Genomic DNA, 57,671 nt, shown 5'->3' on the forward strand with positions numbered 1-57,671 from the left:
CGATCACGAGGAACCGCGAGCCCTCCTTCGGCGCCCACGCCCACTGGTTCGGGTCCATCGGATCCTTGGCGGTCCCGAAGTGGGTGGCGACGCGGTAGCTGCTGGTGTCCGGCGCCATGATCACGGGGTTGGTGATCGGGATCGCGGCCGCGGGGTTGTCCGAGCAGTTGAGGCCGATCGCCTTGAAGATGTCGTCGCCGGCCTCATCACATGGCGGCTGGGTCGCCGGCGCCTGACAATCGTCGCTGCCGCCGGTGGTGTCGTTGCCGGTGGTGGTGTCGTCGGTCGTCGACGAGGTGCCGTCGGTCGTCGTCGTATCGTCGGTCGTCGCCGAGGTGTCGTCGCTCGTCGCGGCCTCGGTCGTCGAGCCGGTCCCGGTCGCGTCGGCGGTCGTGCTGGTCGCCGGCTCGGTGGCCGACTCCGAGTCGCTCATCGTGCCCGACGGGTCGCCGGTGGTGCCGGTGGAGGTCGGCTCGTCGACGCCGGTGGTCGACACGCCCGGACCGCTCGGGTTCAGCGTCGCCGTGATGTTCGCGGTGTCCGAGCTCGAGGCGTCGCCGTCGTCACCGCAAGCGGCGAGGGAGAGGGACAGGCAAGCGGAGAGGGTAATGCTTCGTGTAGGGAGCATGTGGGTATCGTGGCCGTCTCGCGCGCGCTCGCCGTTCGTCACGAACGGCCGGCGAGATCGACGGGCCACCTTAGCCCGCTTCGCGGCCAACGATCTCTCGGGTTCGCAAGCTTCGCGGCGACGAGGCGGGGGCATCTCCCTGGGCGATGCCCTGCCCGCGACGAGGCGAGTGACTTTGCCAACTGCACGGCGCGCACCGCTCGCTGCATGGACCCAGCGAGCGATGTCCTGGAGCGCAGCCGCGGCTGCGAGTCACATGTCCCTCGGGTCAGGTGAGGCGGAGCGAGCCGGTCGGCGAGCGAGCCCCGGGCGGCACGCTGGCGACGCGGTCCGAGTAGCGGCGTTGCGGACGCAGCGCCACCAGCACCCGCGCATCGGGCGACGGCGTGTCCTGCCCCGGCGCGAGCACCCCGAGCTGCTGCAAAGCCTCGCGCTGGATCAGCACCTGCGTCGGCGGCGAGCCAGGCGGCGTGTCGCTGGCGAACACGGCCTGCGCCGGGGTCCAGACCGCACGGAAGTGCGGCGCGCGGCCCTGGACCACGGCGACGATGCCGGGCTGAGCCGACGCGTCGGGCTCGCCGACCACCGGCGCGTAGCCCTGCGTGTCGCGGACGATCGTCACCTGGTCGGTGTCGGCCTCGTAGTGCGGGCCGCCGTCGAACGGGTCGACGCGGCCGCTGTACTGGAAGCCGATGCTCTCGAGCAGCCGCTTGGCTCCGACAGTGTTGGGGCCGACCTGACCGACGATGTCCTGCACGCCCTCGGGCAGCAAGCACGCGTGGATCGGCATGGTCGGGAACAGCCGCCAGATGAACTCTTTGTTGAAGCGGCTCAGGCGGTCGGCCTCGTGATAGGTGAGGCCGGTGAACTTGTGGCCGAGCGCGTCCCACAGCGGCGAGCGCGTGGTGCCACCTGGCCCTTGGACCAGGGGCGGCAGCAGCTCGGCGAGCAGGCGATCGCGGAACCACCCGCGGTGGCTCGAGATGAACACGAAGCGCGCCAGCGACAGCAGGCGGCCGAGCTTCTCCGGGTGGTGGCGCAGCTCGGGGCGCAGCACCAGGCCGCCGAGCTCGGTCGGACCGTCGTAGGTCTGGCCGAGGTACAGCATCGTGTGCGTCATGTGGACGTCGTGCACCTCGGAGTTCGGGGTGACGCGGAGGTCGGCGTAGCGCTCCTCGTGCATGACGCGGAAGAACACGTGCGGCTCGTCGGTGTCGCCGTGCTGGGCGTGGATCATCGAAGTGCCGACGACCTGGCCGTCGTCGCCCTCGAGCACGAACAGGAAGCGGCGGGTCGGGTCGAAGTCGGGGCTGCCGCGGAACGAGGCCAACGAGCGCTGGAGGAGCTCGTGGATGTAGGGCCGCTCGGGCGGCAGATTGAGGCTGTTGAGGTGGCGCGCGAGCTCGAAGATCGCGTCTTCGTCGCTCATTGCTGCCTCGCGGAACAGGAACATCGGGGCACCTTCCAGGGCTCGATCGAGCGCGTCCGATGCCGCTCCGAATCGCCGCTGGCCGCCTCTAGTGTGGCACCGGGGCACGCACGCGGGCGCTCGCAGTGCGAGCCCTCACTGCGTCCGGCACTCACATCACGGCTCGCGCAACACCGTGACCTTGTCGCCGACGATCTCGAGCGCCTCGGGGTGTCCGCCGTAGTAGGCCGCCATGCCGACGTCGATGCACCACACCGCGCCGTCGCAGGCCGTCATCACGCCCTCCTTGTGCACGGTGTGACCGACGACCAGTCGCTTGGCCGGCACCGCGGCGAGCGTCTCGCGCAGCACCTCGCACTCGGCCGGCTTGGGCTCGAGGCAGTAGCGACGCACCCAGACCGGGCTCTCGTCGTCTTGCAGGAGCTCGGGGGAGATCTCCCCGTCACCGCGGAGCCAGCGCTGGACCTCGTCGTTGATCGTGTCGAGGCCGCGACGCACGTGCTGCGGCAGCAGGCCGCCGTGGGTGAACACGGTTTCGCCGATGACGAGCACGACCGGCCGTTGCGCCAGCTTGCGCGCCCACGGCCCGCCGGGCGCGAACGCGAGCCAGCGGCCGCGCATGGGCTCGGGCACGCGGGCGGCGCGCGGGTCGGCGAGGTCGACGCCGGGCTCGCGCTCGAAGTCGAGGAAGCCGCCCGCGGTCACGTAGCGCAGGTCGCCGGCCGCGTTCATCAGCTCGTGATTGCCGTTCAACACGTGCAAAGCGCCGCCGGCCTCCCTGGCCTCGCCCTGCAGGCGCTCGAGCAGCTCGAGGATCTTGCGCTCGCCGTCGCCGCGGTCGAGCTGGTCGCCGGTCTGCACGACCACCAGATCCTTGCCGATCCACCGATCTTGGGGGTCGATCGCCCCGGCCAGCCGCAGCGCCGCGCGCGTCGCCTCGAAGTCGCCGTGCACGTCGCCGAGCGCGACCAGCCGCGGCGGCGCGGGCAACCGCGTGGTCGTCGGCGCGGCGGCGGGCGCGGCGGTCGTGGTCGGCGCCGACGGAGCAGCGTTCTCCGCGGTCGCCGCCGGGCGCGATGCCTGCTGCGCGCTCGCGGGTTTACGCGCCGAGTCGCACGCCGCGGAGGCCCACGCCCCGACCGCCAGGATCGCCCCGCACAGGGCAGTACGCGTCGCTCGCCGCGGGTCCTCACGCATGGACCGGGAGCCTACCACGACGCGCGGATCCGCGGGCCCCGCGGGCGCCGCGATCCGCGGTAACGTCGGACCATGGACAGCGGCGCTCCGCAGCAGCACGGCGGCCGAATCCTCGTCGTCGACGACGAAGCGACGATGCGCCGGCTGCTCGAGAAATTGCTGCGCCTGGAGGGCTACGACGTCGCCCTCGCCAGCTCGGGCGAGCAGGCGCTGCAGGAGGTGTTCGCCCGCGGCGCCGACACCGTGCTGCTCGACATGCGACTGCCCGGCATGAGCGGGCTCGATGTATGTCGCAACATCCGCGCGCACCCGCGGGGCACACACACGCCGATCGTGTTCATCACCGCGGTGAACGACCGCGAGCTGCGCCGCAAGGGCATGGAGGCCGGCGCCGACGATTTCCTCAGCAAGCCGTTCGACGAGGTCGAGCTGCTGGCACGGATCCGCAACTGCGTGCGGGTCAAGCGCTACTACGACAACGTCGAGCAGCAGAAGGGCGCGCTGGCGCGGGCCGTCGACGACCGCACCGCCGAGCTGGCGACGGTGGTGTCCGAGCTGACGCGCATCCAGAACGAGCTGCGGGCCTCGCACGAGGAGACGATCTATCGCCTGTCGCGCGCGGCCGAGTTCCGCGACGACGAGACCGGGCAGCACCTGCAGCGCATGAGCTGGTACTGCCACATGATCGGCAGCAAGATCGGCCTGTCCCCCAGTACATGTGAGCTGCTGCGGATCGCCAGCCCGATGCACGACGTCGGCAAGCTGGGGATCCCCGACCGGATCCTCCTCAAGCCCGGGAGGCTGACGCCGGAGGAGTTCACGATCATGAAGACGCACGCGGAGATCGGGTACCGGATCCTCCACGGCTCGACGGCGGCGCCGCTGGAGATGGCGGCGATGATCGCCCACACGCACCACGAGAAGTGGGACGGCAGCGGCTACCCCCACGGCCTGCGCGGCGAGGACATCCCGCTGGCCGGCCGGATCGCGGCCATCGCCGACGTGTTCGACGCCCTCACCAGCGCCCGCCCCTACAAGTCGGCCTGGCCGCTCGAGGCGGCGCTCGACCTGCTGCGCAAGAGCGCCGGCTCGCACTTCGACCCGCACCTCGTCCACGTGTTCCTCGACAACATCGACGAGGTGCTGGCGATCCGCGAGCGCTTCGTCGACGGCACCCCGGCGCCGCACCCCGAGGCGGCCGTCGTGGTCCACTGACTTTTTTCGTGGGAGGCCGCGGCGCGGCGGCCGGGGCCGTCGCGCGCGCGCCCTGAGCCGGCCGCGGCGAGGGCCCGCGGGAAAGTCGGGGCCCTCGCCAAATTGTTTGGGCGGTCGGGGGGCACTGACCCTGTGAGCGGCGCCTCCGACGAGCGCGGCGCGAGCAGCGGACGCTCGCGACCTGCGCGCGGCGCGAGGGCCTGCGTATTCTTTCGTTCAAAAAAGCGAGCGGCATCATGTTTGGTCATTTCGGCGACAATCATCAAAGGCACGGGTATGTACATTGTCGCGGCCTCGCGGCCGCGGCCGCGGCCCTGGTGCTGCTGGGCTGTCCCGGCGGCGGCGGCGATGGCGAGACCGAAGCGGCCCCGAGTTCGAGCGACGACACCGGCGAGACCGGCGGCACCAGCGAGACCGGCGGCCCCGCCGATCCACCCACCAGCACGAGCAGCACCAGCGGCACCGACACTACCTCGCCGGAGACGACGGTCACCGCCACTTCCGTCGACCCGGGCTCGACGACCGACACCACCGGTGAGCCGCCGGTCGACGCCTGTCACCTGGCCGACGACAACGTCGCCTGCGATCCGCTCGTCGATCGCAGCGGCGACATCGCCGTCTCGCACGAGCATCTCTATCCCCACGCGACCCTGCTCGCGGCCCCGGACCAGCCGACCGCGCTCGAGGCTTGCGACATCTACGCCCAGGACTGCCCCGAAGGCCAGAAGTGCACCGTCATCGGCGCCCAGTGGGACGCGCTCGCCTGCGTGCCGCTGACCCAGTTCCCGCGCCAGCGCGGCGAGTTCTGCGGCACCGAGGACGACGGCGACACCTGCGACGCCGGGCTCCTGTGCCAGTTCGACGCGATGGTCGGCAGCCAGGTCTGCCAGCCGCTGTGCGGCTGCAGCCAGACCAACCCGACCTGCGGCGAGAACGAGCGCTGCGTCCTCTACAACAGCTGGATCCTGCCCAAGTGCGAGCGCCTGTGCGATCCGCTCGACCTGTCGACCTGCGGCGCCGGCGAGGTGTGCATCAAGGGCCAGTGGGTCAACGATTTCTTCTGCGAGGTGGACCTCTCGGGCGCCACCGGCGAGTTCGGCGACGCGTGCGACAAGGGCAACGGCTGCGACCCCGGCTATTCGTGCGAGGCCCCCGAGTACGTGCCCGGCGGCTGCCCCGACGGCGCGATCGCCTGCTGCACGCCCATGTGCAATCTCGGCGACCCGCAGTGCCCCGACGGCACCGAGTGCCGCGATTACTTCGGCGGCTTCGGCCTCGCTCCGGCGCAGTGCCTCGATGACGTCGGCTTCTGCACCGTCGAGGCCATGTCACGGGTCGAGCGGACCGAGCTGCCCTGGACGCGCTGAGCTCGCGCGATCCGCCGAATCATCACACCACACATTCCCTCGCCGCGCGCGCTCCCCACCGGGCGCGCGCGCCGCCAGAATGCAACGGCAGACACCCGCCGACGCGGTCAGCAACTGCATTTGCGCCGCGCCCGCCGCGTTCACGCTCGCGTCCGCGGAGGGCTCGCCGCTGCCACTCGATCGCACCCTCGTCGCCGACCTCGACTTCGAATGTTCATAGCAGTCGCGAACGCAGATTCGAGGACGGCCTGATTCACAGCACCCGAGCTTCTCTCTATAAAGGGAGTCACCAAGGGGGTTGGGAGTGAGGGGATTGAAGCATCGATTCTTGACGGGCGCTTGTGGCCTGGCGCTGACCGCGGGCTGTGGGAGCGACGTGCCCGCGAGCAGCGCCACGACGACCGAGGGCGCGAATACCACCGACGTGATGACGGGCTCGACCGAGCCGGGCACGTCTTCGACCACCAACACGAACCCGACGACCCCGCCGACCACCTCGGCGAGCGCGAGCGGCGATCCGACCACGACGACCGGCGCCACGACCACGTCGACCACTGACGACCCTTCGACATCCACGACCGAGCCCGAGCCGGCTTGCGGAGACGGCGCGGTCGATCCCGGCGAGGCCTGCGACGACGGGGGCGACAACGGCCCCGGGCAGCCGTGCAACGCCGCCTGCCAGGCCAACGCCTGCGGCGACGACGACAAGGGCCCCGGCGAGGAGTGTGACAACGGCGCCATGAACGGCGACACGAACGGCTGCAAGTCGGACTGCACCAACAACGTGTGCGGCGACGGCTTCACCGGGCCGGGCGAGGGCTGCGACGACGGCAACCAGGTCGACGACGACGCGTGTACCAACGCGTGCAACCTCGCCAGCTGCGGCGACGGCATCGTCGCGCCGACCGAGCAGTGTGACGACGGCAACCTCGAGGACACCGACAGCTGCACCAACAACTGCACCGACGCCAGCTGCGGCGACGGCTTCGTGCAATTGGCGGAGACGTGCGACGACGGCGTCGGCAACTCCAACAACGGCGCCTGCACCCTGGCGTGCACCGCGGCGGTCTGCGGCGACGGCTCGGTCTTCAACCAGGACCCGGGCACCGAGGAATGTGACGACGGGGTCGACAACGGCCCGGGTCAGGCCTGCAACGCGACCTGCGGCTTCAACGTGTGCGGCGACGGCGACCCCGGCCCCGACGAGCAGTGCGACGACGGCGACCTCGACGGCGGCGACGGCTGCAGCGCCGGCTGCAAGCTCGAGGAGTGCGGCAACAGCGTGCTCGACCCGGGCGAGGCGTGCGACGACGGCCAGGACGGCGACAACGACGACGGCTGCACCGACGCCTGCAAGCTGCCGACCTGCGGCGACGGCTTCGTGCAGGCGAACCTGAGCGAGCAGTGCGACGATGGCGGCGCCAACAGCAACGCCGGCAGCTGCACCCTCGCTTGCAAGCTCGCCACCTGCGGCGACGGCCTGGTCCAGGCCCTCGTCGAGCAGTGCGACGACGGCGCCAACAACGGCAACAGCAACGCTTGCAAGGCCAACTGCACCCTCAACGTCTGCGGCGACGGCTTCAAGGGCCCGAGCGAGGCGTGCGACGACGGCAACGGCAACAACGAGGACGCCTGCACCAACGTCTGCAAGCTCGCCACCTGCGGCGACGGCTTCAAGCAGCCGGGCGAGGAGTGCGACAGCGGGGCCAACAACAGCAACACCGGCGCCTGCACCCTCGCCTGCAAGCTTCCGGTCTGCGGCGACAACTTCACCCAGGCCAACGCCGGTGAAGAGTGCGACGACGGCAACATGAGCAGCACCGACGCCTGCGTCGCGTGCAAGACCGCCAAGTGCGGCGACAACTTCGTCCAGCAGGGCGTCGAGCAGTGCGACGACGCCAATCAGAGCAACACCGACCTGTGCACCAACGCGTGCAAGAACGCGACCTGCGGCGACAGCTTCGTCCAGCCCGCGCTCGGTGAGACCTGCGACGACGCCAACCAGAACAACAACGACGCCTGCCTCAACACCTGCAAGGCCGCCGTCTGCGGCGACGGCGTGGTGTGGGCCGGCACCGAGGCGTGCGACGACGGCAACGCCAGCAACACCGACGCCTGCGTCGCCGGCTGCAAGGCCGCGATCTGCGGCGACGGCTTCGTCCAGCAGGGCGTCGAGGCCTGCGACGACGGCAACCAGAACAACAACGACGCCTGCAACAACCTGTGCCAGGTGCCCAAGTACACCGCCGTCGGCCCGCAGACCAACGTCCCGCCCGCGGCCCTGGTCGGCTGGTCTATCTGCTACAAGGACACCTACGGCAACAGCGCGACCTCGGTCGCCACGATCCTCGCCGCCTGCAACAAGGCCAACCTGATGCTCGCGTGCCGCCCGGTCAACGCGGCCAACTACACCGTGCTCGCCCACGCGCCGCGGCCGCAGGTCATCACCGACATCGGCCAGAGCAACACGCCCACCAACGCCAACGGCACCGGCTGGTACTTCACCACCACCTGGTCGTGGGGCTTCGCGCTACAGGGTGATGCCATCACCCGCAACAGCTGCGACACCACCAACACCAACGCCGACCGGCGCCTGTGCTGGCACACCGGCAACGGCAACATCAACGGCGGCTGGCGCTGCGGCGCGACCACCGAGCTGAACGCCAACAACGGCTGGGAGCGCGTGGTCTACCACGCGGACTGAGCCCGGAGCCCGGCGCGTGTCCGCCGGGCTGTCCTGCGGGACACCTCTGATTCGCCCGACATGTCTCAAGCGACATGTCGGGCTACTCGCATCAGCCGGGCGGCTTGCCCTGGCTTTTGGGAGCTGCCCGATCGGTCAGCATGCCCTCGCGCAGCATGCGATCGCGGTGGCGACGCATGCGGGCGAACTCGGGCTCGGCGAAGCTGAGCTCCCCGGTCAGCCAGGCGACGCGCGGGGTCTTGTTCATCAGGCTCTCGTCGTAGCTCGAGTGCGGCAGACCGAAGAAGTGGCCGAGCTCGTGGGCGAGGGTCAGCGCGCCGGCGATCTTTGAGAGAATGACCCACCGGCGCGCGCGGTCCTGGCGGAAGCGCCAGTGGACGCCGCGGATCTCGCTGCCGGCGACGTCGACGTCGGCGAGGCGACCGACGACGAACACGTGGGCGACGCCGCGGCTGAAGTGCGGATCGCCGAGCGCGTCGCGCTCGCCGCGATCGTCGATCTCGAGGTCGCTCGCCGGCAGCGTCTCGGCGGCGACCACCTCGAAGTTGACGTCGATCGTGGCGAAGCGCGCGTTGGCCTCGGCGACCTGCGACGTGACCCACTCGACCGTCTGCACCGCCACGCCGCCGGTGACGACCAGGTGGAGGTGGACGCCGAAGCAGCGCTCGACCTCGGCGGCGCAGCGCGGCGTCTGCTGCACGTACGCGGCCAGATCGGGGCCTGCCGGCGGGCTCGCCAGCATCGCCGCGAACATGGCCGCGAGCAGCATCATCGTCACACCGCCACGTGGGCCAGGCGCAAGATCTCGAAGATCGCGCGGGTCGCCGGCGACTTGTTCAGCGTGTAGAAGTGAATGCCCGGCACGCCCGGCCGCGGCGGGGTGAACGGCGCCGAGAACGGGTCGCCGACCGGCGGGGTGAGCAGCGCGCGGCACTGGTGGGCCGCGTACGAGACGCCCGTCCAGAACACCTCCTGGGGGTCGCCGTCGGTGCCCTGCAGGCGCTGGCGCAGCGGCGCCGGGATGGTCGCGCCGCACATCTGCGTGAAGCGCTGGATCTGCTCGTAGTTGGTCACCGGCATCACGCCGGCGAGGATCGGCACGGTGATGCCGGCCTCGGTCGCGCGGCGGACGAAGTCGTGATAGCTGGCGTTGTCGAAGAACAGCTGGCTGATCAAGAAGTCGACGCCGGCGTCGACCTTGTGCTTGAGCCAGCGGAGATCGCTGGCGCTGCTCTCGGCCTCGGGGTGGACCTCGGGGTAGCAGGCGGCGCCGACGCAGAACGGGCCGCGCTCGCGGATGAAGGCCACCAGCTCGCTGGCGTGGCGGAGGCCGCCCTCGGCGGCGACGAACGCGGCCTCGCCCTTGGGCGGGTCGCCGCGCAGGGCGAGGATGTTGCAGATCTCGCGGTCGCCGAGCTGGTCGATGGTGCGGGCGAGCTCGTCGCGGCTGGCGCCGACGCAGGTCAGGTGGGCCATCGGCTCGATGCCGAGCTCGCGCTTGATGCGGGCGACGATGTCGAGGGTGCGGCTGCGGGTGCTGCCGCCGGCCCCGTAGGTGACGGACACGAAGTCGGGCGAGAGCGGGGCCAGCTGCTCGAGGCTGCGCCACAGCACGGCCTCGCCTTTTTCGGTCTTCGGCGGGAAGAACTCGAAGCTGAACACAGGCCGCTTGTGGGCCAGGCGCTCGCGGATCAGCATGTCCCCGTCCTCGTAGCACGGGCGCTGGGTCCTGGTCCAGCGGCGCGCGGTTTGGTACATCGGGCCTCATGCGCTGGTTCCAACGCGGCGACATCGACGGGTTCTTCGGCCTCGCGGTCGACAACCTCGTGCAGCTCCTGCTCATCGACGCGCTGTGTCGCCACGTGCTCGGCTTCTCCGACGCGCTGCTCTACGGCCAGGTGCTGCCCGGCGCCGCGGTCTCGCTGCTGGTCGGCAACCTCTACTACGCGTGGCAAGCCAGGCGGCTCGGCCAGGCGCTCGGCCGCTCGGACATCTGCGCGCTGCCCTACGGCATCAACACGGTGTCGGTGTTCGCACATGTCTTTTTGGTCATGTTGCCCGCGAAGCTGGCGGCGACCGCCGCGGGCGCGGCCGACCCGACGACGATCGCGTGGCAGGCCGGGCTGGTGGCGTGCTTCGGCTCGGGCCTCATCGAATTGAGCGGCGCCTTCGTCGCCGAGCGGCTGCGCAAGGCCACGCCGCGGGCGGCGCTGCTGTCGACGCTGTCGGGCGTGGCGCTCGGGTTTATCAGCCTCGGATTTTTGTACCGCAGCTTCGCGCGCCCGGTGGTCGGGCTCGTCACGCTCGGCGTGCTGCTGCTGGTGTACTTCGGCCGGCTCAAGTTCAAGGGCGGGGTCCCGGGCGGGCTCGTCGCCGTCGCTCTCGGCACGCTGATCGCGTGGCTCACCGGCATCGCCCCGGTCGGCGAGGCGCCCGCGCACGGCCACGGCCTGCAGCTGCCGCTGCCGGTGATCGGGCCGCTGATCGACGCGTTGACGGGCGACATGCTGTGGGCCTACCTGGCGGTGATCGTGCCGATGGGCGTGTTCAACGTGGTCGGCTCGCTGCAGAACATCGAGGCCGCCGAGGCCGCCGGCGACCCGTTCCCGACCACGCCGTCGCTGGCGATGAACGGCCTCGGCACCCTCGCCGCGTCGCTGTTCGGCTCGTGCTTCCCGACCACGATCTACATCGGCCACCCCGGCTGGAAGGCCATGGGCGCGCGCGCCGGTTACTCGATCCTCAACGGCGTGTTCGCCACGCTCGTGTGCCTCACCGGCACGCTGGCGTACATCGCCTGGGCCGTGCCGATCGAGGCCGGCATGGCGATCATCCTGTGGATCGGCATCGTCATCACCGCGCAGGCGTTCGAGGCCACGCCGCGAGAGCACGCGCCGGCGGTGGTGATCGGCATCCTGCCAGGGGTCGGCGCCTGGGGCGCGATGATGGCGAAGGCGGGCCTGCGCGCCGGCGGCGTCGACGGCACGACGAGCGCAATGTCACCCGCGCTGGTGCCGGTGTTCCAGCGCGCCGACGTGTGGATCGACGGGGCCTTCGCGCTCGAGCAGGGCTTCATCTTCACCTCGATGTTCCTCGCCGCCGCCACGGTCGCGGTCATCGAGCGCAAGCTCAGGCACGCCGCGTGGTGGTGCTTCGCCGGCGCCGCGCTGTCGATGCTCGGGTTCATGCACTCCTATGTCTGGACCCCGGCCGACACCGTACTATCCTTGTCACCCGCCTGGCCTTTCGTGCAGGGCTACGCCCTGATGGGCCTCGTGTTCCTGGTCGCCCCGTGGGTCACCCGACCCAGCGACGGCCCCGCCCACTGAGACACCTCGTGCTGACGATCGCGTCCTGGAACGTCAACGGCCTGCGCGCCCTGGCCCGCAAGCAAGCCCTGTCCCCCTGGCTCGCCAGCGGGCCGACGATCGTCGGCCTGCAGGAGGTCCGCGCCAGCGCCGACCAGCTCGGCGAGCTGGCCCAGCCCGACGGCTGGCCTTTCGCACATGTCTCTCCAGCCAGGCGCGCGGGCTACAGCGGCGTCGCCCTGTTCAGCAAGCTCGCGCCCGACAGCGTCGAGACCGCGCTCGGCCCCAAGTTCGACGTCGAGGGCCGCCTGCAATTGGCGCGCTTCGGCAAGCTGGTGGTCGCCAACGTGTACTTCCCCAACGGCAACGGCCAGGACCGCAGCAACGACCGCGTGCCGTACAAGCTGTCGTTCTACCGGGCGCTGCGCAAGCGGCTCGACGCGCTGCGGGCCGAGGGGCTGCGGGTGCTGGTGATGGGCGACTTCAACACGGCCCATCAGGAGATCGATCTGGCCCGCCCGCGCGACAATCTGGGCACCAGCGGGTTCCTGCCGGAGGAGCGCGCCGAGCTCGGCCGCTGGCTCAAGCGCGGCTATCACGACACCTTCCGCAAGTTCGAGGCCGGGCCGGGCCACTATTCGTGGTGGTGTCAGCGCGGCGGCTGCCGCGAGCGCAACGTCGGCTGGCGCATCGACTACGTGCTCGCGTGCGCCGAGGCGCTGCCGTTCGTCAAAGCGGCGGCGATTCACCCGAGCGTGCTCGGCTCGGATCATTGCCCCGTCAGCGTCACCGTCGATCCCGACATCGTCCGTTGACGCGCGACGCTGGGGGCGCGGGCCCAGCAGCGGCAGCACAGCCTCGCTGTGGACCCGGTGGCGCGCGCGATGGTTTCGCCGCCTGCACGGTCTAGCCTGCCGCTGCGGTGCCCCGGGCGGCGCCAGAATGCCGCTGACAACCGCGGCGACGCGAAGTATGGTGCCGCCCATGCTTCGTCCACGCGTCGCCGCGTTCCTGGTCCTCCCGTTGCTCCCCGTGATCGCCTGTCAGGGCGGCGCCGAACAACAACAGCCGGCGGCGCAGAAGGGCAAGCCGGCGCGGGTCGTCGACAGGAAGGGCGACGGCAAGGCCGAGACCAAGCTCGAGGGCAAGGAGGTCGAGAAGGCCCCGGGCCAGGCCGCCGAGGCCAGGGCGTTCGTCGAGCGCGTCGACGGCGAGCTGCGCGCGCTCGCGGTCGCCTCGAGCAAGGCCGAGTGGGACAAGAACACCAACATCACCGACGCCACCGAGAAGGCCGCGGCCGACGCCAACGAGAAGTTGATGGAGTTCATGGCCAGGACCATCAAGGAAGCCACGACCTTCACCGGCGGCGACATCGACCCCGAGACGGCGCGCAAGCTGCACCTGCTCAAGGTCACCGCCAGCCCGCCGCCGGCCCCCGGCGACCCCGACAAGCGCAAGCGGCTGGCCGAGCTCGGCGCCAAGATGGAGGGCATCTACGGCAAGGGCAAGGCGTGCGAGGGCGCGAAGTGCAAGGACCTCGGCGCGCTCGAGGACATCATCGGCACCAGCCGCAAGTACGACGAGCTGCTCAAGGCGTGGACCGGCTGGCACAAGATCGCCGTCGAGCTGCGGCCGCTGTATCAGGAGTTCGTCGGCCTCGCCAACGAGGGCGCCAAGGAGATCGGCTACAAGGACCTCGGCGAGCTGTGGCGCGCCGGCTACGACATGAGCCCGGCCGACTTCGAGCAGGAGACCGAGCGGCTGTGGACGCAGGTCCAGCCGCTCTACGACAAGCTGCACTGCTACGTGCGCGGCAAGCTGGCCGACAAGTACGGCAAGGACAAGGTCCCGGCCGAGGGCCTGATCCCGGCGCACCTGCTCGGCAACATGTGGGCGCAGGAGTGGGCCAACATCTATCCGCTGGTCGAGCCGTTCCCCGGGGCCGCCAGCCTCGACGTCACCGGCGCGCTGAAGAAGGCCAAGTACGACGAGGTCAAGCTGGTCAAGCTCGGCGAGTCGTTCTTCACCTCGGTCGGCCTCGACCCGCTGCCGGCGACCTTCTGGGAGCGCTCGATGCTGCAGAAGCCGAAGGACCGCGAGGTCGTGTGCCACGCGAGCGCCTGGGACGTCGACTTCAACGACGACCTGCGGATCAAGATGTGCATCAAGATCAACCAGGAGGACCTGGTCACGGTCCACCACGAGCTCGGGCACAACTATTATTATCACTACTATTACAAGCTGCCGCTGCTGTTCCAGAACGGCGCCCACGACGGCTTCCACGAGGCGATCGGCGACGCGATCGCGCTGTCGATCACGCCGGCCTACCTCAAGCAGATCGGCCTCATCGACGCGGTCCCGGCCGACGACAAGGGCCTCATCAACCTGCAGATGCAGGACGCGCTCGAGAAGATCGCGTTCCTGCCGTTCGGCAAGCTGATCGATCAATGGCGCTGGGACGTGTTCTCCGGCAAGACCGCGCCGGAGCAGTACAACGAGGCCTGGTGGGCGCTGCGCGCCAAGTACCAGGGCATCGCCCCGCCGGAGGGCCGCCCGGACCCCGAGTTCTTCGACGCCGGCGCGAAGTACCACATCCCGGCCAACGTGCCGTACACCCGCTATTTCCTGGCGCGGATCCTCCAGTTCCAGTTCCACAAGGCGCTGTGCGAGGCCGCCGGTCACACCGGGCCGCTGCACGAGTGCTCGATCTACGGCAAGACCGCCGCCGGCGACAAGCTCAAGGCGATGCTCGCCCTCGGCTCGTCCAAGCCGTGGCCCGAGGCGATGGCCGCCCTCACTGGCACCAAGCAGATGGACGCCGGGGCGATGATCGAGTACTTCGCGCCGCTCGAGAAGTGGCTCGACGAGCAGAATCAGGGCAAGAAGTGCGGCTGGTGAGCTGAGCCCACGCGCGCACCATGAGCGAAGAGCCGGCTCTCGCGGTGCGAGGGTCGGCGCTTTCGTTCGGCGCTCGCCGCCTGTGACCGGCGTCGATTCGGCGTATGCTGGCGAGCATGCGCCGAGTCGTCGGTTCCGTGGTGATGGTCCTGGCGTGCGGGCCCGGGCCCGCGGACGAGTCCGCGGGCATCACGAGCGCCTTCACGAGCAGCACCGCCGGCGAAGAGGCGAGCGCGCCGACCACCGCGATCACGACCGGCGGTGAGACCTTCGTCGGCTGTGACATCGTGCTGCGCGGGGATGTCGACGACACCGCCTCGGTGCAGGCGGCCCTCGACGGCGCGAGCGACGGCGCCACGATCTGCTTCGAGGGAGTCTTCGCGCTCGGGCCGATCCACGGGGCCCGGCGCAACGCGCTCGGGATCCTCGTGGTCGGGTCCACCGGCGTGGCGCTGTTCGGCAGCGACATCGAGGGCAACGACGGCGACAACTTCGCCCCGCCCGGCACGCTCGCGGCGGCGATGCCTCCGCACGTCGGGGTGATGGTGCTCGCCAGTGACGCCGTCGAGGTCCACGGCAATGCGATCGCCGACAATCCGACCACCGGCGTCGCGGTCGTCAGCCTCGCGGCCCTGCTCGGTTTGAACCTGCTGCCGGCCGATCACGGGCTCGGGTTCGACGGCTACCCCGAGACTGTCGACATTCACGACAACCTCATCGAAAACAACGGCCTCGCGCCCGCCGAGCTGTTCCGCGACGGGTTCATGCTCGACCCCATGGCCCAGCTCGCGTGGGACGGGGTCGTCGACCTCGCCAAGGACAACGGCGAGGGCCAGCTCGACCTGTGCATCCGCGCCAACGGCGACGCCGACTTCGTCGACTTCGATGCGCTCGGGCTCGGCGCCGGCAAGTCCTTCGACCTCGCCCCGCACGACTGCGCCCACCCGCCGCTGCCGCCGGTCGAGGTGCCGTGAGGGCCACGCAGCCCTGAAACGAGAGAGCCGACCTCGCGCGCTCTGGGTGCGCGGAGGTCGGCTCGGTGCGTGTCGCTGGCTTGGTCGAGCGAGCTTACGGGCAGGCCTTGGTGCGGCCGACCTTGAGCTGGCAGATCGCGTCGGCGAACGAGGCCGAGAACACGTCGCGGCGCACGCCGGTCTGGGCCTTGCCGAGGTTGTCGAGGTCGGGGCTGAGCTGGCCGAGCTTCTCGCGCAGGGTCGTCTCGGTGGTCCACATCTCGGCCGCGGCGCGGCGGATCGCCACGTCCTCGTCGAACGCGTTGAACACCGTGACGATCGGCTCCTTGTCGCCGCCCAGCGGCACGCCGGCGGCCTTGACGGCCAGGTTGAAGCGGTCGGCGTCGAGCGCGAACAGGATGTTGAAGTCGTCGCGCGACGGGTAGAGGGCGCGGATGGCGTCGAGCTCGTTGTCGTCGAAGTCGCCCTCGCCGAGGTTCTGGTCGACCTCCCAGCGCAGGTCGTCGTCCTTGTTGATCATGCCGACGTTGTGGCAGCCCATGCACGACTTGCCGTTGCGGACCACGCCGTCGGGGGCGTTCTTGTCCTGGACGATCTGGATCGGCGCGTCGTCGATGCGGCCGCCGAACTCGTCGACGATCATGTAGCCCTGCATGCCGTTCGGCAGGTTGTAGATGATCTCGCTGCCGTCCTCGGCGAAGTCGAACGGGTCGACGAACACGTTGGCGTCGCCGGCGTTGCTGCCGAAGTCGTAGCTGATCCAGTACGAGCGGTTGCTGGCGTTGGGGAAGTCGTGGCGCTCGATCACCCGGTGGTTCTCGGACACGCCCGAGTCGTGGAAGGCCGAGCGCGCGACCCGGTTCGGGTTGGTGTCGACCTCCTCCTGGATGTTCGCCTCGACGTCGATGCCGAAGCTCGCCTCGAGCTCCTGGCGGGTCAGCGGGATGCGCAGGACATCGTGGTAGAGCGGCGGCTGGGCGGCGACCTCGACGAACGCGTCGGCCTGCAGCAGGAAGAACTTGGTGCCGGTGGCCAGCTTCACGTCCTCGGCGCTGTCGCCGATGAACTCGATCGCGTACGGGTCCTTGGCCGCGATCAGCTCCCACGTGTCCTTGAAGGTCTCGGTGACGCTGCCGACCGAGGGGTCGAGCACGGTGCCCGGGGCGTCCCAGTCGTAGTCGCGGATGTCGATGCGGAAGATCAGGTTGTCCGGATCGATCGGCGACGGCGCGACGACCTTGATCTCGTTCGACAGGCTGTTGACCAGCTTCGACAGCGCGTGGCGGTAGATGTCGATCTGGTCCGAGCACCAGCCGTAGTTGTAGAGGTGGACCAGGCTGAAGTAGCGGATGAAGGGCCGCGCGTCGGCCGAGATCTCCTGCGTGTTGAGCAGGTCGGCGCGGATCATGTCGATCACCTGCGAGCGGGTGATCCACGGGTTGTCGCCGCAGCCGGTGACGCCGGCGCACTCGCCGATCCACTGCTCGACGACGCGGATGTCGTCGTCGGTCGGCCGCTGGGTCTCGGCCTCCGGGGGCATCGGCGCCATGGTGGCGGCCATGCGGCGGTACAGCGCCGAGTTGTTGGGCTGACCGGGGACGACCTTGCCGTTCTTGATCAGGGCGTCGAGGTTGGTGATGTAATTGATGCTGCCGAGCGCGGCGCTCTCGGGGCCGTGGCACTTGGAGCAGTTGACATCCATGATGTCGAGCGTCTTGGCCGAGAGCTCGCCGCAGTTGGCGACGCCGTTCTCGCCGTCGGTGCCGCCGGACGTGCCGTCGGTGCCCGGGCCGGAGGCGGACTCGCTGCCCTCGGTGCCTTCGCTGTCGTCGCCTCCGTCCCCGTTGCCGGGCAGGACGACGGTCTTACAGGCGCCTGTGACGAACAGGGCGAGAGCGGCGGCGGCGAGCGGGATCGTGGAGGATGTACGTTGGGACATGGTCGAAAGCGCTGGTTGAGGAGGTGGCGCGAAGCTGTGGAGATTTCGCCCGGTCCGGACGAGGCGCGCCGTGGCGCCGGGGATGTGCGGGACCGAATCGAGGGTGGGAACGACGCGCCCTCCGTGGCGCCCCGAAGAGAGCGCCCTGACTTGGGCGGTCCCCCCGGCGTCACGGGTAACGGGGCTCGCTCGCTCGATCACCGCGCCCGGGACAATTTTGGAGATGGGCGCCAAACGTGCCCTCGGCGACGTTATGGCAACAGGACACGATTAGCCGGAATCTCCGAGCACGCCACGATTTTCAAGTCGAACAGGTCCTAGGACCTGTTTTTCGCTGTTTCTCGTGCGTCGCACCGCGCGCCGTTGCGCCAATGACCGCTGCGCGATTCGTCTTCGGCGAATCGCGTGACCACGTGGCGATATGATAGGCATGTCCCCGAGGACAGGTCGACGCCACGCCGAGGTCGAGCCCGCTGGACCCGCGCCACAGGTGCGGTGGTGCATGTCCCGAGGGACAGGCGAGCCGACGCGACTGACATGTCCCGAGGGACATACTCGATCAAGATGTCTCGAAGGACAGATCGCAGCCCGCGCCCCGCACGAGCCGCGGCCGCTCAGAGCGAGGCGCTGCCGGTCATGGTCGGCTGGTCGCTGACCTGCTGGTGCAGCCACGCGATCGCCGGGGCCTCGTCGTTGAACATCGACATCGGCAGCGGGCGGGTGTTCTGCGCCATGAAGTAGCGGCCGAGCTGGTGGCCGCTCGGCGTGGCGACCAGCAGCGCGACGGCGAAGCAGCCGCAGGCGAGGTCGGGGTCGGCGTAGTGCTCGCGCACGCCGGCCTGCAGGGCGCGGACGATGCGGATGTCGATCAGGACCGGCCGCAGGTGGCCGCCGGTCATCCGCACCAGGGCGGATGTGTTCTCGCGGGCGTCCATGAGGGTCTGCGTGCGGGTTGTCAGCAGGCGCTGGACGATGACCCCGTCGGCGCGCTCCTCGTAGCGCGAGGTGCTGGTCGTGATCGACCGGAGGATAGCCGCCATGTTCATTGTTCCGTCTCGGGTGGGGGGCATAATCCACAATGCAGTGGTGCCCGGCAACCGCGGACTCGCGTGCGCCTGCTTTTGCACACCCCGCCCCGCGCGATCGGCGGCCGGCGCGGGGGCGCGCGGTTTGACTCGCCCGGGAGTTCGGCAACACACTCCGCGCCCATGAAGATCGGCATCGAACTGCTGCGCGACCCGACCCGCGTCCTCGACCTGTGGAAGCGCCTGTCCGCAAAGACATTCGGCAAGCAGCTGTTCGCGCGCGCCATCTCGCTGGCGGTGCCCTACACCGGCAGCATCTCGCCGCTGGTGCTCGAGCTCGAGGAGGGCCGCGCCAAGGTGCAGATGCGCGACCGCTGGGGCGTGCGCAATCACCTCCGCAGCGTGCACGCGGTCGCGCTGATGAACCTCGGCGAGGCCGTGACGGGCCTGGCGGTGATGAGCCTGCTCCCGCCCGGGGCGCGAGGCATCGTGCGCGAGCTGGCGATGGAGTACGTGAAAAAGGCGCGCGGGACGATCACCGGCGACGCTCGCGTAGAGGTGCCTGCGGGCTCGGGGACGCATGAATTCGAGGTCACCGGCGAGCTCCGCAACAGCATCGGCGAGGTCGTCGCGCGGGTGCGGGCCCGCTGGCGCATCGACGTGCCCGAAGCCGACGGCGCCGCAGCCGCCAGCTGAGCTCACGGGGCTGTCGAACGAAAATTCCAAGCCGCCGCGACATGAAGCGACGGCCCCAGCTCACGGAGCGGACGCACGGCATGCGCGGCCGAGGCGGGTGCGCCGGCGACCACGCGGTGAAGCGCACGCGCGTGGTGCCGACGCGATCTCGCAGGCGCGACGCGTGAGCGCGAGCCGCCCGGCGAGAGGTCCGCGGTAGCTCCAGAGGACATGTCCTTCGGGACATCTTGTGCACGGCGCGTTCGTCCGGCGAGGCGGGTGAGGTGGCTCGGCGGTGGCAGGTCCTCCCGGTAGGCACCGCCCGCGCAACGCCGCGCGGGGAAGTGAGGAAGCGTCGGCCGCGGCGCCCCGTCGCTGCGCCGCGGTCGCTGCAGACGCATGTTTCACCCGGCCTCCGCGCGCGCCGGCGCGAGCGGCTGGCGACCGCGATCCGGCCCCGGCGCGCGGCCCTGGGCGCAGTCACGCGCGCGCCTGCGTGCTCGCGGGCTGATAGGCTCGCCGCGCATGACCGCGAGCGCCTCGACCTTCCCTCCGCTGCTCGTCACCCCGCCGGCTGCCGGCTTCGATCGCGCCGCCGCGCGTGACCTGGTCAAAGAGTCAGGTCTCGCCGCCGCCCTGCACAAGCTGGTGCGGGCGCCGTTCGGGCACACGGTGCTGAGCCTGCGGGCGCTCGAGGCCGCGATCGAGGCGACCGACCTGGCGCTGCAGGCCGGCGACGCGCTGCACGCGGCGCTGCTCGAGGACCTGGCCCGCGCCGGCTCGCTGGCGCTGCCGGAGCCGACCCGCGACCAGCGGATGTTCGTCGGCGCGTTCACCCTGACGGTCCTCGGCGACGCCACGGCGCCGCGGCTGGCCGTGGTCGCGCCGACGCCGGAGGTCCACGGCGAGCTCGAGTCGGACGGCCTCGAGGACCTGCTGGTCCGGCCCGCCCGCGAGGCGGTCAAGAGCGCGTTGACCATGGCCGGCAAGTACCTCGAGGTCCAGGCCCAACGGCAGCCGGGCGCCACCTCGGCGCGGCTCGACGAGCGCGAGGTGTGGGCGGTGACGACCCTGCACGCGTTCGTGCTGCAGCTCGCGGGCGCGCTGCGGCGGCTGACCCACGCCGGCCGCCTGCGGCCGTTCGGCGTGGCCCTGGCCCAGCGCAAGGTCGTGGTCGGCGAGCTGCGCTACGAGGGCTTCCAGGCCCGCGGCGCCGAGGGCCCCGCCAGCGACCTCAAGCCCGTCAAGCTGCAGGACATCGTCGGCAATCAGGAGTACCTGCAGGCCGGGCTCAAGCTGGCGCGCGACGTCGCCGCGTATGACCTCAAGGCCAGGCGCGGGCCCAAGCAGCTCAACCCGGTGCTGTTCGGCCTGGGCCGGCCCGGCTGCGGCAAGACGATCACCGCCCACGCGATCGGCAACTACTTCCTCGACTTCTGCAAGCAGCGCGACGTCCCGGCCCGCTTCAAGGTCATCCGCCGCACCGACTGGGCCTCGTCGTACCAGAACGCCAGCGCGGCGACCCTGGTCAAGATCTTCAAGGAGGAGGTCTACGGGTTCGAGGGCGTGTGCGGGGTCTACTGGCCGGACATCGACACCGCGTTCGCCTCGCGCGGCTCGGGCGACCTGCGCTCGGAGGAGAAGAACAACCTCGGCGCGGTGTTCGGGATCTTCGACGGCACGCTGATCCCCAAGGACGGCAAGTGGTTCATGATCTGCGACGCGAACTACATGCAGATGGACGAGGCGACGCGCTCGCGGATCGCCCAGAACCCGTTCACCGTGCGCGGGCCGACCACCGCCGACGACTACGTGCACCTGCTGCGCGACGTGCTGCTCGGCGACCTGCGGCCGTTCGTGGCCCACGGCGAGGACGCCGGCTGGGCCGAGGTCGGCGCCGACCTGGTCAAGGCCGACCTCAGCGGCCGCTCGGTCGAGAGCGTGGCCAACAACATCCGCGCGTTCGTGCAGGACTTCGAGTACCCCGACGAGTACTTCCGCGCCGACTTCGAGCGCCGCCGGCAGCTTATCCACGAGCTGTCGCGCCGGGTCGACATCGCCGCGGTCCGGCGGGAGGTCGCCGACTACGTCAGCTTCCACCGCGAGGCCGAGGAGCGCGAGGCCAGGGACCGGTTCGAGCGCGAGGTCGAGGCGATGGTCCAGCAGCTCAACGCCGGCCGGGCCGCCACCGCCCGCGCGGCCGCGGCCGCGGCGCGAGAGATCGTCGGCGACTGATGCTGTCCCCAGGGACATTGCCGCCAGGACATGCTGTTTCGGGCATGTCCTCGGGGACATGCCCCGAGGTGTGGGTGATCGACGCGACGGCGCTGCTGTTCCGCGCCTACTACGGGATGCCGGCCAGGCTGTCGCCGGCGGGCGAGCACGTCGGCGCGGTGCTGGGGCTCGGGCACCTGCTGCGCGGGCTGCTGCGGCGGGCGCCGGAGCGGGTGGTGCTGGTGTTCGACGCCGGGCGCATGACGTTTCGCAACCGCATCGACCCGCGCTACAAGGCCAACCGTGGCGAGCCGCCGCCCGACCTGGCGCCGCAGTTCGAGCTGGCGCGGCGGCTCGGCGCGGCGGCCGGGTTCGTGGCGCTGAGCGTGCCCGACTTCGAGGCCGACGACCTGATGGCGACGCTGGCCCGCGGGGCGGCGGCGGCCGGCCTGCGCACGCGGCTGCTGAGCGTCGACAAGGACCTGTGCCAGCTCGTATGCGACGAGTCGCCCGGGGTGGTGCTCGAGGACCCGCGCACGCAGGCGGTCTGCGACGCGGCCGGGGTGCAGCAGCGCATGGGCGTGCGGCCGTCGCAGGTGGTCGACTACATGGCGCTGGTCGGCGACACCAGCGACAACGTGCCCGGGGTCGCAGGCGTGGGGCCCAAGGCGGCCCAGGCCCTCATCGCCGCGTTCGGCGACCTCGATTCGCTGTACGCCTCGCTCGGGCAGGTCGCCACGCTGCCGCTGCGCGGGGCCAAGGGGCTCTCGGCCAGGCTCGAGGCCGGGCGCGAGGCGGCCTTCCTCGCGCGCACGCTGGTGCGGCTCCACGACGCGGTCCCGCTCGGCGCGCTCGACCTACACGCGCACACGCGCTGGCGCGGGCCAGGCGAGGACGCGGAGGAATTCTTCGCCGCGCTCGGCAGCCCGGGCGCGCTCCGCGGGTTCAGGTCGATCGCGGCGCAGGATCGTGCGTGAGGGACAAGCGCGCGCCGACGCGGTAGGCTGGCCCGGTCCTCGATGGCGACCGGCCCCGAAATCGCGTCACCGCCCGAAAGTCCGCCGCCGCCGGGCCACTCGCGCGCGCTGGCGACGGTGTGGTTCACGCTCTTCCTCGACCTGGTGTCGTTCGGGATCGTCATCCCGGTGCTGCCCTTCTACGCCAAGAGCACCGGCGCGTCGGAGGGCCTGATCGCGCTGCTGGCGACCGCGTACTCGGCGGCGCAGTTCGTGATGTCGCCGGTGCTCGGCCGCCTCAGCGATCGCCACGGCCGACGCCCGGTGATGCTGATCTCGATCGCCGGCAGCACGATGGCGATGCTGACCCTCGGGTTCGCGCAGGCGCTGTGGATGCTGTTCCTGTCGCGCACGATCAGCGGGGTGTGCAACGCCAACGTGTCGACCGCGTACGCCTACGTGGCCGACCGCGTGCCGCCGCACCAGCGCGCCCGCTACATGGGCATGATGGGCACCGCGGTCGGCCTCGGCTTCATCGTCGGGCCGTCGCTCGGCGGCCTGCTGGCGCGCGCCGACTGGCCGCAGTTCCCGTTCTTCGTCGGCGCGGGGCTCAGCCTGCTCAACTTCTTGATGGCGCTGGTGTGGCTGCCCGAGAGCCACCGCCAGCGCGCGGCCGCCAGCGCCGGTCCGCCGCCGCCGCGCCCGTCGCTGCTGGCGGTGGCCCGCGATCGCACGTTCTGGCGCAGCCAGATCGGCGTGATGGTGACGGTCTACTTCGCCTTCTTCTGCGCCTTTGCGGCCATGGAGGCGACCTTCGCCCTGTTCACCGAGGCCTGCTTCGGCTGGGGCGAGCAGCAGACCGGCCGGTTCTTCGCGTTCGTCGGCACGGTCATCGTCCTGTTCCAGGGCTTCCTGGTCGGCCGCGCGGTGGCCCGCCTCGGCGAGCGCCGCACGCTGGCCTCCGGCCTGATGATGAGCACCACCGGCTTCGTGCTGCTGTGCATGTCGCCGTCGTGGCTGTTCGTGCTGTTCGGCGGGTTCTTCATCGCCGGCGGCAACGGCCTCATCATGCCGAGCATGTCGGCCCTGGTGTCGCGCAACAGCACCAGCGAGAACCAGGGCATCAACGCCGGCTTCACCCAGTCGGCCGGCGCGCTCGGGCGCATCGCCGGGCCGATGATCGCGGGGGTCCTGTTCGAGGTGGTCGGGCCGCGCGCGCCGATGGGCTCGTCGGCGCTGCTGGTGGTGCTGGTGTGCGTGATGGTGCTGGCGCGGGTCCACGAGCAGCGCCCCGAGCCCGGGCGCTGAGGTCCTAGCGATCGCGCTGCAGCCGGCCGTCCTCGCCCCAGCTCGAGGTGCGATAGGCGACGAGGCCGCTGCCGGGATGGTGCCGGTCGGGGTGAATGGTGCGCACGTGGACGTGCTGCGACGGACCCCAGCCGAACCCGAGCGAGAGCCGGCCGATCGTCAGCGCCTCGGTGGTCGCGCCGAGCAGCCGCAGCTTCGCGTCGTCGCGGCTGACGCCGGCGAAGTAGCCCTCCTGCGCCTGCAAGACGGTGTGCACGAGGTGGGCCGGCGCGTCGCCGCGCGCACGGGCCCGCGACCACACGAGCGCCGCGAGCTCGTCGAGCCGGTCGTAGCGGACCACCACGAACGAGGCGACGCGACAGACGAAGGTGTCGTCGCCGGCGAACACCACCTCGGCCTCGACCTCGACGGGCACGCGCACGCCGTCGGGGCCCTCGACGAACAGGTCGCCGCGCGTCGACTCGAGCCGCAGCTCGGCGCCGGCCGAGAAGTCGGTCGGGCCGACCGGGGTGACGATCGTCGGCCAGTCGCGCAGATCCGCCCCCCAGCGGTCGAGGTGATGGTGCGCGACGAAGCGCTCGTGATCGAAGCTGCCGACGTCGCCGAGCCGCAGCTCGCCGGAGAACGGCGGCCACGCCCCGAAGCCCAGCTCCATGACGCGGCTCGTGTGACGATTCCAGGCGCTGGACAGACTCATCGATCCCTCGTACGAGGCATAGCAATCGCCCGCGTGATCGCCTGTATCACTCGAGAATTTTTTCGCAGCGATTACGCTTCGCATACATGACCCAAATCGACGAGATCACGGCACGCGCCGCCGCCGCCGTGGCCACCGCGGACGCGCTCCTGATCTGCGCAGGCGCCGGCATGGGCGTCGATTCCGGGTTGCCCGACTTTCGCGGGCCCGAGGGCTTCTGGCGCGCGTATCCGGCGGCCCGCGAGCTCGGGCTCCAGTTCCACGACCTCGCCGACCCGCGGTGGTTCACCCGCGATCCGGCCCTCGCCTGGGGCTTCTACGGCCACCGCCTGAACCTGTATCGCGCGACAGCGCCGCACGCCGGCTTCGCGCTGCTCCGGCGCTGGGCCGCGCGCACGCCCGCGGGGGCGTTCGTCTACACGTCGAACGTGGACGGGCAGTTCCAGCGCGCGGGCTTCTCCGAGGCGCAGGTCGAAGAGTGCCACGGATCGATCTTGCACCTGCAATGTCTGCAGGGCTGCGACCTGCCGCCCTGGCCCGTCCCGCAGGCGGCCGTGTCGGTCGATGTCGCGACGCTGCGCGCCGCCCCTCCGTTCTTCACGTGCCCGCGCTGCGCCGGGCTGGCCCGCCCCAACATCATGATGTTCAGCGATTTCGCGTGGGACTCGACCCGCGCGAACGAGCAGCGCGAACGCTCGCGCGCGTGGCTGCAGGCGCAGGAGCAGGCGGGCGCGCGCGTGGCGGTGATCTGCCTCGGCTCGGGCACCGCGATCCAGACGGTGCGCCTGACGGCCGAACGCGCGGCCCGTCGCCCCGGCAATACGCTGATCCGCATCAACCCCCGCGACCCATGGGTGCCGAGCGGCCAGCTCTCGCTGGCCACGGGGGCGCTCGCAGGCCTGACGGCGATCGACGCAGCGCTGGGCTGATCCCCGCGTTCTTTAATAATTGAGGTATGCCTGAACGACATGTCTCTCGAGACATGTGACGTGCATCGGCGCCTGCGATCACGGGGTGCTGTGAATGATGTCACCGCGGCGCGGAGCCGGGCCTGCGCAGTCCCAGCATTCATGTCCTTTCAGACATGTGTCGATCGGTCCTGTCACTCGCTGCGGCGCACGCCGTCTCGGCGCGGCCGGTGAACGCGGCGACGAAGGCCGGGTGGCGGGCGATGAGGGCCAGGGCGCGGGCCAGGAGGGTGCGGCCGGGCTCGACGCGGTGCCAGGTCGAGGCGCCGCTCGGGTGCGGCAGGCAGATCGCGTCGGCCTCGACCCCGTGCCAGCGGACCCGCCGGGCCTCGCCGATCACCTCGACCAGCGGGCCCTTGTGGCCGAGGACTTGCTCGATCGCCACGCCGCCGACCGGGATCACGAGCCGCGGCTGCAGGATGTCGACCTCGCCGGCCAGGAATTGTTGGCAGCGCGCCATCTCGTCGCGGTCCGGCTTGCGGTCGCCGCCGCCGCCCGCCTTGCCGGGGAAGCAGCGCGCGACCGCCGACATGTACACGCTGTCGCGGAACTCCTGCTCGCTGCGACCGGCGGCGGCCTCGAACCAGCGGAACAGGGTCTTGCCGGCCGTCCACGCGAACGGTCGCCCGAACCCGCCCTCGCGCGGACCGGGTGCCTGGCCGACGAGCAGCACGGGCGTGACGATCGGCGGGCCGTGCACGACGGGGCCGATCATCGCCGGGCAGGCCGTGCACGCCTCCAGCTGTCGGTGCAGCACGGTCAGTCGAGTTCGCGGGTCCATCGTGGGGCGTCGCGCGGCAGTGTGAATCACGCCTCGTGGGCGCGCCAGCGCGCACGCGAGGACTCACGCGCGCGCGGCCCTGCCGCCGCTGCCCGCGGTGCGGGCGTCGGCGACGGGCTTCACCTGGCCCGAGGACCATCCGTGAGCGGCGTACTCTGCCTGTCCCAAAGGCCAGCTACGTCGCGGCTTCAGTCTGTCGCGCCAGGGCGGACTGGCAATGATACGACCTGGCCTAACGGCCAGCTTCGTTGGCCGCCAGCGCGGAGGCATGGTTCTCGACCAGCGCGACCAGGCGCGACAGGCCGAGCTTGCGCACCAGCACGGCGGGCCGCGAGCGCTCGCGGAGCAGCCGGCGGGTGGTCTGCACGGCGACGTGGCTGTTGACCTCGGTGACGATGACGACGAGGTCGCTGCGGTCGACCAATCGCTCGAGCTCGAGCGAGGCGCTGCCCCGCATGTAGCCGGTGTGGTGCTCGACCTCGTGGCCCATCGCGCGCACAGCGCGCTGGTAGCTCTGTTCGCTCCGATCGAGGCCGCCGACGATGCCCACGCGCATGCCACTACAGTATTTCATCAAAATGGAATTTTCAAGTTGCTGAACGTCCCGGGCGGCTCCGGGCGAGGCCGCCGCCCGGCGGCGCCTGCGGCTCCAGAGGCTCCAGAGGGCCGAGAACCGGGCGTTGCACAAAAGATAAGCGGGCTGAGCCGGCTCCATGGCACGAGAGGAATTTCCGCTATTCTGAAGAACGTGCGATCCCCCGCCCCGCCGCCATGCTGACCCTGCTCCTCGTAAGCCTCTGGCGCGCCCACTGCCGCCGTCGCCGCGCGGCCGCCGCAGGGGCCGCTTGAGCGCTTTGCGCGAGGCCGCGCGGGGTCTAGGGCGCGAGGGCTTCAGCGAAGTGGAAGCCGGCGCAGGTCGGCGCTCGCAGGCGCCCCGGGAGGCGTCGAGCTCGGCCGCGTTTTCAGCGAAGTGGAATCCGGCGCAGATCCGGGCTTGCAGGCCTCCCGGAAGGCGTCGAGCTCGGCCTTGAAGACGCCCGGCGGATCGACGCGAGCGTCGAGCACCAGCGTGCACGCCCACCGCCGCTCCCCCGCCGACAGGTGCCGCCGGGCCAGCTCCAGCGCGGCCAGCGAGCGAGACTCGAGCTGCTCTTGGGTACCTGACCTGTCGGACAGGGCGAGCTCGAGCCACTGCCGCGCCGCAGGCAGGTCCTTGCCCGTCGTCGCCAGCTCGGCCGCGCGCACGGCGAGCGGCGCGATCGCGGGGCTCTTCGGCCCACCGTCAGCCTCGTACACCGCGATCGCCCGCGCCAGCAGGTCGCGCGCCTCGCCGAGCTCGCGGGTCGCGAGGCACTCCGCGAGCCCGGACAGCGCCTCGCCGTACATCGCATGCGTGGTGCCCTGGCGCTCGCCGATCGCCACGGCCCGACGAAAATGGGCGGCGGCAGTGTCGAGCGCTCCACCAGCGAGACCGACCTTTCCGAGGCCCACGAGCGGGTGCAGCAAGTACAGGTGTTGCGGGCCGTAGGTGGCCTCCATCAGCTCGAGCGCGTGACGGTAGCCGGCCGCGGCCTCGACGCGCTGGCCCTGCAACAGGTCGATGTCGGCGACCCCGCCGATCGGGTGCGCGACCATCGGGTGCTGCTCGCCGAGCAGCTCGGAGAACAGCGTGATGGCCTGCGTGTAGTGCTCGCGCGCCTCTTCGAGTCGCTCCTCGCGGCGGTGGAGACCGGCGAGGTTGTGGTGGACGACCGCCAGCAATGGATCACCGGGGCCGACGCGGCGCTCCAGCAGATCGAGCGTCCGCGAGTAGTGCTCGCGGGCTCGCGCGGGCTTGCCGTCGCCCTCGTAGACGGTGCCGAGGTTGTTGTGCAGCAGCGCTGCGATCCGCCCGTCGTCGCGCGTGCGCTCGACCAGCGCCTCCGCGACCGCCTCCCCCGCGAGCGCCGCGGTTCGCTGGCCGAGGCCCTCGGCCAGCACGAACATCCGTCGGGCCGCGGCCTCGGCCGCGACCGCGTCGAGCCCATGAACGATCCCCAGCTTGAGCGCCGCCGTCAACGCCGCCTCCGCCTCTCCGACTCGCGCGACCGCCAGCAGCAAGCTGCCCTCGCCGAGCGCGGCCTCGGCCATCAGCGGCGGATAATGCAGCTCCTGCGCCGCGACCCCGACCTCGCGCGCCAGCTCCAGACCCGCGTCGAATTGCCCCGTGGTCTCGAGCACCGCGGCGCGGGCGAGCTGACCGCGACGAGCCTCGACCTGCGCGGCCGTTTGCGGGTCGGCGGGCGGAGCGACGGCGGCGAGCAAGGCGTCGACGTCGATGCACGACTCGAGGCTCGGCAGCGCCGCGGCGGCTTGTACCGCGTTCTCGACCACGGACCTGTCGGCGGCGACGAACACGTCGACCAGCGCGCCCAGATGGGCCCGCCGGCGAGCGAGGCAAGCGGTCCGCCGATCGAACAGCGAGGTCGACTGGGCGCCGCTGGCGTGGGCCTCGCATGCCTGCGTGCGGCCTTCGGTCCACGCGAGCGCGTAGGCGTCGAGGCGGGGCTGCACGCGGCGCCAGGCGTCGCCCGCGAGCCGCGAATCAGCGGCGGCGAAGGCCCGCTCGACCGCCGCCGCGCGGGGCTCGTCCCACACGCCCGCGAGCTCGGCGGCCGCGCCGTCGCAGGACGCCACGACGTCGCGCTGCCCCAGCGCGAGCGCGTAGCTACCAGCCGCCGCCGCGCCCGCGACCGCGGCGATCCCGGCCGCGCGCAGCACCGTCTTTCGCGGGTCGCGCTCGAGCGCGTCGAGCATGTGCCCCAGGCTCGGCCAGCGCAGGTCCGGCTTCGGCGCCAGGCTGCGCGCGAGGATCCGGAAGATCCGCCCCGGCACCGGCGAGTCGCGCGGCGGCGGTGGCACGACCCCGCGGCGGACCTTCAGCCGCAGCTCCTCCCAGCTCGTGGCGACAAAGGGTCGCACGCCGTAGAGCGCCTGGTAGAGCGTGACGCCGAAGCTGAACTGATCCGACGCGGGACCGATGGTGCCGCCGAAGTGCTGCTCGGGCGACATGTACGACGGCGTGCCGACGATCATGCCGGTGCGCGTCAAACGATCGCCGTCCTGCAGGTCCAGCAGGTCGTCCGCGGGTTGCAACTGCGTCACGGCCAGCGGCAGCTCGCCCGCCTGGGGCAGGTCGCCCGCGCTCGGGGCCAGGGCCATGCCTTCGGCGTGGACCAACCCGAAGTCGACCACGCGCGCGCGCGTGTCGTGACCGACGAGCACGTTGTCGGGCTTGAAGTCGCGATGCACCAGCCCCGCCGCGTGCGCCGCCGCGAGGCCGCGACCGGCGGCGATCACCGTGCGCAGCACCAGCTGCCACGGGCGCTTCTCCGCGCGCAGCCACGCCGTCAGCGTCTGGCCGTGGATGTACTCCATCGCCACGTAGATCTCGCCCTCGTGCTCACCGACCTGATAGACCTGCACCACGTTGGGATGAGACAGCCGGGCCAGCGCCTGCGCCTCGCGGACCATGCGGGCCCGGACCTGGCCGCTGTCGAAGTGCCGGCGCGACAGCACCTTGAGCGCGACCTCCCGCGCCAGCGAGGGGTCGTTCGCGGCGTAGACGATGCCCATGCTGCCCTCGCCCAGCTTGCGCAACACCACGAAGGGGCCGATCCGGGCGGTCACCAGCTACCTCGAAGAATCAGCGCGTGCAGGCGGCTTCGAGCGCTGCGAGCTCGGCCCTGCGGGCGTCCGCCAGGTTGACGCGGGCGTCGAGCACCAGCGCGCAGGCCCGCGGCCGCTCCCCGGCGGCCAGGTGCAGCTGCGCCAGCTCGAGCGCCGCCAGCGAGCGCGCCTCGAGCTGCTCTTTCGTACCTGTCCCATCGGCCATCACGCGCTCGAACCACTGCTGCGCCGCCGGCAGATCCTCGCCGGCCACCGCCAGCTGACCTGCCCGCACCGCGAGCGCCGCGATCGCGGGGTTCTTCGACCCGCCGTCGGCCTCGTACACGGTGATCGCCCGCGCCAGCAGGTTGCGCGCCTCGTCGTTCGGGACCAGCTCGGCCATGCCGACGAGAGCCTGACTGTAGTAGGGATGGGTGGTGCCAGCGCGCTCGCCGATGGCGACCGCACGGATGAACGCTGCCAACGCGGCCGCTGTGTCTCCGCGCGCGGCGTGGAGCTTCGCCAGGCCGCCCAGCGGCTGCAACAGGTACAGATGTTCGGGCCCATAGAACTCCTCCATGAGCGCGAGGGCCTGGGCGTAGTTGTCGGCGGCCGAGTCGAACTTGCCCTCGAGTTGGTCGATCTCGGCGAGGCTAGCGATCGGGTGCGCGACCATCGGATGGCGCTCGCCGAGCGACTCCGAGAACAGGGAACGAGCGCGGACGATCTGCTCACGGGCCTCCGTGAGGCGGCCGTAGTGTTGGTGCAGCCCGCCGAGGTTGTGATGCACGATCGCCATCAGCGGATCGGGCGGACCGAGGTTGCCGCCCAGCAGCTCCAGCGTGCGCATGTACTGCTCGCGGGCCGGTCCGTCAGCGTCTTCACGCTGGTAGACGGCGCCGAGGTTGTTGTGGAGGAGCGCCGCGATCCGGACGTCGTCCGCCCGCTCCGCCAGCGCTTCGGCCACCGGTCGGTCGTCGAGGGCGAAGCCGCGTCGCCCCTGGCCCTCACCGACGACGAAGATCCGCTTCGCCGCCGCCTCTGCCGCGATCGCGTCGAGCCCATGGACGATCCCCAGCCTGAGCGCCGCGGTCAACGCCGCCTCCGCCTCGTCGACCCGCGCGACCGCCATGAGCAGGCTGCCCTCGCCGAGCGCGGCCTCGGCGGTGAGCGGCGGGTAGTGGAGCTCCTCGGCGACGGCGCGGACCTCCCGGGCCAGTTGCAGCCCTTCGGTGTATTGCCCGGTCCCCTCGAGCGCAGCGGCGCGGGCGAGCTGGGCGCGCCGGGTCTCGACCTGAGCCGCGGCGTGCGGATCGTCGGGCGGCGCGATGGCGGCCAGCAGCGCGTCGGCGTCGGCGCACGACTCGAGGCTCGGCAGCGCGGCGGCGGCCTGCACCGCGTTCTCGACCACCGACCGATCGGCGACGATGAACACGTCGACCAGCGCCGAAAAATAAGCGCGACGGCGAGACAGACACGCGGTCCGGCGATCGAACAGCGACGTCGACTGTGAGCCGCTGGCGTGAGCCTCGCACGCTTGCGTGCGGCCCTCGGTCCACGCCAGCGCGTAGGCGTCGAGGCGAGCGTCGACGCGGCCCCAGGTGTCGGCCGCGAACGGCGAGCCGGTGGCGATGAACGCCCGCTCCGCCGCGCCTGCGCGCGCGTCGTCCCACACACCCACCAGCTCGCTCGCCGCGCCCTTGCACTGCAGCGACGCCTCGCGCTGCGACAGCGCGAACGCGTAGCTGCCGATCGCCGCCGCGCCCGCGACCGCGACGATGCTCGCCGCCCGCAGCATCGTCTTTCGCGGGTCGCGCTCGAGCGCGTCGAGCATGTGCTCGAGGCTCGGCCAGCGCATGTCCGGCGTCGGCGCCAGGCTGCGCGCGAGGATCCGGAAGATCCGCCCCGGCACCGACGAATCGCGCGGCGGCGGCGGCACGATCCCGCGCCGGACCTCGCGCTTGATCTCCTCCCACGTCGCCCCCGGGAACGGGCGCGCGCCGTAGAGCGCCTCGTAGAGCGTGGTGCCGAAGCTGAACTGGTCCGACGCCGGGCCGACCGCCTCGTCGCCGAAATGCTGCTCGGGCGACATGTACGCCGGCGTACCGAGGGCCTTGCCCGCCCGCGTGAGGCGGATGTCGAGGATGTCGCCGCGGTCGGTCTGCCCGCCGCTGTTGGAAGCGTGCGGTGGTCCCGACGTCTGGGTCGTCATCCGCGAGATCGTCGGCAAACCGGTGGCCGACGTGCGCACGTCGACGCCGCCGAGCGGCAGCGCCGGGCCGCCCTCGGCGTGCACCAGCCCGAAGTCGAGGACGCTCGGGCGACCGTCCTTGCCGACGAGCACGTTGTCGGGCTTGAAGTCGCGGTGCACCAGCCCGGCCGCGTGAGCCGCCGCCAGGCCGCGACCGGCCGCGATCGCCGTGCGCAGGACCTGCTGCCACGCGCGCTTCTCGGCGCGCAGCCACGCCGTCAGCGTCTGGCCCTCGACGTACTCCATCGCCAGGTAGATGCCGTCGTCGTGCTCGCCGACCTGATAGACCTGCACCACGTTCGGGTGCGACAGGCGGGCCATCGCCTGCGCCTCGCGGACCATGCGGGCGCGCACCTCGCTGCGGTCGATGAGCGAGCGGCGGATCAGCTTGAGCGCGACCTTGCGGTCGAGCGCGACGTCGTAGCCCGCATAGACGACGCCCATGCCGCCCTCGCCCAGCTTGCGGAGGACGACGAACGGGCCGATCGCCGCGGGCTCTGCGCCTTCGGTCACATCCTCAGGGTACGATCTTGCCGCTCTGAATCAAACCGCCGGAAGCGAACGGAGCGCCGCAGGTCGGGATGCTGCAGCCGAGCGCCGGGAGCGGCAAACGGCTGTTGCTCGGATTCAGACAGACCGCGCCGTTCGGTCCCCACTCAGCCTCGACGACGTAGGGCTTGTTCGGGTCGACGTTCTGGATGCCGATCTGATCGAGGACGTGGATCGGCGTGCCGAGCAACGTGTGCGACTGTCCGTCGCCGCAGTAGTCCGCGCGCAACATTCGTGTACAGGCCTGATGGTAGTCGGCCAGCGACGTGCCGTTCTTGCTCGCCCACGGGCGGTAGCCGAACAGCACGCACTTGGCGAGACCGCCGTCTTTGCAGGCGAACGTGATCGCCTTGTCGGGCCTCGGCGAGACCTTCGCGCCGGTGGCCGGATCCCAGACGTCGTTCAGGAGCAACGCCCGAGTGCGCTTGCCCGCCTGGTCGATGCACAGCGGATCGTTGTGCAGCGAGACCTGGAGATCCATGTCGTACTCCCACACGTCCGAGAAGCCGGCCACAGGATAAGCGAACTTGAGCCAGACATACTTCCAGTAGGTCGTCGCGCCTTCCTTCACCTTGAAGTCGAAGGTCGTGTCCTCGACCTCCCAGTCGGTGTAGCCGCCGACATTGAGCATCCCGCCCACCAGCGAGCCGGTGTTCACATAGTCGCCGTCGGGCAGCCAGATGTCGTAGAGCTGGATGTAGTCGGTCTGGCTCCCGTCCCGGTAGAGCTTCGTGTTATTGAGCCTGCTGCCGTTGAGGTTCCAACCGTTGAGGTTCCAGCCGTTGAGGTTCCAGCCGTTCTCATGGGCGCTGCGCGTCCGAACGGCCTCTTCTTCGCCGAAGCCCGCTCCCTCGTCTTCCCCATCCACCCCGTCGCAGCCGAGACACCCGAACGCGAGCACCACCGCACCACTCACCACCACCACGCCAGTCTTGAACGCCATCGTTCTCTCCTCCGCGAAAAGAAAACCGCTTATCTTCGATCCTATCCGTCGCTGCCGGCGGCGTGAAGGCTCGGGGGCTGGGCGAGAACGCGCGTGCGTGATTCACGGGCTTTTGCGGCTGCCTGGGGGGTTTGGGGTCGGCTCACGTCGAGACGTGGCGCGCCGCGGGTCGCTCCTTCTATGATGGGGGGGACCTCTGCTGCGATGACGACCCGCGACGACCCCGCGCGACGAGAAGGACGCTCCGCAAGTGTGGTGTCGTCGCGTGACAACGGTTCGCGTTGGACGCTGGTGATCGTCGGCCTCGCCTTGCTCGTGGGAGTCGCGACCACGGCGGCGGACGAACATCGTTTGACCGTCGTCGTGATCGGCGCGCTCCTCCTCGGGGGGCACCTCGCGGCGACGGTGTACCTGGGGCATGGCGAGGTTTCACGGGTTCGCATCGGGGCGTCGCTCTGGACAGTGATCGTCGGCGCCCTGGCGATCGCCGCGCCGAGCGTCGCTGGCGCGTCGACGCCGTTTTGGTGTTTGCTGCTCCCAGTGGTCGTCGTCTCCGTGCACGCCACCAGCGCCGCTACGGGGATCACCGCCACCGCGCTCGGGGCGGCCGCGGGTGCGGGCCTCTTCATCGCGGGCGCAGGATCGATCGCGTGGTTGGCGGCCGCCGCGATCGCCGGGGTCGGTCTGCTCGCGGCTGCCGAGCAGCGCCGCGGTCAGGTGCGGGACGACGACCTCCGGCGCCGCGAGGGCGAGCTCGCCGGCGTGCGGGCCGAGTTGCGAGATCTCCGGAGCCAGCACGTCGCCGGCGCCGAGGGGCGGCTCGTCGCCTTGACCCGCGCCAACCAGGCCCTGCAGTCCGAGGTCGAGCGCGGGCGGCGGGTCCTCGAGGAGGCGCTCGACGCCAGTCGGACCAAGACCTCCTTCCTCCTCAAGATCAGCCACGAGCTGCGCACCCCGCTCAACGCGATCGTCGGTTACACCGAGCTGCTGCTCGAGCACCCGGAGGAGGCCGAGGCGGCCGAGCTCAAGGCCGACCTCACGCGGATCCTCGGGGCCGCGCACGAGCTGCTGGCGCTGATCGACAGCGTGCTCGACCTGGCCCGGCTCGAGGCCGGCAAGTTCGAGCTGCACATCGAAGAGTTCCCGCTGCTCGACCTGGTCCACGAGTGCGTCGCCGCCGTCACGCCGCTGGCCGAGCGCGGGCGCAACAAGCTCAAGCTCAAGCTCTCGCGCGAGCTCGGCACCATCCGCAGCGACCGCACGCGCCTGCGGCAGGTGCTCATGCAGCTCATGGGCAACGCCTGCAAGTTCACCCACGGCGGCCTCGTCGAGCTGCGCGTCGAGCCGATGGTCACCATGACCGGCCCGGTCTACCTCCTCAGCGTGCGCGACAACGGCGTCGGCATCGAGCCGGGCTACATGCCGCGGATCTTCACCCCGTTCTCGCAGGCCGACGACTCGCCGACCCGCCGCTTCGGCGGCCTCGGCGTCGGCCTCGCGCTGTGCCGCCACTACTGCACTTTGCTCGGCGGCGACATCACCGTCGAGAGCGAGCTCGGCAAGGGCTCGGTGTTCCGCGTGCAGGTGCCGGCGTTCGTCCGCGACCCGCGCGACGCCAGCGTCCTCGTCTCGGCCTTCTGAGGCCCCGTCTCACCTGCACTTCCGGGCATGTCCTGGGGGACATGCCCTTCGGGACATCGACCTCACGGCGCGAACACGGCCACGAAGCCGTCGTAGAGGCCCTTGCTCATCACTGGCCCGGCGCCGAAGTCGACCGCGCCGTAGAAGCCGCCCACCAGCGCCGTCGTGCCGTCGGGGCGGAGGTCGACCCCGTTGCCCTCCTGCTCCATCGCGTCGCCGAGGCCCTTGCTCCACACGTGGCTGCCGGCCGACGTGTACTTGACGGCGAACGCATCGCGCATCCCGGCCCACGGCAGCACCCCGCCGCCGAAGTCGGTGTCGCTGTAGAAGTGGCCGGCGATCACCAGCGTCCCGCTGGCGTCGACCGCCAGGTGGGCCGGCCGCACGATGCCGTCGCCGAGCAGCTTCGACCACGCGTGCGCCCCGTCCTCGGCCGCGAACTGGGCCACGAAGCCGCGGTACATCGGCGCCTCGAGCGGCCCCCCGCCGAAGTCGAGCGACCCGACGAAGTGCCCCGACGTCGTCACCCGGCCCTGTGGGTCGACCGCGATCGCCGACAGCTTCTGCTCCTTCGGATCGCCCCACGACGCCGCCCACAGCGCCTGGCCCTCGGCGTCGAGCTTGGCCAGGAACACGTCGCTGCTGCCCGCGCTGACCAGCGGCCCGTTGCCGGGGTCGATCGTGCCCTGGAACGAGCCGCCGACGTACACATTGCCGCCCGCGTCGACCGCCACCGCTCGCGCCTCCTGCTCGGTGTCGTCGCCGAAGTACACGCTCCACGCGTGCTCGCCCTCGGGCGTGAACTTGGCGACGAACACGTCGATCGAGTCGCCCTGCCCCACCATCTCTCCGCCGCCGACGTCGAGCGACAGCTGGAATTGACCGACCAGCGCGATCTCCCCCGTCGCATCGATCGCCAGGTCGCGCGGGATCGCCGTGCCCATCGACGGGAACGACTTGCTCCACACGTGCTCACCTGCCGCCGACAGCTTGGCCAGGAAGATGTCGCGGTCGCCTGCCGCCGCCAGCGGCTCGCCGCCGAGATCGACCGAGCCGGTGAAATCACCGGTGATCACGACTTCGTCGTTCGGATCGACCGCCACGCCCCAGCCGTCGCCGAGCTGGGGCGCCGCGTCGCCGAAGCGCTGGCTCCACACGTGCGCCCCGTCGGCCGCGAACTTGGCGAGGTAGACATCCGAGCTGCCCGCGCTCGCCAGCGGCCCGCCGCCGAAGTCCGACGTCCCCGCGCCCTGCGTCAGCACGATCACCGCCCCCGTCGAGTCGAACGCCACCGCCACCGCCCGCTGGTCGCTCGGATCGCCCCACTGCGCGTGCCACTGGACCGCCCCGTCGCCCGCGCACGGATCGACCCCGTCGCAGTCGTCGTCACCGGGCGACTCGCAGGTCTCGGGCGCCGGCATCACGTCGCCGACGCACGCCCCCCACTCGCCGGCCTCGCAGGCCGCCACGCCCGCGACGCAGTTGCCCACCCCGGCGTGGATCGGGTCGCCGCTGTAACAGCTGTCCTCCTCGCCCGGCTGGCAGGTCGCCGTCTCGGTCGTGCTGGCTGTCCCTTCGGTCAGGCTCTCCATCGTCGTCGGCGTCGTCGTCGTCGTCGGCGACGAATCCGTCGTCGTCGCCACCGTCGCGCTGTCGCCCGTGCCGAGCGTCTCGCTCGCGCCGGTCGTCTCGCCGCTCGTGGTCGAGTCGGTCGTCGTGTCTGCGGTGTCGGTCGCGGCCTGTTCGGTGGCGGCGTCGTCGGTGCCGCAGGCGAGGGCGAGGGCGCAGAGGAGCGGGGCGGAGCGTCGCATCGCCGGCTCATACCACACGCGCGGCGGCGCTTCGCGGGGCGCGTCTGCGGAGGGCGCCGGGTCCCGCCATTCAGAGCGTTTTCGCACGTCGCATCATACTATCGCCGCCGGCGATTCATTGCATACGCGATACCTGCCTTGAGCGACCCCAGGCTGACGATCGATCCGAGGTCGGCCCCGAGGCTCACCAGCGTCGCCGCCAGCCCCGGGCGGATCCCCGTCAGCACCGCCTCGGCGCCCAGCAGCGCCGCGCTACGGGCGGCCCGGAGCAGCGCATCGGCCGTCTGCGCGTCGATCTCCGACACGCCTGTAATGTCGAGGATCACCGTGCGCGCCCGCGTCGTCGCCACCCCGTCGAGCAGCGTCTGCAGCACCCGCTCGACCCGGCGGGGGTCGAGCGCGCCGATCAGCGGCATCACCACCGTCTCCTCGTCGATCGGGATCAGCGGGGTCGACAGCGCCAGCAGGGCCTCGTCCTGGGCGCGGATCACCTCCTCGCGCATGCGCATCTCGACCCGCTGGCCCTCCGCCTGCTTGATGTCGGTCTCGTCCATCGTCACCCCGCGCAGCCCGATCGGCGTCCCGTCGTCGCTGCGGATCAGCGACATCCGGCTCGTGACCCACAATGTGCGGCCGTCGCGGGTGACCCAGCGGTACGACGATTCGCCGGTGCCGTCCTTGAAGATCGCGTGCGCCTGGCCCAGCGCCTGCTCGCGATCCTCGGGGTGGATCAGCTCGACCCAAAAGTTGGGCTGCTTCCATTCATCGACCGAATAGCCCGACATCGCATGGATGCGATCGCTGACCCAATCGACGGTCATGCGCTGCGGTGATTGTTCGAAGTAGCTCTCCCACAGGATGCCCGGGATGTGGGCGACCAGCCCCTCGAGCCGCTCGCGCAGCAGCCGTTCGTAGAGCGCGAGCTGGTGGTTCGCGTGCTCGAGCTCGGCCACGCGGGCCTGCGCTGCGCCCAGGGCGGCCCGCAGCGCCTCGACTTCGTCCTGTCGTTCCGTCACGGCCACGCAGTCTATCAAGGCGGGGGCCTCGCCATCGCCGCCGATCGCCGTTCTCCTGCCACCGGGGCGGCGACCCGTCCTGGAGCACCGCCGGCTGCCGCGATTTCGTTGCCGTGGCGGGTACCGACAATCGCCGCCTTGGGGCGAAAAACCGAGACAAGTCTCACACATTTTCGACCGCAGCCTTCCCATTCTCTGCGGCCCCGCGGCGATAATGCGCTGCCGTCGCCGGCAGGGGCTGGCGGTGGGAAAGGCCGCCTCGTGCTCTCGATCGCCGTTCTCGCGCTCGCCTCGACCTCGCTGGCGTCCGACCCTCCGACCTGGGTGTTCTTCGCCGACAAACAGGTCACCGCCGGTGAATTGCAGCCCGCGCTCGAGCGGCGCGCCGAGCAGCTCGCGCCGCGAGCGCTGCGCCGGCGAATGCGGGTCCGCGGCGACCGTGGCGTCGACGTCCGCGATCTCCCGCTCGCCTCCCCGTACCTGCAGGCCGTCGTCGCCACCGGCGTGCAGATCCGTGCCACCTCGCGCTGGCTCAACGCCGTCAGCGTCGACGCCGACGCCGCCCAGCGGGCCGCGATCGCCGGCTTGCCGTTCGTCGCCGGCATGCGCCCCGTCGCGCGCACGCGCGGCCACGATCACGCCCCGGCCTGGACCGAACAGTCGCCGGCCTCCGCGGCCTACGGCGTCGCCGAGACCCAGCTCGCCCTGCTCGGCGTCCCGGCCCTGCACGCGTGTGGCCTGACCGGCGCCGGCGTGGTGATCGGCGTGCAGGACAGCGGCTTCTCGCTGCAGCACGCCGCCTTCGCCGGTCTGCACGTGCTGGCCGCCCGCGATTTCGTGCAGGGCGACGACGAGGTCGCCGACCAGCCGGGCGACGACGAGGGCCAGGATCGCCACGGCACCGTCGTGCTGTCGCTGCTGGCCGGCGACGACGGCGACGCCTTCTCCGGCGTCGCCCCGGGCGCCTCGGTCATCCTCAGCAAGACCGAGCGCATCGGCGAGGAGCAGCCCTACGAGGAAGATCTTTACGTCGCCGGCCTCGAGTGGATCGAGGGCATGGGCGCCGACCTGTTCACCGCCTCGCTCGGCTACTACGAATGGTACGAGCACCCGCAATACGACGGCAAGACCGCCGTCGTCTCGCAGGCCGCCGCGGTGGCGCTCGCCAACGGCCTCGTCATGTTCACCGCCAACGGCAACGAGGGCCCCGAGCCGGGCACGCTGATCGCCCCGGCCGACGTCGACGGCATCATCGCGCTCGGGGCCACCGACCTCGAGGGCCAGGTCGCCGGCTTCTCCTCGCGCGGTCCCACCAGCGACGGCCGGATCAAGCCCGACCTGCTGGCTCCGGGTCAGGGCGTATGGATGGTCCAGCCGGGTACCGACAATGAATATACCCAGGGCAACGGCACCAGCCTCGCCACCCCGCTGGCCGCTGGCGTCGGCGCATTGCTGCTCGAGGCCTACCCCGAGCTCACCCCGGCCCAGATGCTGGCGCTGCTGCGCGCCACCGCCTCGCAACCCGACGCGCCCGACAACGACCGCGGCTGGGGCATGATCGGCGGCCCCGCGGCTGCCGGCCTCCATTGCACCTGCACCGACGGCGACCGCGATGGTCACTACGCGGTCGCTTGCGGCGGCGACGACTGCGACGACGCCGACCCGGCGCGCCACCCCGGGGCCGCCGAGGTGTGTGACGGTCGCGACAATGACTGCGACGGCGACCTCCCGGCCGACGAGGTCGACGGCGACGGCGACGGCGTGCGCGTCTGCGCCGGCGATTGCGACGACGCCGATCCATCGCGCTGGCCGGGCGCCGTCGAGGACCCCGACGATTGCATCGACAACGACTGCGACGGCGACGGCGGCCTCGCCTGCGCCCCGACCACCGGCGCCCAGACCTCGAGCGGAGGCAGCGGCACCGGCGAGCACGAGCCCACCACCACGAACACGACGTCGGGCACCACCGATGCCGACGCCACGGGCCTGACCGACGGGGCCAGCGACAGCGGCGGGGCCGTCGAGGGCGCGGGTTGCGGCTGCAGCACCGGCGGTCCTGCGGCCCCGCTGGGCCTGCTTCTCGGCCTCGTCGGCATGAGGCGGCGGCGGTCGCGTTCTCGGGTATCCTCGCCCCCGCAGTGAAGCGCGCAGCGACAATCCGGACCCTGGCCGCCATGGCGGCGCTCCTCCTCGCCTGCCAGACCTTCGGCCCGCGCTCGCTCCGCTACGGCCGCGGCACCTACAACACCGCGATTCAGCAGACCAACAGCGAGCAGCTGCTGCTCAACCTGGTCCGCCTGCGCTACCGCGACGCCCCGCTGTTCCTCGAGGTCACCAGCATCTCCAGCAGCCTCTCGCTCGAGCTCGGCGCCGCCGTCGGCGGCAATGTCGGCACCGTCGGCAGATCGGTCGCCCCCGGCACCGCCGTCACCTATATCGAGCGCCCGACCATCACCTACGCCCCGCTGCAGGGCTCGCGCTTCGGCACTCAGTTCCTGAGCCCCATTCAGCTGAGCGACATCCTCCTGCTCTACCACGCCGGCTGGGCCATCGATCGCATCTTCCGCGTGTTCGTGCAGAAGCTCGGGCCGCTGCAGAACGCCCCGCGCGCGTCCGGCCCGACCCCCTCGCACGCGCCCGAGTACGAGGCCTTCTTCACCGCCACCGAGTTGATGCGCTCCTTGTGGGTCGACGGCCTGGTCGACCTCAACTACCTGCCCAGCGTCGCCGGCGACGCCCTCACCCTGACCTTCACCCGCCGCCCCGACGCCGAGGGGCGGGTCGCCCGGCTGTGCGCGCTGTTCGGCCTGGCCGAGCCCCGCTACACGATCACCCTCACCGAGTCCCCGCGCCCGGGCGAGGGGGCGGTGCTGCTGGTCCCGCGCTCGCTGCTCGGCGGCATGTACTACGTCTCGCACGGGGTCGAGGTCCCGGCCGAGGATTACGCCGTCGGCCGCGTGCCGGTCACCCGCGACGCCAAGGGCGCCGTGTTCGACTGGGCCCGCCTCACAGGCACGCTGATGCGCGTCCGCCACGGCACGCAGGAGCCCAAGAACGCCTACGTCTCGGTGTACTACCGCGGCCTGTGGTTCTGGATCGCCGACAACGACCTCGACTCCAAGTCGACGTTCTCCTTCATCGCCCAGGTGCTCGAGCTGCAGTCGGGCGAGATCAAGGGCGCCGCCCCGTTGCTGACCCTGCCGATCGCCGCCGAGTGATTCTTTTATCGAGGCCGCGCCCGGAGCTGTCCTCCGGGACATGTTATTTCGCGACTGCGCCCGGAGCTGTCCTCCGGGACATGTGAGACGGCCGTGCCCGGAGCTGTCCTCCGGGACACGTGATTTCGCCTCAGGCGACGAACGCCGCCAGGCGATCGATCGCCGTCAGCACCCGCGGCGCGTGCCGGCGCAGCCACGCCTCGTCGATCGTCGCCGCCGGGTCGTGGCCGGCCAGCGCCGCCGCCCCGTCGAAATCGACGTAGGCCAGGCGCGCCGTCCAGTCGCCGAACGGCCGGCCGAAGTCGCTGCCCGGGAGAATGGCCACACCTGTCTCTTCGAGCAGGCGCTCGCACAGCGCCTCGCCGCCGGCGATCCCGCGCCGGCGCAGCGCGTCGGCCTGGCCGGAGAAGTCTGGGAACAGGTAGAACCCGCCCTGCGGAGCCGCGCAGGCGACCCCGCCGGCGAGCAAGCGCCGGTGGCACCAGCCGCCGAGCGCCTTCAAGATCGCCTGCTCGTGGGCCACGTAGGCGGCGATGTCCGGGCCGAATCCGAACGCGGTCACCGCGGCGCACTGGATCGGCGCGCTGGTCGAGGTGTACGTCTCGCTGGCGACCGCGATCATCGCCTGCTGCAGCCACTGCAGCTCGCGCGGGAACAGGAACGTGCCGAGGCGCCAACCGCCGGCCCCGCACCACTTGCTGAGGCCCGAGCTGATGATCGTGCCCTCGGGGTAGAAGCGGGCGATCGACGTGTGAGCGCCGTCGTGGTGCAGCTCGCCGTAGATCTCGTCGGACACCACCAGCACCTCGTGCGCGCGCAGGACCTCGGCCAGCGCCGCCAGCTCGTCGGCGTCGTAGGTCTGCCCGGTCGGGTTCGACGGGTAGTTGAGGATCAGCACCCGCGGGCGCCCGGCGTCGCGCCGGCACAGCCCGTCGACGTCGGCCGGCGTCAGCTTCCAGCCGTTGTCGGCCCGCGTCGGCAGCCACACCACCTGCCGGCCGATGATGCGCGCCTGCGGCGAGTACGACACCCACGCCGGCGACGGCAGCACCAGGTCGCCGTAGAACGCCAGCTGGGTGATGAACATCAGCTCCTTGCTGCCGGGGGCGACCAGCACGTGATCGCCGCTGTACTCGCGCTCGCCGGCGACCCCGCGCTGATGGTAGGCCGCGACCGCCTCGCGCAGCGCCGGCAGCCCGCGCACCGGCATGTACTCCTTGCGCGTCGCGTGGGCCCGCAGCGCCTCGACCACGCTGTCCGGCACCGGGAACGGCGACTGGCCGAGCCCGAGCTTGAACACCTCGCGTCCGGCGGCGAGGAGGTCGTTGCTGCGCTCGTTGATCGCCACCGTGGCCGACGGCGACAGGCCGCGGACCTGGAGGTTGAGGCTGGCTCGGCCGTGCATTCGATCACCTGGCCTTTCGAGCAGCTTGCCTGTCCTCGCGGACGGCGCTGTTGTGGAGCGGGTTGGCGCGGCCGGAGCTGTCGGCGTCGGCCTGCCAGCGCGGCACCCACCGCCGCACGCAGCGGGCCGCGTGCTCGCCGGGGAACAGCTCGGCGAACAGCGAGCGGTAAAGGTAGCCCTCCTTGGTGGTCGGCGTCTCGTGCGGGAACCGGCGCCCGGCCTCGGCCAGATGCAGGTCCGAGACCGTCGCCTCGGCGTGGGCCTTGAGGCGCTCGACCCAGCCGTAGCCGACCCCGTCGGAGAACTGCTCTTTTTGCCGCCACAGCACCGCCGGCGGCAGCAGCGGGTCGGCCGGATCGGCGAACGCCGCCCGCAGCAGCGCCTTCTCCATCCGCGCCTCGCGCCCGGGCTCGGCCCGCAGCGGCCGCTTGAGCGCCGGATCGATCGTCATCGCCAGGTCGAGGAAGGCGAGGTCGAGGAACGGCACCCGCGCCTCGACGCCGTGCGCCATCGTGCTCTTGTCGGCGCGCAGGACGTCGCTGAGGTGGAGGTTCTTGACCCGCTCGACCGTCTCGCGGAAAAACGCCTCCTCGCCCTCGGCGAAGTAGAAGTAGAGGTAACCGCCGAACACCTCGTCGGAGCCCTCGCCCGACAGCACCACCTTGACCCCCTGGTCCTTGATGTAGCGGCTGAGGCAATACATCGGGATGCTCGCCCGCACCGTCGGGATGTCATACGATTCGGTGTGCCAGACGATGTCGCGCAGCGCCGCGACGCCCTCGTCGAGGTCGAGCCGGACCTCGTGGTGGTCGGTGCCGACGAACGCCGCCACGTCCCGCGCCGCCCGCAGGTCCGGCGAGTCGCCGTCGACCCCGATCGCGAACGACATCAGGCGCGCGTCCGGGTCGCGCCGCCGCGCCAGTCGGGCCGCCAGCGCCGCCACCAGGCTCGAGTCGAGCCCGCCCGACAGCAGCACCCCGAGCGGCACGTCGCTCATCAGCCGCTTGTCGACCGCCGCCTCGAACCGCTCGCGCAGGCCGGCGGCGTCGCGCCGGTAATCCGCCTGTCCTTCGAGCCATGTCCGCTCGTACCAGCGGCGCAGCCCGCCGCGGCGGGTGTAGACGTGGCCGGGCGGGAACACCTCGAACCACTCGCACTCGCCGGCCAGGACCTTGAGCTCGGACGCGAACCACAGGTTGCCGGCGCGGTCGCGGCCGTAGTAGAGCGGCTTTACGCCGATCGGGTCGCGCGCGACCAGCCAGTCGTCGTCGCGCAGGGCCGCCAGCGCGAACACGCCGTCGAGCTTGTCGACGAACGCGTCGCCCTGGGCCTCGAACAGGTGGGCCAGGACCTCGCTGTCGGAGCCGGTGCGGAACACCCGCCCCGCCGCCTGCAGCCCGGCGCGCAGGGCGGCGTGGTTGTAGATCTCGCCGTTGTGGACCACGGCGGCGCCGTCGCGCCCGAACAGCGGCTGCCGGCCCGAGGCCGGGTCCATGATCGAAAGCCGCCGGTGCAGCAGCGCGCCGACCCCCGGCAAGTAGTGCCTCCCGTGCCCGTCCGGGCCTCGGTGCGTCAGCCGCTCGCTCGCGGCTGTCGCTCGCGAGAGGATCGCGTCATCGACGGCCCCGAAGACCGCGAGGATTCCACACATGCGTCGTTCTCCCTCCGCCGGGCCGCCGCCCGCGCAGGGGCCGGTTATAACGCCCCCGCGCCCCCGCGGCAACCGACGATCTCGCTCACATGTCCCTCGGGACAGATTCATGAATCTCCTCGGTCGCATTACGCACGCGTAACGCCAATCGTGATTGTAATGAACGTCGGTTCGTCAATCGCATTGCGCGCAAAATTCCGGCGATTGATCCTTGCGGTGGCATCAGGCCCCATGTTAAGTTGCTGCTCAATCAGCGCACAGCGGCGGCAGCGCGCCGGCGGACAGATCGTGCGGACTCTCGTGCGGCGTCTCGCCCGCGCCCGGCCGGCGCCTCATCCGCCCGATCGGCGAATCGCACGGTCGGGCTCGCTCGGAGGATCCGATGCCGGACGGCGCATTGAATCTGGGGACCTATCGCGCCTTCACGGCGCGCGACATCGACGTGATCCCGCAATTGCGCGGCCTGCCCGAGGAGGCGCGGCTGCGCCTGCGGGCGGTCGCGCAGGTGCTGCCGTTCCGCGTCAACGCCTACGTGCTCGAGCAATTGATCGATTGGTCGCGGGTCCCTGACGACCCGATGTATCAATTGACGATCCCGCAGGCGGAGATGCTGCACGAGGCCGACGTGAGCGCGTTGGTCGACCTGCTGCGCCGCGGCGACGACGCGGCGGTGCAGGCGCGGGCGCGGACGATCCAGCGGGCCATGAACCCGCACCCGGCCGGCCAGGTCGACCTCAACGTGCCGATCGAGGCCGGCGTCGAGCAGCGCGGGCTGCAGCACAAGTACCGCCAGACGGTACTGTTCTTCCCGGCGCAGGGCCAGACGTGCCACGCGTACTGTACGTATTGCTTCCGCTGGGCCCAGTTCGTCGGCCTCGACGACCTCAAGTTCGCCACGCGCGAGGCCGACTCGCTGGTCGAGTACCTCCGGCGTCACCCCGAGGTCAGCGACGTGCTGTTCACCGGCGGCGACCCGCTGGTGATGCGCACCAGCGTGCTGCGGCGCTACGTCGAGCCGCTGCTCAAGGCCGACCTGCCGAACCTGGCTCACATCCGCTTCGGCACCAAGGCGCTGGCGTACTGGCCGGCCCGCTTCCTCACCGACCCCGACGCCGACGACCTGCTGCGCCTGTTCGGCGAGATCGAGGCCGCGGGCAAGCACGTGGCCGTGATGGCCCACTACAGCCACCCGCGCGAGCTGGCGACGCCGGCCGCGGCGCGGGCGCTGCAGCGGGTGCGCGAGGCGGGCGCCGTCGTGCGCTGTCAGGCGCCGCTCATCCGCCACGTCAACGACGACCCCGACGTGTGGGCCGAGCTGTGGCGCACGCAGGTCCGCCACGGAGCTGTCCCTTATTACATGTTCGTCGAGCGCGACACGGGCCCCAAGGAGTACTTCAAGGTCCCGCTGGACCGCGCGCTGAACATCTACCAGGGCGCCTACCGCCAGCTCTCGGGCCTGTGTCGCAGCGTGCGGGGGCCTTCCATGTCAGCGACGCCAGGAAAGATCCTCCTTGATGGCGTGACCGAAATTGACGGTCGTCGCTACTTTGTCCTACGTGTACTCCAAGGGCGCAACCCGGAGTGGGTGGGGCGCATCTTCTTCGCCGAATACGACCCCGACGCCGCGTGGCTGGACGAGCTCCGACCCGCATTCGGGGCATCCGAGTTCTTCTATACGGCTGAGCTCGCTGATCTGCGCCTTCGTCGCGCCGACCTGCGGCTGAGCGTGATCGGCGGTTCACATGCGGTCACCACGTGAGCACAGCCGGAAATCTCGGCGTTGACGCCTCCAGCCCCTTGCCGCACCATCGAAGACCCCCTGGATTTGACCGATGAGTGAGCTCATGCCCGAGAACCCAGATGGCTGGACCTTCCTGACCAATCACGCGCACGTCTTGCTGTGCCTGGCGCAAGACCCCGAGATTCGTCTGTGCGATGTCGCCGCCGAAGTCGGCCTGACCGAGCGTGGTGTCCAGCGAATCGTGAAAGAGTTGGCGACCTCAGGGTACATCACCCGCGAGCGCAACGGCCGGCGCAACCGTTACTTGGTGCATCAGCGCCAGCCCCTGCGCCGAACCATCGCCCGCCACCGCCAGGTCGGTGATTTGCTGCAGCTGATCGTCCAGGCGCGGTGAGCCGCGGCGATCGCTCGCCGGGCGAGGCGCCGCCGATTCATGACTCCGGCTTCGGCATCGCCCATGTCCCATCAGACAGGTGCTGACGACGCCGAGGGCCGCTCCCGAGCTCCCGCTCACGGAGCGCCCGACGGGCCTCGCAGCCCTCCGCGCCCGGCTCGCCGCGGCCGCCTGCACCGGTGCGCGGCGGCGGCAGGTTCGCCCTGAGGGCTCGGCCGATCAGCCGGGCGGGTTGGGGTTGATCTTGCCGGTGCCGGTGCCGCCCAGATACGCGTACGAGTCGTGCTGGTCGTAGCCGACGATGATGACCTGGAACGGTGAGTCGCCGCCGTCGAACACGTGCACGCCGTCAGGGCAGGTGATGCGCGCGACCTCGTAGCCGCTGGCGCCGACGGGGTTGAACTCGGCGTCGGAGATCGGGACACCATCCATGGTGATCGGGGCGCCGACCGGGCGGGTGATGACGGCGACGTCGGTGATCCAGGTGCCGGGCACGAGGACGACGTAGCGCGGCAGGTACTGCTCGACGGGCGCCATCTGCACCATCGCCGGGTCGCCGATCGAGCTGCCGAACGCCTCGGCGCCGACCATGTAGCCGTAGACGGCGATCGGCTTGTCGGCGATGACCTCGAAGTCACCAGGCTCGGTCGCCGGCCCGGTGGCGTAGAACTCGCTCATCTGGTTGGCGTTGAGCACGAAGTTGGTCGCGGGGATGCCCGAGACCCCCGGGTCGGCGTGGATGGTGACGTTGGTGTTCGGCTCGGAGGCGTAGATCTGCCACAGCGTGTTCTCGGGCGCGCCGGGGCTGCGGATCGGCATGCGCGAGGCGATGAAGTGCTTGCCCCACTGGCGCACGCCGGCCAGCTGCTCCTCCATGTGATCGCAGCAGCAGGTCGACTCGGGGATGAGCGCGCACTCCTGGCCGGCGAACACGGCGACGGGGTGATTCTCGTTGCTGTTGATCTTGGTGCCGGTCATGCTGTCGGGGATCGACTGCACGGCGACCGACAGCACGTCGCCCTCGTTGAGCGGGATCACGAACGGCGCCCCCGGAGCCCCCTGCGGCACGCTCGGGCCGGCCGCGGTCACGACGCTGGGCTCGACCTGGACCATGGTCCCGTCGACGGTGGCGATGACGGTCACGTAGCTGTGCTGAAAGCCGTTGGTGTTGTCGTACATCGATTTCCACGCGGTCACGCGATTGATCGTGTCGAGCGCGGCCGCGGGGTACAGCATCGCCGCGTCCGAGAGGTACGAGGAGGCGCCGTCGACCGGGTTGAACTGATAGGCGACGACCGGGACGTCGGAGGTGACGCGATACGAGCCGCCCGGGTTGACGCCGGAGTCGTCGATGTGACGGTCGGGCAAGTTGAAGGTGTGCAGCGACAGCGGACCGACCGGCTGCGGCCCGCCGACAGTGGTCCACACCCCGCCGTTCTTGACCTCGACGACGACGTTGGCGCTGGCCGCCAGCTGGACGTTGGCGACGGCGATCGCGTACTGCGAGGTCTCGACCGAGTCGTGCGAGTCCATGTCGACGGCGTAGAAGCGACAGCCCACGGTGCTCTTGCCGGCGCTCGCCTGCTCGCACGTCTCGGGGATGATCGGCCCGTCGTCCGGCCCGCCGAAATCGGGCTGCATCTCGTTGCCGAAGTCGAACTTCGGGGTCGTGTCGCTGCTCACCGAGGTGGCGTCGGTCGGCGCGGTGGGGCTGGTCGTGCCGGCGGTGGTCGTGGGGTTGCTGGTCCCGGACTCGGTGCCGGGCTCGTCGGTGGTCGGGCTGCCCGTCGGGCCGATGCTGGCGATCGACGACACCCCGGTGACCGGGAGGGTGGTCTCGCCGCGGCCCGAGTCGCCGCAAGCAGCGAGCAGGAGCAGGAGCGAGCCGAGAGGAGCGAGCCGCGGAGAGACGATGTGCATGCGAGACACCTCGAGCAGAGGCTCACGATAGGACCCACACCCACCCGCGCGGCGCACCACGGACGCGAGTTCTCACACGGTCATCACGGCCCCGCTCGCGTACGACGACGGGGCATGACCCATCGCTCGCGCGGGCTCCTCCCCATCGCCCCGGCGGGCGCCACAGGCGGTCTCAAGGGCGATCGGGCCGCGAATTCGCGGACGACGACCGGCGCGAGCGCGAGGGCCACGGTCCCCGCTCCGACGACCGCGAGCGCGCCCACGAGCACTCCGATCACGCATTCGAGTTCGACCTCGTCGATCGCGCGCGACAGGCCCGCGAACGACGCGACCGCGGCGATCACCGCCACAGGGCGAATGCGCGCCGGTCACGAGCGCTGAACCCCGGCCGCTGCACCGCGCGACGCTGACGCCCGGCGCCGAGGACTGGTCGTCACGACATGTCCTATTTAACATGCTCAAAAGGGCATGTCATCATGAACATGTCCTATGTGCCAGTCAATCAGGAATCACGCGGCGAGCCGCGGGCCGGCGATCGCGTCAGGCTGTAATAGCGGTGCGGCAGGTCGGCGCGGTCGAACTCGAATCGATAGATCAGCCCGGCCAGCTCGAGCACGCGGCGCGAGCCGAGGTTCTCGGTCCAGGTGAATCCACACACCTCGGGCAGACCGAGCTCGCCCAGGGCCAGCTCGACCAGCGCGCGCGCGACCTCGGTGGCCAGCCCGCGGCGCCACACCGCCGGCGCGAATCCATAGAGGATCTCGACGCTGTCGCGACCGCCCGCGTCGGTCGGCGCCAGGCCGGCGTAGCCGCACGCGACGTCGCCCTCGCGCAGGGTGTAGACGCCGAAGCCGTGGCTGTGCCACATCGCCACCAGGCGATCGATCTTCGCGTCGATCTGCGCCAGCGTGCGCGGGCCGCCGAGCGTGCGCACGACCTCGGGCTCCTGCCACAGCGCGCGGTACAGCGGGCGGTCCGCGGCGGTGATGCGCGCCCCGTGCAGGCGCGCCGTGGTCAGCGTCGCGGGCGCGGTCATGCCAGCAGCTCGGCGTCGCCGTCGGCGAGGCGGGTCAGCATCTCGGTCGCCGGCCCGCGCAGGTGGAGCTCGTAGAGCTCCGAGGCCGGCGTCTCGTCGGGGTTGATCTCCACCCGCCTGGCCCCGGCCTTGCGCGCGTACTCGGGCAAGTACGCGGCGGGGTAGACCACCGCCGAGGTGCCGATCGAGACGAACAGATCGCAGGCGGCGATCGCCGCCTGGGCCGCGTCGAGGGTCGGCTCGTGGAGATAGTCGCCGAACCACACGATGTCGGGCCGCCACCAGCCGCCGCAACCGTCGCACCGCAGCACCTCGCGGACCACGTGGCCGTCCTGCTGCTTGACGCCGCACGTGTCGCAGCGGACCCGCCACAGGTTGCCGTGGAGCTCGAGGATCTCGCTGCTGCCGGCGAGCGCGTGCAGACCGTCGATGTTCTGGGTGACGACGGTGACGCGAGCGGAGCGCCGCCCGCTGCGCGCGACGATCTGGTGGCCGAGGTTGGGCGCGCAGCGGGCGACCAGACCGCGGCGGTAGTTGTGAAACTCCCACACCGCCTCGGGATCGCGGACGAACGCCTCCTGACAGGCATACCGACGATAGTCGTACTCCTTCCAAATCCCGCCGGCGCCGCGATAGGTGGGCACGCCGCTCTCTGCAGACATGCCTGCCCCTGTGAAGAAGACGATCCGGCTGAAATCGCGCAATCGAGAGGTCGACATCGCGAGGATGGTATCGGCGCCCGGGTCGTCGCGCGAGGCCGATTGTTTCCGATGCAGCAACCCGACAGTGCTGCGATCGGCCTCGTGCCCCCACCGATGATTGCGTGTCATCCGGCGATCTACAGGGTAGACTGCTGATGCGAGCGCCGTCGGGAAGCTGCTGAGTCTGCCGACACGCCTGCGCCGGGATGGACCGGCTCTCGCGGCCCGTTCCGGCATCTCGCCGCGCTCGGCGCCGGTCCGGGCCGGAATTCGCCGGAGATTCTCCCGAGCTGCATCTGCGGCGGGTTCGCCGTGCGCGCGGTGTTTCACCGCCCGTCGACCGGCCATTCGCAGCGCGAAGCTGTTTTGCGAGCTGCTTCGATTTGGTCGTTCGCGCCATCACGACCGGGCCGGGTAGCGTTCGCACAGCGTTCGCACAAGGACGACGGGCGCGCGCCCGCGGCCGGGCCGTCGGCAGGCTCTCCGACCCCACCTGGCGGATCTCGCTTCCGGCCGTCTGGCTGCGCTTGCGGGCAGCTTTCTCTGGCCGACGGCGTTCACGCAGGGGCTGCACGGTGGTCTGCAGCCCCTGTTCAATGTCCGTCCAGACATGTTCGAACAGACATGCAGCAGACTGCGCAGGACAATGTGCTGATGATAACACCGTATGTACGATGATACGTGCGTCGCACCGACCCAGGGCGGAAGCGACCGCCATGTCTGCGCGATCGCAAGGACCGATGTTCACCAATCGCGGGGGGGCTGGTCAGCGCGGAGCGTGGTCAGTACCCTGGATTTTGGCCCGCTCGGCGGGTCGGAGTAGCTGCGATGAACGACATCAGCGCCTCGAACCCCCCGGAGTCCGACAGCGAGATCCAGGCCCTGCGGCGGCGGGTGGCCGAGCTGGAGCAGAACATCGCGGCCCTCGAGCAGGAGCGGGACGTGTTCAAGCACGTCGTGCAGCACGCCCCCGCCTTCATCTCGCGGCTCACCCCGGACGGGCGGACCATCTACGCCAACGCCACCTGCGAGCGGATCGTCGGCAAGACCTCCGAACAGATCGCGGGCACCAACACCATGCCGCTGCTGTACCCCGGCGACCTTTACCCGGCGGTCGAGGAGTACTTCAAGATCGCGGCCGAGGGCGGCGACGTCAGCGACTACGAGCTGACGATTCAGTCGCACACCGGCGAGCGGCGGACCCTGGCGTGGAACTCCTATCACCGCTACGGACCCGACGGCACCCTCCAGGAGGTGGTCTCGTTCGGGGTCGACGTCACCGACCGCAAGCGCGACGAGAACGAGCGCCGGCGGCTGCAGGAGGAGATCATCGCGGTACAGGCGGCCACGCTCGCCGAGCTCTCGACGCCCCTCATCCCGATCAGCGCCAAGATCGTCGCCATGCCGCTGATCGGCTCGATCGACCCGGCGCGGGCCCAGCGGATCATCGAGACCCTGCTCGCCGGCATCAGCGAGGCCCGGGCGAGCACGGCGATCCTCGACATCACCGGCGTGGCCGTGGTCGACACCCAGGTCGCCGACTCGCTGATGCGGGCCGCTCGCGCGGTGAAGCTGCTCGGGGCCGAGGTCATCCTCACGGGCATTCGCCCGGACGTCGCTCAGACCTTGGTCCACCTCGGCACCAATCTCGACGGCATCGTGACTCGCGCCACCCTGCAGAGCGGCATCGCCTTCGCCATGCAGCAAGGCTGACGCAGCCGTCGGCGCAAATCGCCATTGGGTGACCCCACCCCCGGTGATTCGCGGGCGCGAATCGCCGCGGAACGTCGTACGAGCATTCGGCCGCGCGCGCCCGCCGGGCGGCGTGCGGCCGCCTCCACGCCGCCGCGCCGGGGTGAGACCGATGTGAGGCGTTCGCCGCTGGTGTGGTGATTGCCGCAGCGGCCCGAGTGAATGCACTTCGATGCGATAGAAACAAGTGGCAAAAGTGCTCGTCCACGGTTCGCTCGCCCGCTCGCGGCGGGGAGTTCGCGTGCGAAGCAAAATTGTCCATGATTAAATCATAGCAGTCTATATAATCAGGATAGCGATCAAAACCGCTGGGACGGCCGTGGCCTGCACGCGCCGCCGTGACCGCGATTTGCCGGAGGACTGAGCATGACGAACTTCGACGCCCCACCCATCGACGCAGCATGGACCGGCGGCTTTTCACCCTACCCCGACGCCGAGGGGCTCGCGGCCCTGCTGGCGCACCAGGTCCGCGCCCGGCCTGACGCGCTGGCCGTGGACGCCGGCGAGGAGCGGCTGACGTACGCCGAACTCGACCGGCGCGCGAGCCAGATGGCGCACGGCCTCCAGGCCGCGGGCGTCGGCGTGGAGACGCCCGTCGGGGTCTTCATGAGTCCTCGCATCGAACAGATCGTCGCCCAGGTCGCGATCTGCATGGTGGGCGCCACATATGTCCCGCTCGACCCCGATTACCCACACGAGCGCCTGGAGTTCATGATCGCCGACGCCGGGGTCGAACTGGTCCTCACCGACCGACGTCACTTCGGACTCGCGCTGGGCGGCCGGCGCGAGCTGTGCGTCGACCGCGAGCGCCCGCAATTCGAAAGCAACCCGACCCGCTTCTCCGGTATTCAGGGCGGACCCGACAGCCGCACCCACATCCTCTACACCTCCGGCTCGACCGGCAAACCCAAGGGTATCGAGATCGTCACGCGGGCGATCAGCCGCCTCGTGCTGGCCACCGATTACGTGCAGATCGAGCCGAGCGACCGGGTCGCGCAGATCGCCAATTTCTCGTTCGACGCCGCCATCTTCGAGGTCTGGGGCGCGCTGCTCAACGGGGCGGCGCTGGTCCTGATCCCGCGCCGCCGGGTCCTCGATCCGCACGAGTTCCGCGCCGAGCTGGCGAGCCGCGGCGTCACCGTGATGTTCCTGACCACCGCGCTGTTCAACCTGGTCGCCGGCGTCTGCCCCGACGCGTTCGGATCGCTGCGCTACTTGCTGGTCGGCGGCGAGAAGGCCAACGCCGAGGCGTTCCGCGCGGTGCTGCAGGCCGGGCCACCGCTCCATCTGCAGAACATCTACGGCCCGACCGAGAGCACCACCTTCGCCGTCGCCTGCGAGCTGGACCATGAGCGCGCCGCCGGCATCAACGTGCCGATCGGTCGCCCCATCCGCAACACCCTGGTCTTCATCCTCGACGCGGCGCAGCGGCCAGTCGGCATCGGCGAGGTGGGCGAGCTCTACATCGGCGGTCACGGCCTCGCCCGCGGATACCTCCATCGCCCCGAGCTCACCGCCGAGCGCTTCGTGATGGTGGCAGGATTGACCGGCGAGGGCGCGATTCGCCTGTATCGCACCGGCGACCAGGTCCGCTGGCGCCCCGACGGGCTGATCGAGTTCGTCGGCCGCACCGATTTTCAGGTCAAGATCCGCGGTCATCGCATCGAGCTCGAGGAGATCGAGGCGGCGCTGGTGGCCAGCGGAATGGTCGCCGACGCGGCCATCACGGTGCACGAGAGCCCGAGCGGCGAAAAATCGCTGGTCGCCCACGTGATCCCGCGCGACCGCGCGGCCTTCCGCGTCGCGCTGCTGCAAGAGCACCTGCAGACCAAGCTGCCGCGCTTTATGGTCCCCGCCCGCTTCGTCGAGCTCGACGCCATGCCGCTCAACGCCAACGGCAAGGTCGACCGCAAGGCGCTCGCCGCCGGCCAGGCCCACTCGGGGGTGTTCAGCCTCAACGCCATGCTCGCGACCACCCAAGATCCGCTGACCGGCGAGCTGGCGGCGATATGGGCCGACCTCCTCGGCGTCCCGCTGGTCCTGCCGGAGGACGATTTCTTCCGCCTCGGCGGCAGCTCGCTGCTGGCCGCGCGCCTGGTGCTGCGGGTGCGCGACGTCTATCGCGTGCGCTTCCCGGTCTACGCGCTGTACGAGGCCGGCACGCTGCGCGAGTTCGCGGCCCAGCTGCGACGAGCGCTGCGCGGCGAGACGATCCGCAGCGCCACGACGGCAGGGCCGGAGACGTGGCGGGCGGACGCGCAGCTGCCCGCCGATCTGCGCGCGCAGATCGTCCAGGCGGCCGCGCTGCCGCGCCCGGCGGCCGACGCCTGGCGCTCGGGCCAGGTGCTGCTGACCGGCGCGACCGGGTTCCTCGGCGCGTTTCTGCTGCGCGACCTGCTGCTACACACCGGGGCGCGCGTGCACTGCCTGGTGCGCGCCGCCGACGCGACCGAAGGGCTGGCCCGCGTGCGCCAGGCGCTGGCCAAGTACGGCCTGTGGCAGGCCTCGTTCGCCGCGCGCATCGAAGCCGTGCCCGGCGACCTGGCCCTGCCGCGCCTCGGCCTCGACGAGGCCGGCTTCGCCGCGCTCGCGGCCGACGTCGACGCCGTCTTCCACAGCGGCGCCCAGGTCAACTACGTCCAGCCGTACGCGGCCCACCGCACCACCAATGTCGGCGGCACCCACGAGGTGCTGCGGCTGTGCGCCACCGGCAAGCTCAAGCCGCTGCACCACGTCTCGACGATCGCGGTGTTCGGCCCGAGCGGGTTCTTCGGCGGCAAGCGGGTGGTGCACGAGCACGACCCGATCGACGACCACGTCGAGTACCTGGTGCTCGACATCGGCTACTCGGCCAGCAAGTGGGTGGCGGAGAAGTCGGTGTGGTATGCGGGCGCGCTCGGGCTGCCGGTCACGGTCTATCGCCCCGGCTTCATCATGGGCGACAGCCGCAGCGGGGCCGGCAACGCCGACGATTTTGTCGGCCGCTGGGTCCGCGGCGCGGTCCAGGTCGGCGGCTTCCCGGAGCTGCCGCGGCAGCGCAAGGAGTTCGTGCCGGTCGATTTCGTGAGCCGGGCGATCCTCCACGTCGCCGGCGCGCCGGACAACGTCGGCCGCGCCTACCACCTGGTCCCGCCCGACCTGCGTCAGTCGCCCGACCTCGAGCAGTTCTTCGCCATGATCCGCGAGTTCGGCTACCCGCTGGCGCAGTGGGCCTACGGCGAATGGGTCGACCGCGTCATCCAGGACTCGCGCGGGCGCGACAACCCGCTGTGCTCGCTGCTGCCGATGCTGTTCGAGCGGGTCTATCGCGACGAGCTGACCCGCTGGGAGCTCTACGAGGACATGCCGGCCTACGACACCAGCCACACCGACGCGGCGCTGGCCGGCAGCGGCGTCCGCTTCGTCGCCATGGACCGGGCCCTGGTCGCCCGCTACCTGCGCTACTGGATCGCCAGCAGCCAGCTCCCGCCCGTGCCCGCCGAAGCGCCCGAGGAGCAGCGCAAGGCGGGGCCTTGATCAAAACTGTCCAGGAGGACATGCCCAATCGGACATGCCCTCCAGGACATGTCTCTACAAAATACCTGCCCGATCGACCAGGCGCCAGGCGATGCGCTCGCCGGCGCGCAGCGGCACCAGCTCGTCCCGGCCGAACGGATAGCTGGCCGGGACGTCCCAGGCCGCCCGCTCGAGGCGTACGGTCTCGGTGTTGACCGGCAGGTCGTAGAACCGCGGGCCGAACCGGCTGGCGAAGCCCTCGAGCCGCGCCAGCGCCCCCGCGCGCTCGAACGCCTCGGCGTACAGCTCGATCGCCGCGTGGGCGGTGAACATCCCGGCGCAGCCGCACGCGCTCTCCTTGGCCCCGCGCGGGTGCGGGGCGCTGTCGGTGCCGAGGAAGAATTTGGCCTCGCCGCTGGTGGCGGCCGCGAGCAGCGCCTCGCGGTGGAGCTCGCGCTTCAGCACCGGCAGGCAGTAGTAGTGCGGGCAGATGCCGCCGGTGAACATGGCGTTGCGGCTGTACAGCAGGTGATGCGCGGTGATCGTGGCGGCCACCTTCGGGCCGGCGGCGCGGACGAAGGCGACGGCGTCGCGGGTGGTGATGTGCTCGACGACCACGCGCAGGTCGGGCAGGCGCTCGAGCAGCGGCGCCAGGTGGCGCTCCAGGAACACCGCCTCGCGGTCGAACACGTCGACGCCCGGATCGGTGACCTCGCCGTGGACCAGCAGCGGCAGCCCGAGCGCCTGCATGGCCTCGAGCACCGGCAGCACCCGCGCCAGATCGGTCACGCCCGACTGCGAATTGGTGGTCGCGCCGGCCGGGTAAAGCTTGACCCCGTGCACGAACCCGCAGTCGCGCGCGCGGGCGATCTCCTCCGGCGCCGTCGCGTCGGTCAGGTACAGCGTCATCAGCGGCGTGAACCGCCCCGCCAGCGCCGTCGGCACGGCCGCGACGATGCGCGCGCGATAGGCCGCCGCCTCCTCGACCCGCGTGACCGGCGGCTTCAGGTTGGGCATCACGATCGCCCGCGCGAACTGCCGCGCGGTGTGGGCCACCGCGTCGGCCAGCACGACGCCGTCGCGCAGGTGGAGGTGCCAGTCGTCGGGGCGTACGAGCTCGAGCGCGTCGGTCACGGCGCCCCCATAACACGCGCCCGGGCCGCGCGCCCGCGGATTCACGCCCGCAGCGTCGCCAGCTCGCGCTCGCCCGCCGACAGCAGGATCGCCACCTCCTGCAGGCCCGCCGCGTGCTCCGCTCGCGGCGCCAGCCGCTCCGACAGCTCGATGAACGCGCGCCGGTTCTGCTGCAGCCCCAGCGGCGAGCCCTTGTCGCGGTTGAACACCACCGAGTCGCGCAGCAGCGTCACCGCCTCGGCGTCGCGCCCGAGCAGCGCCAGCACCTGCGACAGCGCCTCCGTCGTCTGCCCCAGGCCGGTCAGGTCGCCGAGCTGGGTCTGCACCTCGGCCGCCGCGTCGAACCGCTGCTTGGCCGCCATCGTCCGCCCCGCGCGCAGCTCGAGCCGGCCCATCGTCTCCCACACCCGCCCGAGCTCGCGGACCTCGCCGAGGTCGCGATAGAACCGCTCGGCCGCGCGCGCGTGCTCGAGCCCCATCTCGAAGCCCTCCGCCTCGCGACCGACGCGCAGCTGGGCGTGCAGCGGCAGGCGAGCGAACAGGTGCTCGGTCTCGGCGAGCTCGCGCAGCGCCACCGGGTCGGTGTGCACGTGCGGGTCGAACACCTTGCGCGACTGCCGGAGCAATTGCAGCGCGCGGCCCGGGTCGCCCATGCGCACCAGCACCGCCGCCTGATCGTTGAGCAGGCAGGCCGCCCCGATCGCGTCCCCCGCGGCTTGCAGCATGCTCGCGGCCGCGGCCAGCTCGGTCAGCGCCCGCTCGAGCGAGCGCGGGTCGCCGAGGTCGAAGCACACGCCGGCGATCGCCTGCGCCAGGTCGGCCGCCAGCTCGACCGGCGCGCCCTCCTCGAGCTCGGCCCGCGCCGACTCGAGGGTCGCCTGCGCCTGCGTCAGCGTGAACCCGAACTCGTAGCCCGCCGCTTGCCACTGCAGCCGCCCGAGCTCGATCAGCGCCTGCACCCGCAGCAGCCGCCGCGACGCGCTCACCGGCAGCGTCGCCAGCAGCGCCAGCGCGCTCCCGGCGTGCTGCGCCGCCGCCTGCGGCGCACCCATCTCCGCCGCCTTGCGCGCCGCCTCGCACAG

General features: G+C 71.0%; 42 protein-coding genes (2 of these 42 running past the window's edge). 19 read left to right on the forward strand and 23 right to left on the reverse strand.

Going from position 1 to position 57,671, the window contains the following annotated elements; genetic code table 11:
• The 3 genes from POL25_RS35765 to POL25_RS35775 form a co-directional block, all read right to left on the reverse strand.
• A protein-coding gene (locus POL25_RS35765; protein WP_272090836.1) for a hypothetical protein crosses the window boundary here: on the reverse strand, window positions 1-628 show its start. 695 nt of this gene lie to the left of the window's left edge; the window shows 628 of its 1,323 coding nt (coding positions 1-628); its start codon is at window positions 626-628; its stop codon lies off the left edge, out of view.
• A gap of 268 nt (window positions 629-896) precedes the next feature.
• The gene (locus tag POL25_RS35770; protein ID WP_272090837.1) at window positions 897-2,081 is read right to left on the reverse strand and encodes an arginine N-succinyltransferase; all 1,185 of its coding nucleotides are present in this window, start codon (window positions 2,079-2,081) and stop codon (window positions 897-899) included.
• A 132-nt stretch (window positions 2,082-2,213) separates the two neighbouring features.
• Window positions 2,214-3,254 carry a metallophosphoesterase gene (locus POL25_RS35775; protein WP_272090838.1) on the reverse strand — a complete coding sequence of 347 codons (1,041 nt, stop codon included), beginning with the start codon at window positions 3,252-3,254 and terminating at the stop codon, window positions 2,214-2,216.
• A gap of 72 nt (window positions 3,255-3,326) precedes the next feature.
• Here POL25_RS35775 and POL25_RS35780 point away from each other — a divergent pair, with 72 nt between their 5' ends.
• The 3 genes from POL25_RS35780 (at window position 3,327) to POL25_RS35790 (ending at window position 8,540) form a co-directional block, all read left to right on the forward strand.
• A complete protein-coding gene (locus POL25_RS35780; protein WP_272090839.1) occupies window positions 3,327-4,469 on the forward strand; it encodes a response regulator in 1,143 nt (380 codons plus the stop codon).
• A gap of 236 nt (window positions 4,470-4,705) precedes the next feature.
• Window positions 4,706-5,836: a hypothetical protein gene (locus POL25_RS35785; RefSeq protein ID WP_272090840.1), complete on the forward strand. Its 1,131-nt coding sequence runs from the start codon at window positions 4,706-4,708 to the stop codon at window positions 5,834-5,836.
• A 313-nt stretch (window positions 5,837-6,149) separates the two neighbouring features.
• Complete coding sequence (locus POL25_RS35790) at window positions 6,150-8,540, forward strand: DUF4215 domain-containing protein (protein ID WP_272090841.1); 2,391 nt, start codon at window positions 6,150-6,152, stop codon at window positions 8,538-8,540.
• Between the two features lie 91 nt (window positions 8,541-8,631).
• On the opposite strand, the gene POL25_RS35795 is transcribed toward POL25_RS35790, so the two are convergent.
• Window positions 8,632-9,312, reverse strand: coding sequence for a matrixin family metalloprotease (locus POL25_RS35795; protein WP_272090842.1), 681 nt, complete (start codon window positions 9,310-9,312; stop codon window positions 8,632-8,634).
• A 2-nt stretch (window positions 9,313-9,314) separates the two neighbouring features.
• Complete coding sequence (gene metF / locus POL25_RS35800; RefSeq protein WP_272090843.1) at window positions 9,315-10,238, reverse strand: methylenetetrahydrofolate reductase [NAD(P)H]; 924 nt, start codon at window positions 10,236-10,238, stop codon at window positions 9,315-9,317.
• Window positions 10,239-10,306: 68 nt separating this feature from the next.
• On the opposite strand from metF, the gene POL25_RS35805 reads away from it, so the two are divergent.
• The 4 genes from POL25_RS35805 (at window position 10,307) to POL25_RS35820 (ending at window position 15,720) form a co-directional block, all read left to right on the forward strand.
• Window positions 10,307-11,869 (forward strand): NCS2 family permease, encoded by a 1,563-nt coding sequence (locus tag POL25_RS35805; RefSeq protein WP_272090844.1) that lies wholly within the window; start codon window positions 10,307-10,309, stop codon window positions 11,867-11,869.
• Window positions 11,870-11,880: 11 nt separating this feature from the next.
• Complete coding sequence (locus POL25_RS35810) at window positions 11,881-12,663, forward strand: exodeoxyribonuclease III (protein ID WP_272091155.1); 783 nt, start codon at window positions 11,881-11,883, stop codon at window positions 12,661-12,663.
• Between the two features lie 169 nt (window positions 12,664-12,832).
• A complete protein-coding gene (locus POL25_RS35815) occupies window positions 12,833-14,746 on the forward strand; it encodes a M2 family metallopeptidase (RefSeq protein WP_272090845.1) in 1,914 nt (637 codons plus the stop codon).
• 116 nt (window positions 14,747-14,862) lie between these two features.
• Window positions 14,863-15,720 (forward strand): hypothetical protein, encoded by an 858-nt coding sequence (locus POL25_RS35820; RefSeq protein WP_272090846.1) that lies wholly within the window; start codon window positions 14,863-14,865, stop codon window positions 15,718-15,720.
• Between the two features lie 94 nt (window positions 15,721-15,814).
• Here the strand turns inward: POL25_RS35820 and POL25_RS35825 are convergent, their stop codons facing one another.
• A complete protein-coding gene (locus tag POL25_RS35825; RefSeq protein ID WP_272090847.1) occupies window positions 15,815-17,659 on the reverse strand; it encodes a c-type cytochrome domain-containing protein in 1,845 nt (614 codons plus the stop codon).
• A 614-nt stretch (window positions 17,660-18,273) separates the two neighbouring features.
• Window positions 18,274-18,699, reverse strand: a complete 426-nt coding sequence (locus tag POL25_RS35830; RefSeq protein ID WP_272090848.1) for a DUF7793 family protein — start codon at window positions 18,697-18,699, stop codon at window positions 18,274-18,276.
• A 168-nt stretch (window positions 18,700-18,867) separates the two neighbouring features.
• Here POL25_RS35830 and POL25_RS35835 point away from each other — a divergent pair, with 168 nt between their 5' ends.
• From POL25_RS35835 to POL25_RS35850, 4 genes are all read left to right on the forward strand, one after another.
• Window positions 18,868-19,380 carry a DUF4442 domain-containing protein gene (locus POL25_RS35835; protein WP_272090849.1) on the forward strand — a complete coding sequence of 171 codons (513 nt, stop codon included), beginning with the start codon at window positions 18,868-18,870 and terminating at the stop codon, window positions 19,378-19,380.
• Between the two features lie 504 nt (window positions 19,381-19,884).
• Window positions 19,885-21,594, forward strand: coding sequence for an AAA family ATPase (locus tag POL25_RS35840; RefSeq protein WP_272090850.1), 1,710 nt, complete (start codon window positions 19,885-19,887; stop codon window positions 21,592-21,594).
• A 44-nt stretch (window positions 21,595-21,638) separates the two neighbouring features.
• Window positions 21,639-22,550 carry a 5'-3' exonuclease gene (locus tag POL25_RS35845; protein ID WP_272090851.1) on the forward strand — a complete coding sequence of 304 codons (912 nt, stop codon included), beginning with the start codon at window positions 21,639-21,641 and terminating at the stop codon, window positions 22,548-22,550.
• 42 nt (window positions 22,551-22,592) lie between these two features.
• On the forward strand, window positions 22,593-23,837 hold the full coding sequence (locus POL25_RS35850) for an MFS transporter (protein ID WP_272090852.1): 1,245 nt from the start codon (window positions 22,593-22,595) through the stop codon (window positions 23,835-23,837).
• 4 nt (window positions 23,838-23,841) lie between these two features.
• Here POL25_RS35850 and POL25_RS35855 read toward each other — a convergent pair whose 3' ends face one another.
• The gene (locus POL25_RS35855) at window positions 23,842-24,534 is read right to left on the reverse strand and encodes a hypothetical protein (RefSeq protein ID WP_272090853.1); all 693 of its coding nucleotides are present in this window, start codon (window positions 24,532-24,534) and stop codon (window positions 23,842-23,844) included.
• Window positions 24,535-24,620: 86 nt separating this feature from the next.
• Here POL25_RS35855 and POL25_RS35860 point away from each other — a divergent pair, with 86 nt between their 5' ends.
• Window positions 24,621-25,463 carry an SIR2 family NAD-dependent protein deacylase gene (locus POL25_RS35860; protein ID WP_272090854.1) on the forward strand — a complete coding sequence of 281 codons (843 nt, stop codon included), beginning with the start codon at window positions 24,621-24,623 and terminating at the stop codon, window positions 25,461-25,463.
• Between the two features lie 139 nt (window positions 25,464-25,602).
• Here the strand turns inward: POL25_RS35860 and POL25_RS35865 are convergent, their stop codons facing one another.
• The 5 genes from POL25_RS35865 to POL25_RS35885 all read right to left on the reverse strand — a co-directional run bounded on the left by POL25_RS35865 (window position 25,603) and on the right by POL25_RS35885 (window position 33,674).
• A complete protein-coding gene (locus tag POL25_RS35865; protein ID WP_272090855.1) occupies window positions 25,603-26,259 on the reverse strand; it encodes a uracil-DNA glycosylase family protein in 657 nt (218 codons plus the stop codon).
• A 256-nt stretch (window positions 26,260-26,515) separates the two neighbouring features.
• Window positions 26,516-26,839 carry a DUF2325 domain-containing protein gene (locus POL25_RS35870; protein WP_272090856.1) on the reverse strand — a complete coding sequence of 108 codons (324 nt, stop codon included), beginning with the start codon at window positions 26,837-26,839 and terminating at the stop codon, window positions 26,516-26,518.
• Between the two features lie 335 nt (window positions 26,840-27,174).
• Window positions 27,175-29,952 carry a serine/threonine-protein kinase gene (locus POL25_RS35875; RefSeq protein WP_272090857.1) on the reverse strand — a complete coding sequence of 926 codons (2,778 nt, stop codon included), beginning with the start codon at window positions 29,950-29,952 and terminating at the stop codon, window positions 27,175-27,177.
• Between the two features lie 16 nt (window positions 29,953-29,968).
• Complete coding sequence (locus POL25_RS35880; RefSeq protein ID WP_272090858.1) at window positions 29,969-32,695, reverse strand: serine/threonine-protein kinase; 2,727 nt, start codon at window positions 32,693-32,695, stop codon at window positions 29,969-29,971.
• 4 nt (window positions 32,696-32,699) lie between these two features.
• Window positions 32,700-33,674 (reverse strand): ADYC domain-containing protein, encoded by a 975-nt coding sequence (locus POL25_RS35885; RefSeq protein WP_272090859.1) that lies wholly within the window; start codon window positions 33,672-33,674, stop codon window positions 32,700-32,702.
• A 315-nt stretch (window positions 33,675-33,989) separates the two neighbouring features.
• On the opposite strand from POL25_RS35885, the gene POL25_RS35890 reads away from it, so the two are divergent.
• The gene (locus POL25_RS35890) at window positions 33,990-35,315 is read left to right on the forward strand and encodes a sensor histidine kinase (protein WP_272091156.1); all 1,326 of its coding nucleotides are present in this window, start codon (window positions 33,990-33,992) and stop codon (window positions 35,313-35,315) included.
• A gap of 62 nt (window positions 35,316-35,377) precedes the next feature.
• Here POL25_RS35890 and POL25_RS35895 read toward each other — a convergent pair whose 3' ends face one another.
• Window positions 35,378-37,126 carry an NHL repeat-containing protein gene (locus POL25_RS35895; RefSeq protein WP_272090860.1) on the reverse strand — a complete coding sequence of 583 codons (1,749 nt, stop codon included), beginning with the start codon at window positions 37,124-37,126 and terminating at the stop codon, window positions 35,378-35,380.
• 98 nt (window positions 37,127-37,224) lie between these two features.
• On the reverse strand, window positions 37,225-38,142 hold the full coding sequence (locus tag POL25_RS35900; RefSeq protein ID WP_272090861.1) for a PAS domain-containing protein: 918 nt from the start codon (window positions 38,140-38,142) through the stop codon (window positions 37,225-37,227).
• Between the two features lie 261 nt (window positions 38,143-38,403).
• Here POL25_RS35900 and POL25_RS35905 point away from each other — a divergent pair, with 261 nt between their 5' ends.
• Window positions 38,404-40,284, forward strand: coding sequence for a S8 family serine peptidase (locus POL25_RS35905; RefSeq protein ID WP_272090862.1), 1,881 nt, complete (start codon window positions 38,404-38,406; stop codon window positions 40,282-40,284).
• Between the two features lie 32 nt (window positions 40,285-40,316).
• Window positions 40,317-41,360, forward strand: coding sequence for a hypothetical protein (locus POL25_RS35910; protein WP_272090863.1), 1,044 nt, complete (start codon window positions 40,317-40,319; stop codon window positions 41,358-41,360).
• 130 nt (window positions 41,361-41,490) lie between these two features.
• On the opposite strand, the gene POL25_RS35915 is transcribed toward POL25_RS35910, so the two are convergent.
• Entirely contained in the window at window positions 41,491-42,765 is a 1,275-nt protein-coding gene (locus POL25_RS35915) for a pyridoxal phosphate-dependent aminotransferase (RefSeq protein WP_272090864.1), read from the reverse strand.
• Between the two features lie 4 nt (window positions 42,766-42,769).
• Window positions 42,770-44,416, reverse strand: coding sequence for an asparagine synthase B (gene asnB, locus POL25_RS35920; RefSeq protein WP_272090865.1), 1,647 nt, complete (start codon window positions 44,414-44,416; stop codon window positions 42,770-42,772).
• Between the two features lie 382 nt (window positions 44,417-44,798).
• Between asnB and POL25_RS35925 the strand changes: the two genes are divergently transcribed.
• A complete protein-coding gene (locus tag POL25_RS35925) occupies window positions 44,799-46,175 on the forward strand; it encodes a KamA family radical SAM protein (RefSeq protein ID WP_272090866.1) in 1,377 nt (458 codons plus the stop codon).
• Window positions 46,176-46,260: 85 nt separating this feature from the next.
• Complete coding sequence (locus POL25_RS35930) at window positions 46,261-46,551, forward strand: helix-turn-helix transcriptional regulator (protein WP_272090867.1); 291 nt, start codon at window positions 46,261-46,263, stop codon at window positions 46,549-46,551.
• Between the two features lie 219 nt (window positions 46,552-46,770).
• Here POL25_RS35930 and POL25_RS35935 read toward each other — a convergent pair whose 3' ends face one another.
• The 4 genes from POL25_RS35935 to POL25_RS35950 form a co-directional block, all read right to left on the reverse strand.
• Window positions 46,771-48,471: an IgGFc-binding protein gene (locus POL25_RS35935; RefSeq protein WP_272090868.1), complete on the reverse strand. Its 1,701-nt coding sequence runs from the start codon at window positions 48,469-48,471 to the stop codon at window positions 46,771-46,773.
• Between the two features lie 83 nt (window positions 48,472-48,554).
• Window positions 48,555-48,821 carry a hypothetical protein gene (locus POL25_RS35940; protein WP_272090869.1) on the reverse strand — a complete coding sequence of 89 codons (267 nt, stop codon included), beginning with the start codon at window positions 48,819-48,821 and terminating at the stop codon, window positions 48,555-48,557.
• A 152-nt stretch (window positions 48,822-48,973) separates the two neighbouring features.
• Window positions 48,974-49,507: a GNAT family N-acetyltransferase gene (locus tag POL25_RS35945; protein ID WP_272090870.1), complete on the reverse strand. Its 534-nt coding sequence runs from the start codon at window positions 49,505-49,507 to the stop codon at window positions 48,974-48,976.
• A complete protein-coding gene (locus POL25_RS35950; protein ID WP_272090871.1) occupies window positions 49,504-50,226 on the reverse strand; it encodes an SIR2 family NAD-dependent protein deacylase in 723 nt (240 codons plus the stop codon). The genes POL25_RS35945 and POL25_RS35950 overlap by 4 nt, the downstream gene beginning before the upstream one ends.
• 810 nt (window positions 50,227-51,036) lie before the next feature.
• Between POL25_RS35950 and POL25_RS35955 the strand changes: the two genes are divergently transcribed.
• Both POL25_RS35955 and POL25_RS35960 read left to right on the forward strand, forming a co-directional pair.
• Complete coding sequence (locus tag POL25_RS35955) at window positions 51,037-51,921, forward strand: PAS domain S-box protein (protein ID WP_272090872.1); 885 nt, start codon at window positions 51,037-51,039, stop codon at window positions 51,919-51,921.
• 405 nt (window positions 51,922-52,326) lie between these two features.
• On the forward strand, window positions 52,327-55,476 hold the full coding sequence (locus POL25_RS35960) for an amino acid adenylation domain-containing protein (RefSeq protein ID WP_272090873.1): 3,150 nt from the start codon (window positions 52,327-52,329) through the stop codon (window positions 55,474-55,476).
• A 54-nt stretch (window positions 55,477-55,530) separates the two neighbouring features.
• Here POL25_RS35960 and pyrC read toward each other — a convergent pair whose 3' ends face one another.
• Entirely contained in the window at window positions 55,531-56,589 is a 1,059-nt protein-coding gene (pyrC, locus tag POL25_RS35965) for a dihydroorotase (RefSeq protein ID WP_272090874.1), read from the reverse strand.
• 41 nt (window positions 56,590-56,630) lie between these two features.
• Window positions 56,631-57,671, reverse strand: partial view of an ATP-binding protein gene (locus POL25_RS35970; RefSeq protein ID WP_272090875.1) — the end only. Its footprint extends 1,500 nt past the window's final position; 1,041 of the gene's 2,541 nt are visible here — the last part of the coding sequence; its start codon lies beyond the right edge, outside the window; the stop codon is at window positions 56,631-56,633.

Source organism: Nannocystis bainbridge, assembly GCF_028368995.1.
Taxonomy (GTDB): Bacteria; Myxococcota_A; Polyangia; order Nannocystales; family Nannocystaceae; genus Nannocystis; species Nannocystis bainbridge.

Coding starts and splice junctions, on each gene's coding strand:
- POL25_RS35770 (WP_272090837.1), bottom strand. CDS start 2,081: ATGTTCCTGTTCCGCGAGGCAGCAATGAGCGACGAAGACGCGATCTTC.
- POL25_RS35775 (WP_272090838.1), bottom strand. CDS start 3,254: ATGCGTGAGGACCCGCGGCGAGCGACGCGTACTGCCCTGTGCGGGGCG.
- POL25_RS35780 (WP_272090839.1), top strand. CDS start 3,327: ATGGACAGCGGCGCTCCGCAGCAGCACGGCGGCCGAATCCTCGTCGTC.
- POL25_RS35785 (WP_272090840.1), top strand. CDS start 4,706: ATGTTTGGTCATTTCGGCGACAATCATCAAAGGCACGGGTATGTACAT.
- POL25_RS35795 (WP_272090842.1), bottom strand. CDS start 9,312: ATGATGCTGCTCGCGGCCATGTTCGCGGCGATGCTGGCGAGCCCGCCG.
- metF (WP_272090843.1), bottom strand. CDS start 10,238: ATGCTGATCCGCGAGCGCCTGGCCCACAAGCGGCCTGTGTTCAGCTTC.
- POL25_RS35805 (WP_272090844.1), top strand. CDS start 10,307: ATGCGCTGGTTCCAACGCGGCGACATCGACGGGTTCTTCGGCCTCGCG.
- POL25_RS35815 (WP_272090845.1), top strand. CDS start 12,833: ATGCTTCGTCCACGCGTCGCCGCGTTCCTGGTCCTCCCGTTGCTCCCC.
- POL25_RS35820 (WP_272090846.1), top strand. CDS start 14,863: ATGCGCCGAGTCGTCGGTTCCGTGGTGATGGTCCTGGCGTGCGGGCCC.
- POL25_RS35825 (WP_272090847.1), bottom strand. CDS start 17,659: ATGTCCCAACGTACATCCTCCACGATCCCGCTCGCCGCCGCCGCTCTC.
- POL25_RS35830 (WP_272090848.1), bottom strand. CDS start 18,699: ATGGCGGCTATCCTCCGGTCGATCACGACCAGCACCTCGCGCTACGAG.
- POL25_RS35835 (WP_272090849.1), top strand. CDS start 18,868: ATGAAGATCGGCATCGAACTGCTGCGCGACCCGACCCGCGTCCTCGAC.
- POL25_RS35840 (WP_272090850.1), top strand. CDS start 19,885: ATGACCGCGAGCGCCTCGACCTTCCCTCCGCTGCTCGTCACCCCGCCG.
- POL25_RS35845 (WP_272090851.1), top strand. CDS start 21,639: ATGTCCTCGGGGACATGCCCCGAGGTGTGGGTGATCGACGCGACGGCG.
- POL25_RS35850 (WP_272090852.1), top strand. CDS start 22,593: ATGGCGACCGGCCCCGAAATCGCGTCACCGCCCGAAAGTCCGCCGCCG.
- POL25_RS35855 (WP_272090853.1), bottom strand. CDS start 24,534: ATGAGTCTGTCCAGCGCCTGGAATCGTCACACGAGCCGCGTCATGGAG.
- POL25_RS35860 (WP_272090854.1), top strand. CDS start 24,621: ATGACCCAAATCGACGAGATCACGGCACGCGCCGCCGCCGCCGTGGCC.
- POL25_RS35870 (WP_272090856.1), bottom strand. CDS start 26,839: ATGCGCGTGGGCATCGTCGGCGGCCTCGATCGGAGCGAACAGAGCTAC.
- POL25_RS35885 (WP_272090859.1), bottom strand. CDS start 33,674: ATGGCGTTCAAGACTGGCGTGGTGGTGGTGAGTGGTGCGGTGGTGCTC.
- POL25_RS35895 (WP_272090860.1), bottom strand. CDS start 37,126: ATGCGACGCTCCGCCCCGCTCCTCTGCGCCCTCGCCCTCGCCTGCGGC.
- POL25_RS35910 (WP_272090863.1), top strand. CDS start 40,317: ATGGCGGCGCTCCTCCTCGCCTGCCAGACCTTCGGCCCGCGCTCGCTC.
- POL25_RS35915 (WP_272090864.1), bottom strand. CDS start 42,765: ATGCACGGCCGAGCCAGCCTCAACCTCCAGGTCCGCGGCCTGTCGCCG.
- asnB (WP_272090865.1), bottom strand. CDS start 44,416: ATGTGTGGAATCCTCGCGGTCTTCGGGGCCGTCGATGACGCGATCCTC.
- POL25_RS35925 (WP_272090866.1), top strand. CDS start 44,799: ATGCCGGACGGCGCATTGAATCTGGGGACCTATCGCGCCTTCACGGCG.
- POL25_RS35930 (WP_272090867.1), top strand. CDS start 46,261: ATGCCCGAGAACCCAGATGGCTGGACCTTCCTGACCAATCACGCGCAC.
- POL25_RS35935 (WP_272090868.1), bottom strand. CDS start 48,471: ATGCACATCGTCTCTCCGCGGCTCGCTCCTCTCGGCTCGCTCCTGCTC.
- POL25_RS35945 (WP_272090870.1), bottom strand. CDS start 49,507: ATGACCGCGCCCGCGACGCTGACCACGGCGCGCCTGCACGGGGCGCGC.
- POL25_RS35950 (WP_272090871.1), bottom strand. CDS start 50,226: ATGTCGACCTCTCGATTGCGCGATTTCAGCCGGATCGTCTTCTTCACA.
- POL25_RS35955 (WP_272090872.1), top strand. CDS start 51,037: ATGAACGACATCAGCGCCTCGAACCCCCCGGAGTCCGACAGCGAGATC.
- POL25_RS35960 (WP_272090873.1), top strand. CDS start 52,327: ATGACGAACTTCGACGCCCCACCCATCGACGCAGCATGGACCGGCGGC.